A 57,671-nucleotide genomic window follows, 5' to 3' on the forward strand; every position below is an offset into this window, starting at 1 on the left:
CGTTCAATTGACTCGTTACTGACATATTCTTTCCACGCAGTTATTCCGCCTTCCAATACCGTAACATCGTAATCTTTACTAGAAAGAATGGTTGCACATTTAGTCGCAGAATTTCCTGTTGTACACGTAATAATCATTTCTCTATTTTTCGTCAACTGTGGGATCACTTTTTCCACTTCGTTTTCTAACGCAAAGATTTCTGTTTTCGGTACGTTTAAATCTTCTACCGTGTTTGCTTCGATATGGAATTGATTATATTTATCCTCAGCACGTACATCTAGTAGGACAAGTTCTTGTTCAGCTTTTATTTTCTTGAATAATTCCTCTGCAGTAATCGTTTTAACCATAATTGGATCCATCCCCTTACTTTCACTATATTCTTTCCCATTATAGCTTTAACTAACTATTTTCTGATACATTTTGATGTTTTATATGGTCGAATATATTTTTGAACAATAAAAAGATAGGTATCCTCCAAGAAAATGAATTAGAGAACGTCCTATCTATTAGTAGTATGGATCATAGTATTGGAATTTATACATCCTTTTATAAAAATACTCAGTCAAACGAAGTTGACTGAGTATTCTTACGCATTCACTTGTACTGGATCATGCCATGGGTAATTATTCGTTAACACTGTTGCCAATTCCTTACTCTGTTGTTTTCGCATTTTACGGATTTCTGCGCGTTGTGGTGCAGTTTCATGCAAATATATTTCCTCTTCCGTTAAAGGAATAACACGTGGAACAGTTAAAGGCTTTTTGTTCTCATCCAATGCAACAAATGTCAATAATGAAGTTGCCGCTATTTTACAACTACCCGTTGCTAAATCCTCTGCAATAACTTTTACGAAAATCTCCATGGAAGATTTTCCAGTCCACGTCACGTATGACTCAAAACAGACTGAATCAGAAGGACGAATTGGATACAGGAAGTCGACGGAATCCATAGATGCCGTAACACAATCTGCTCTGCTGTGTCGGGCTGCTGAAATCGATGCGATTTGATCTATATCGCTCATTAAACGTCCGCCAAACAACGTATTATGGTTGTTGACGTCATTAGGAAATACCCTGCTCGTCCGTACGACCCTTGAATCCCGACACTGCTTTTCTAGTTTCATTGTAAACACGGCCTCCTCTAAGAAGTGAACCAAACTACTCTATAAGTAATTTGAAAAATTAAAATATTCTCCATTTGTATATCATCTAAATATACTCTTCGTTCACACAACTGTCAAGAATGATTTTCTTTTTATATCGTTCGACTTAGTGTTTACAGTTTTGTTGAAGTAATGGAATGTCTCTCTCTTCCAGTAAACCTACTTGAAGTAAACCTCTCATTATTCCATCCTCTGAACAAGAAGCGGTCACAAAATCCGCTATTTCTTTCAATTCCGGTATTCCATTATCCATTACTATTCCAGTGCCTACTGCCTCGATCATTTGCATATCATTTGCACCGTCTCCAAATGCATAGCTATTTTCAGTAGGAATATCCACATGTTCTAATATCTTTTGAATACCAATTGCCTTAGAGGCCCCTTCAGGCAACATATCCACAGAGCTTTCATCCCATCTGACAAAAGAGTAACCCTTAAATAATTCCATATATTCTTCCGTTTCTTTTGGCGTAGAGTATATCTGAACCTGATTCACGTCAGAATGGGAATATACTTCCGGATCGACGACAGGATAAGGTATTCTTAATCGCGCTGTTCCTTCTTGTACAAGGGGATGCGCTTCAGCGTTCGTAACAAACGACTCGAACGTGGAGTACGTTAATCCATGACCATTTTTATGAGCAAGTTCGGTAAGTTGCTGAATAACTTCAGGTTTCATAGGATTCGAATAGATTACTTTTCCTTTCCAAACTACATGCTGGCCATTCATGGATACGTAGGAATCAAATTCTAGTTCCTCTAGCAACGATTTGAACATCAGCGGCGCTCTGCCAGTACATATCACAGTGTAGATCCCCTTCTTACGCAATGCTGTAAGTGATTGTTTAGTTGATTCTAAAATCGTTTTATCATGATTCATTAAAGTATCGTCTAAATCAAAGAATACAATTTTTTTATCTGAATTCATTTTCATGCCCCTTTCGAATCTCATTATCTACCATGTAGTTTACCAATTACTTATCAGACATGCTGTGAAGTTGCCTATTATTGATGTTAGAAGTAATAAAATAATGAAATTAAGTTTGATATTTTCGTAAAATCACGTTATTCTTTTTAAAGAACATCTAATTACTAAGTATGTGGAGGAATATTTCATGAATTTCAGCGAAGAACGTGTAAGCGGTAAGAATGTAATTGATTATTTACAATATCCTATATTCACCACCCTTGACGAAGAACGCCAACATAATAAACAGCGATTAGCAGGTGCATTCCGACTATTTAGCCGTTTTGGCTTTACAGAAGGTGTTGCAGGTCACGCAACGTATCGCGATCCAGAATTCAAGGATCATATGTGGGTGAATCCGTACGGTATACCATTTGGCAAGATCAAAGCATCCGATCTTGTCTTAGTAAATCCAGACGGAGAAGTCGTAGAAGGTAAATATTCTCTTCACAAATCGGCTCTAGTGATCCACTCCGCGATTCATGAAGCCAGAGAGGATATTACAGCTTCAGTTCACTTACATCCTGTGTACGGAAAAACTTGGGCATCTACAGGTAGATTGATCGATCCGTTAACACAAGATGCTTGTGCATTCTACAATGATCACTCTGTATTGGACGAGTTTTCTGGTGTAGTGTATGAAGATAATGAAGGAGTAAAAGTTGCAAACGCACTAGCGAATAACAAGGCAATGTTCCTTAAAAATCACGGTCCCTTAACTGTTGGCCAGACTGTTGATGCTGCTGCATTTTGGTTTATTACGCTTGAGCGTTCTTGCCAAGTTCAATTACTTGCGGAGGCAGCAGGGATTGTCAATCCGATCCCTGCAGAGTATGCTGCTAACACCGCCAAGCAGGTAGGAAGAGATATCGATGGTTGGGAAAACTTCCAGCCGCTATGGGAAATGATTGTAAGTGACGAACCGGATCTATTGGATTAATCTATCTTCATCCTTTGTCATCTGTCATAAAAAGGGGGTCAGCTTATGTATTCCAAACAATTCATTCGTGGAATGCGTTTGAAGCGGGACATAGTTCCATCTTTTGAACACTATCCCTTTCATTTACCTAGTATCAATACACTCACTGAGTTGGATTTTCATCCTAATGTGACGTTTTTCGTTGGAGAGAACGGGATGGGGAAATCTACATTACTTGAGGCAATCGCAGTTTCTTTTGGTTTTAATCCAGAAGGCGGTTCACTGAACTTCAATTTTTCCACTTACGATTCTCATTCTATCTTAGATGAATATATCACACTCATAAAAGGCGTTTCCCGACCGAAAGATGGATTTTTTCTGCGTGCAGAAACTTTCTACAACTTGGCGACGACAATTGAAGAGCTCGATCATGCACCTGGTACGAGTCCTCGGATTATAGACAGCTTTGGAGGGACATCATTACATGAACAGTCTCATGGCGAATCATTTTGGTCGACTTTCATTCATCGTTTTAGGGGTAATGGCATCTACTTACTGGATGAACCAGAAGCTGCATTATCACCTATGCGTCAACTTTCCATGCTAAGTAGGATTCACGATTTAGTGGGTGAAGAATCACAGTTCATGATCGCAACACATTCGCCCCTTCTATTATCTTATCCAGGTGCAAAAATTATCGAATTTACAGATGAAGGTGCATATGAAACGACATTGGAACAGACAAGTCACTACCAGATTATGAAGCAGTTTTTTGACGACAAAGATCGAATGCTACATTATTTGCTAAAATGACTATATATCACTAAAAAGCGATTATTCTCTCGGAAATAATCGCTTTTTGACATTACTTATTTTCTTTTTCTGCTTGCTTTCGTGCATCTTTTTTAATTTCTTCTACTTGTTTTTCAGCTTTTTTTGCTGCTTCATTGGCTAGTTTTGCTGAACTTTTTTCATTATCATTTCCAGGTGTATCTGCATAACTTTTCGTCATTTTCCACACTCCTGTCTAATTGAATGACTATATTATTCCCCGAAAACGTGAAATAAAACGCGCTTTTTAAATTCCTTGTTTTTTCATGCTACAATAAGGGTACTACCTAAGGAAGGTGGACTACTTGTGCCTAAAAAATTGTCTATCTATTTGCTAATGCTTGTCATTGGTTTTACATTTCTATTTTTAGCGATTTTTCTGGATTTACCCGAGAAATTAAAATGGTTCTTTTTAGCGGTTGCTGTCATATTAAATGTGACGAGTGCTGTAGCTGCTATGAGAATGGGCTTAAAAGAAATGAAACCTGACAACAGATAAAAATGATAGTTGCAGAAAGAGGAGCTGCCTATGAAGCGTTCTGCTAGTTACCGTATTACACGCATTGTATGGATGGCAATCGTATTTTTCACTCAAATAATATTATTTCAAAGACGCCATCGAGGTAATTTTACACCTACCGTCACCAATCAGTGGAATACGCTGGTTACAAACCAAGCAAAAGTCTACAAAAAGACAGCACTTGAATTAGGTGGGTTACTTGTCAAACTAGGGCAGTTCCTTTCTACACGTGCAGACATCATGCCCGCATCATTCATTGCAGAATTAGAAGGCCTTACTGATCAAGTTACACCGGTTCCTTCTGATAAGGCATTACAATTGCTAGACGATGAATGGGAAAAACCTCACAGCGAATATCTAAAGGATATTACATCAAAGCCTGTAGCATCTGCATCCATTGGCGAAGTTTATAAAGCAGTTTTACATAATGGTTCAGAAGTCGCCATAAAAATTCAACGTCCCGATATCGAGCGTATTTTACGTGCAGATTTTAAGGCCGTACGAATTGTCATTTGGCTGGCTAAGAAGGTATCTTCCGTAGGCAAACAAATCGATTTAGATTTATTGTATCAAGAAATGACAGATGTGATAGGCGCAGAACTAAACTTTGTTGAAGAAATGAAGAACGGACGAGGTTTCGCTGAACGATTTCCCGACATGGCAGGGGTCAAGTTCCCAGTTTATTATGATGAATATACAACTAAAAAGGTTCTTGTAATGGAGTGGATAGAAGGCTCCAAAATAACTGACATTCCATTTCTGGAAAAACATCATATCGATCGTAAAAAATTATCTGACCGCTTGTTTCGTTTGTTCTTAGAACAAATTCTTGAAGGTGGTCAATTCCATGCTGATCCTCATGGTGGCAATATACTCATACGTTCAGATGGGACGCTTGTATTGATTGATTTCGGTATGGTCGTCAATATTACACAGGAAAATGCAGATGCAATGTTCGTAGTTACAGAAGGTGTCATCTTCAAGCAATACGATAGAGTTATCGATGGCTTAGAAAAGATGAACTTCTTACTACCCAACGCGGATCGAAAAGTGCTGGCCAATGCTATCGAGAAAGTCGTAAAAGCATACGAATCACATGATTTATATGATATGAATGGGCTCGTTGTGGAGAATCTTCTCCAGGATCTGCAAGTCATTGTCCGAACACAACCTGTACAAATGCCAGCTGACTTTGCTTTTCTTGGTCGCGCAGTATCCGTATTTGTTGGTGTTCTCTATATACTAGATCCCACAATCGATTTACTCGCAATCACTAAACCACGTTTAGTGGAATGGGCTAAGCAGAAGAGTAAAGAAAAAAATCCGTTTACTAATCCTAAAGAGTTTCAACGCTCGTTATTAAACGGTGTAGGGCAGATTCGCAGTTTTGGACCGAGAATCTCTTCCTTTTTGGAGCAACCTGCAGCAATCCATAGCTATTTGAAACAACGCGATATAGACCATCGCAAATTCCAAATAAAGATGCAAAACCGTTTATTCGCAGGTATTATGGCAGTGGGTTCTTTCGGTACTCTTGCGTATAGTTTACTTGACGATTATTCTACATTGGCAATAGGTTCAAGTATTGTTCTAGTGATTTCTTTCTGGCGATATCGTCGACTAGAAAATTAAAAAACTCAGAGTTTATAATAAACTCTGAGTCTTTATTATGCATTCATTCGCTTTTGTACATAGGTCTTTAACCCATCTACTGAATAGACATCTCGTTTCGGTATAATATATGCGCTAACAGTACTAGTGTAGATATAAAAGTACTCAGCATCTTCAATCAGATTCTTTACCCCAATCCATTGTACATTCGTTTCACCAACTACTGTTTTATCGTGTATACCCGCCTTGTTCATGTTCATTGTATGCTTCCCAACAAGACCTTCATTTTTTCCACCTTTCAGCATCTTACGTACTTGTCGCGTGATGTGGAAATAGAAATACTTTGGATATAACATCACCCATAAAATAACGGTCAAACCAAATGTCGCAAACAGCGGACCTCTTGGCATGTCTGTAAAAACAGACAAAAAGTAAGCAAACAATAAAAATATGAGTGGGGATATATATCGTTGCCATTGTAGTGAGTTTTTTCCTACCTTAGAATTTTTCACATGGTATAAATTAAATGCAACAACATCTTCCTCGGTCAATGCATACTCAATCTCCATCTGTTCCTCCTGCTAAGTGTGCCGTATCATTCAACAATACACAACTTTTCTTTTCTACATCTAACACTGTTAAGGAAGTGTTATCGATCTTTACAGCATAATTTTCATCTTCCATTAGTGCAACAACTATTCGTTTAATAAAACTTCCATGACTGACGAAGAGTAGACGCTGATTAGGAAACTTTTGAACCTGTTCATTCACAAATTCAAGACCTCTAGCCACTACACTCTCTCCAGTCTCAAATTGTAAATCTAATTCTTTCCATAGTGGTCCCCACTTCTGCTGGCGCTCTTGTTCCGTCGTACCTTCAATCATTCCGCCACTTCGCTCACGCAGACGGTGATCTTCTATCACTTCTATCCCAGACTGTTCTGCAAGTAGATCCGCCGTTTGCCTAGCGCGGGTCATTGGGCTCGTGAAAATGATATCCCAATCTTCTTCTGCCAAGCGTGATGCTAGCATCTTCGCAGCCTCTATACCTTCCTCGTCTAAAGGAATATTCGAACTCCCTTGTGCGCGACCTTCTTTATTCCAAGCAGTCACACCGTGTCGAACAAAACCTACGATGGTCAATGAAATCCCTCCTAGATATTAGGTCTGAAAGCTGGTGTTCTTTTAATCCATAAATAATTAAGTGCTACTCCAAGCATTAATACAAACGCACCGAAATAGAAAGGATAATCTACATCGACATCGAACAACGCTCCACCTATGATCGGTCCAAACACATTTCCAATACTAGTGAACATCGAGTTCATACCGCCAACAAATCCCTGTTCATTGCCAGCAACTTTAGATAAATAAGAAGTGGCTGCAGGTCGTATTAAATCAAATCCTACAAAGATAATCATCGTAACGGCCAATACAGCAAAATAACTCTGTACGAACGTCGCGAGGAAGACTAAAATCGAAGAAAAGATCAGACAAAAGAAAATCAAACGTTTCTCCCCTATTGTCCTGGCAAGCTTATCGAATAACAGTACTTGCGCAACAGCCCCAACTAGACCGCTTCCTGTAATGATGATTGCAATATCTTTTGGTGTAAATCCAAATTTATGATCCACAAACAAACTAAAAATCGATTCAAATGATGCGAGACCAAAAGATAGTATTAAAATAATGATAAAAACGATGAAATAATGACGGGCAAAAATCCTCTTTAATCCAGGCTTAGTTACATCCTCTGCCACCGCTTCCTGATATCGTTCAGGTTCACGCAAAGCGATAAAAGAAAAAATCGCTGCGACCAAGGCAAGCCCACCTGCAAAGAAGAAAGGAACCCGCGTGCCATATCCAGCTAAAAATCCACCAATACCCGGCCCTAATATAAAGCCTGTGGAAATCGCAGCAGACATAAAACCTAACGCCTTAGAGCGTGTTTCCATCGTCGTAATATCCGCAATAAACGCCGTAACAGCTGGCATAATGAAAGCCGCACTGACTCCACCCAAAATTCGGGAAGCAAACAGCACTGGCAATGTTTGTCCTACACCAAATAAAAACTCTGATGAACTAAAAATGATCAAGCCGATGACAATCATCTTTTTCCGACCAAATGTATCGACCCATCTTCCTGATAAAGGAGAAACTAGCAACTGCGCCATGGCAAAAATTGCAACCATATAGCCCACCACTGTACCTGTTATATGTAATTCATTCATTAATCTAGGCATGACAGGAATGACTAATCCAATTCCTAAAAAGGCGATCAGTAAATTCGTCAACAGTAGCCCTAATGTGATAGATTCCTTTTTCATTTACTCTCTCCTACGTTCATTCTATGTTGATATTGGAACATCATAGCAAGCGCGGAATGAAGTTACAAGAAGAAAAGATTCGACAGTTTATTGATTTCACCACTTTATTTTCAAAAAATGCCGAATGAGATGTTGACGTGCATTTTCATGTAGTGGCCAGCTTTCAATTTCAGTCAAAATTTGATCTCGCGTGCTAAACCCTTTGACGAAACCATTTAATCTTGCAGCAAATGTTGAACCTATTAACGATTCTTCAGAAGCATATAGAGGATCTAACTGCTCCAAAACATTTGGGTAGCGCTTCAAATAGTATTTCTGATGACGTGATTCAGCTAGTGTGAATCGTTCTAATTTCGTGACTTCCGTTTCAATCTGCTCCCCAAGCTCTTTCTCCATTTCATATCTCACTTGAATAATCATCTGTTTTTGTTCATCAGTACGATAACGCAATGAAGAGATGTATTGTTGTCCTTTATATTGATCTCGATTAGGATAGTGATTACGCCAAAAATGAAGTAGTATTTCTTCGTATGAAATAATCTTCGGATCGTAATCGATTTCCACCGTTTCAGTATGATCTCCGATTGTCTTGTAAGTGGGGGCAACCGTAGTACCGCCTGCATAGCCCACCCTTGTCCTTATTACACCCTGTAAGCTACCGAAGCGTGCTTCAGGACCCCAAAAACAGCCCATTCCAAATGTTGCAGTTTCCATTTCGCCGTTCTGTACTAGTTCTTTTTCCATTTCACTGATAGTTAGCAAGTCGAAACACTCCTCCATATTAATCTCACTATAATGGAAATATAAATATAAAAAAGAGCCCATGTAAAGGTGGACTCTGTAAGAAACGCATCAAGATTTCTTGTGCTTTTTCCAATCATCTTCAAGCATACTATATACGATTAAGTCATGATAATGATCATACAAGTACTCGCCATCACGAATGATTCCTTCTTTCTTAAACCCTAATCGTTCAGGAATCGCCCGACTTTTTTTATTTTCCGTACCACAGCGAATTTCCACACGATGTACATTGTATTCGTCAAAAGCATAGTCGAGCAGTGAGGATACCACAGCATGCATAATACCTTTTCCTTGATATGCCTCTGCTAGCCAAAAACCAATACTTGTTTGCTTATTTGCATAGTTTACTGAATGAAATCCTGCGAAGCCAGCTAGGTTTCCTTTATATAGAATCCCCGCTTGAAATCCATCTTCTTCAGCAAATTGCTGTAACCAAGCTTCAATAATAGGACCGTACTGATCCGCATCAGTCATTGAATCCACCCACGGCAACCACTCCCGTAGATATTCTCTTGACTCATCCACCAAGGCAAACAAAACTTCTGCGTCTTTCTGTCCTACAAGTTTTAATGAAATATCCTCTGATACTTGATGCACGAACATATCCTAACCCCTTTCTCCAGTAGTTACTTCTCCCTATTCCCTTCTATCATATATCTACTTTAAGTCTGTCGGAAAAGAAAGTCAACTTAGGTATTTGGAATAGTAAGAGAATGAAAGGAATATCGTGATTACATATTTTATGCGATTTTAGTATTTCCTAGCAAGGCTTTATTCATCGCGGATCTCTAACCCCAACATTGAGGCGAATTGAATTGCTTGTAAAGAGGATACAATACAACCTTCCAATTCTTTTATTGATACAGTCATACTTTCGAATTCTGAGGTTCTAATCTCCACACCTTTTAAAGGTGTTTCGTCAAAACTGGCAGAATCCAGATTGCTTTTTATAAAGTATGTGTGTTTTAGTTTACAATCAAAGAAATCTGCGTCTTTCACCTGACATTTGTCGAACCAGACTCTTTCCCATTTTGCATGAACAAACGCAGAAAGGTTACATATACATTCCTCAAACAAGACGTCGGTGAATCGAGAATTCGTAAAGTTCACACCGAGCATTTTGCAATTATGAAAGCTTACGCGATGAATGCTTATTCCGGTCAAGTCTGCATTAGAAAAATCACAGTTTTCAAACCGAACATCTGTAACAAAAAGTTCTGGTAGAAAAGCTCCTTGAAAACTTGAATTCTTAATGAGCATGCTAGTAAATTGAACACGCTCAATTGTTTGCCCGTCGAGTCTTTCATCAACTATACATGCATTCTGCAAAAAGGGATCTTCATCATGTCGTACATCTTGTAGCTGCACGGATAGTAAGTGATCAGGAATTCTAGGTTGATTGCGTTTCATTATATTTTCTCCTTTTCTTCAGGCTTTCTCAAAAGAATTACGGCCCAGTAAATGGTACTATTATAAAAAGAGGTGACGATAATGGAAATTAATAATCAAGCACGCAAAGAATTATTAGCGCAAGTAGAAAAGCTATCAGATGAAAAAATCAATCAAAAGCCTTCTGAAAACGAATGGTCCATCAAACAACTTTTGGAACATCTGTATTTGATGGAAGGCGGAGTCACTAAAACCATTCAGAAACAGCTCGCTTCCGATGAGCAGAATATCACAACAGACAAGCCGATCCAGCTCACAGTAGATCGCTCAACCAAAGTAGAAGCACCTGACTTCGCTACACCGACAGATGACTATTCTACGCTAGATGAGTTAAAGTCTAAGCTTTCTGCCACTCATACCGCTTTACGTGAAGTTGCCAAAAGCGCAACAGAAGATCAATTAGCAGTGAAATCTTATCCGCACCCTGTTTTTGGCGAAATGAGCCTTACACAGTGGATTCCATTTATCGGCTATCACGAGTTACGTCATATTGAGCAAATTAAAGAAGTTAAAAACCAAATCGGTATCTGAAAAAAACCCCCACTATCACACTTCTGTATAGTGGGGGTCACTTTATTTTCCTTCAATATAAAAAATCGCTTGTTGAATACTTGAATATGTTTTCAACTCTTGATTCGGATCTTTAGCTGCCACCAACTTACGCGCCAGATCCGGAGAGACTCCCGTGAGATATAAACTGCTGCCCATGAGCTCCAAAACTTGTTGTATTTCCAAAAGCCGTTCTATAGAAGTTTCTTCATGCCAATAGAGACCTGTAACATCAACCATTACATGATCCACTTCTTGAGAGTGGACAAAACTACTTAACTTTTTGATTAGCAAATCAAATCGTTCTTCATTCATCTGACCGATTAGCGAAACAGCTGCTAAGTTATCGTAAATCATCATAATAGGAAGCATAAGCTGTTCAATCTCATGATCTTTGCTGTGAAGTTCTTCTATTTGTTTGTATTGTACAGAAACGTCTGTCTGTGTTCCAATAAAGAAATTCCTACCTTCAATAGTAATAGGACGGATGCTTAAGCGATTCCAAAATAGACTACCGTCCTTTTTATAGTTTTTTAATACAACTGTAAGAGGATTCCTTTCTGCTACCGCTCTTCTAACTTTCATCACAGTAGACGGATCCGTATCCTCTCCTTGTAGAAATCTGCAATTACGCCCCAATACCTCATCTTCGGTATAGCCCGTCATCGTTTCAAATGTTTTGTTTACAAAAATAATAGGGTTGTCATCTTGTGATGCATCTGTCACGATTGCTGAAACTCTACTTCCATTAATCAATGCTTCCATTAACTGTTTTTGTATCGCGTCTGCTAAATTCTTTATTTTTCACACATCCCGTCGTTTTCAATAGATTCTTTTATTTATAGTAGCATATTCTTCTATATAAGACTTGGAAACTAGAGTAATCTATCTGCATTAACAGAAATATCTATAAATATCCCAGTGAACACGGTGATTTACTTGAAGATTTTTTCAACCGATAGAAGAAAAAACTCCCCTGACTTTTCATACGTCAGAGGAGTTTCTATCTTATACACGTGCAACTTGCATCTCGTTAAATTCTTTTTCTGAGCACAATACAAAGTGTTCAGGAGCAACTTCACGAAATTCCACTTTATCCTCTGGTTCGTATTGATGATCTTTCGGATTATACGGATGGCGTACACGTGAACGCTCATAAATTGGGTCCGGTAAAGGGATTGCTGACAGTAGAGACTTCGTATATGCATGCATCGGATTTCGGTATAATTCATCCGCTGGAGCCATCTCTACCAGTTTACCAAAGTACATTACACCAATGCGATCGGAGATATATTTAACCATTGATAAATCGTGGGCAATAAATAAATACGTCAAGCCCTTCTCTTCCTGTAATTCCTTCAACAAGTTTACGACTTGCGCTTGAATAGAAACGTCGAGTGCCGATATTGGCTCATCCGCAATGATGAATTCGGGATCTACGGCTAATGCACGAGCAATTCCGATACGTTGACGCTGTCCACCTGAGAACTCATGAGGGTAACGTTCAGCGTGCTCACGATTCAATCCTACAGTTTCAAGCAAATCAATTACTCGTTGCTTGCGATCGGCTTTGCCTTTTACTAGACCATGTATATCGAGTCCTTCAGCGATAATATCTAGGACTTTCATTCTCGGATTCAATGAAGCATAAGGATCTTGGAAAATCATTTGCATCTTTCTATTCAATGCGTGATTTTCTTTTTTACTTTTAGGTGCATGAACATCTACACCATTATAAAGAACTTGACCAGCTGTGGCATCATATAGTCGGATCATAGTACGCCCTGTTGTGGATTTACCACAACCTGACTCCCCTACTAAACCGAATGTTTCTCCACGTTTAATAGTGAAGCTAATATCATCAATCGCACGTACTTCAGTTGATTTCCCAGCGTTAAAATATTGTTTCAAATTACGTACTTCAATTAAATTATCTGACATCACACAGTACCTCCCGTCTGTTCAACATAGTACCGGCTACCCTTAAATGTTTTCATACGTTCAATCACAAGCGCTGGCGGTTCAACCTGTGGTGCTTGCGGGTGCAATAACCATGTCGCAGCGTAATGTGTATCACTCACTTTAAAGAACGGAGCCCGACGTTCCATATCAATCTTCATGGCATATTCGCTCCGCAACGCGAAAGCATCACCTTTTGGAGGATTCAATAAATCAGGCGGTGTTCCCGGAATCGCATAAAGTTTTTGATCCGCCAAATCCATGGACGGCATAGAGCTTAGCAATCCCCAAGTATATGGGTGTTGTGGATTATAGAAGATTTCATCCACAGTGCCTATTTCAACAATTCGACCACCATACATAACTGCTACTCGGTCTGCAACGTTTGCTACAACGCCTAGGTCGTGCGTGATAAATATGATAGATGTATCAGTCTTTTTCTGGATTTCTTTCATTAACTCTAGAATTTGCGCTTGAATCGTTACATCTAGTGCCGTAGTTGGCTCATCTGCGATCAGCACTTTCGGGTTACATGCTAGCGCAATTGCGATAACAATACGCTGGCGTTGCCCACCTGAAAATTGATGCGGATACATTTTATAACGATTTTCTGCATTAGGAATGCCTACAAGATTCAATAACTCAATCGTCTGCTTGCGTGCTGCTGACTTGTTCAGCTTCTGGTGTTTCAAGATGGGTTCCATAATTTGTCTACCAATTGTCATAGTCGGGTTTAATGAAGTCATCGGATCCTGGAAGATCATCGAAATATCTTTCCCACGAATCTTTTGCATATCTTTTTCAGGGATCTTCGTTAGATCTTTTCCTTCAAATAAGATTTCTCCATTTTTATATTCTGCACTCGACTCCGGAAGAAGTCGCATGATCGATTTCGTTGTTACTGATTTACCTGATCCCGACTCACCTACGATTGCGAGCGTTTCACCTTTGTGTAAATCAAAGTTTACACCACGGATAGCTTTCACTTCACCTGCAAATGTATGGAAGGAAAGCTCGAGGTCTTTTACTTCTAATATTTTTGTCAACTTGCTCTCCTCCTCTTAATCTTTCATTTTAGGATCTAGTGCATCACGCAGTCCATCACCAATCAAGTTAAATGCAATCATGAGAACACTGATCACAATAGCCGGGAACAATAAGACGTATGGTTGATTCTCCATCACTTTATATCCGTCATTGATCAATGTACCTAATGAAGCAGCTGGTGGCTGAAGTCCAATTCCGATAAAGCTGAGAAACGCTTCAAAGAAAATGGCATTTGGAATCGTGAACATTGTATTGATGATAATAATTCCAAGCATATTCGGCAACAAGTGCTTTGTAATGATTTTGCCATCCTTGGCACCTAGCGTACGTGAAGCCAAAACGAATTCCTGGGATTTATATTTTAATGTTTGTGCTCGTACAATCCGCGACATCCCTATCCAACCGGTTATGGTTATTGCGACAATTATCGCAGTTATTCCTGGGTCCATAATCATAATCATCAAAATGACGACAATTAATGTAGGTATACCGATCAATATCTCAACAATCCGTTGCATGATGTCATCTGTTCGTCCACCAAAGTATCCGGAAATCCCACCATATGCTACCCCTATAACCATATCAATAGCCGCGGCTACGAATGCGATGAATAGTGATACACGAGAACCTTCCCAAAGTCGTGTAAATAAATCACGACCAAGTCCATCTGTACCAAACCAATAATACTCGTCAACTTTCTTCATCTCGTATAAATTGACAGTTTTCCCTGCCAATTTACCGTCCCCATCAAAAAGTCCTGTTGCTTCAATACCAGGAATTTTAGGTGGTAAGTTTGCGTGACGTAAGTTTTGCGTGTCGCCCGCATGCCCGTTTAAATGTGGACCGATTAATGCCATTAGTATAACTAATAGAAGAACGACCATACTGATAATAGCTGCTTTATTTTTACGGAGTCCTAACCATGCATCTTGCCAGAAACTCAAACTTGGTTTCTCTATACGTTCGGAATGATGTGCGTCAATGGTCACTCGCTCAAAATCTTCTGGTGTTAATTTTTCTTGTTCGTTTTCAATACGCATTATCCCTTACCTCCAGACACGCGGATACGTGGATCGATAACCCCGTATAAAATATCCACAATAAAAATAACTACAATAAGGAAGGCTGAGAACATTAATGTCGTACCCATGATCGTTGCATGGTCATTCGTCATGATAGACGATACGAATTGCTCACCAATTCCTGGAATAGCAAAAATTTGTTCTACTACTAGTGAACCTGTTACCAAACCAGCTGCAAGTGGTCCAAGAACCGTGATTAAAGGAATTAATGCATTTCGGAATGCGTGTTTGAAAGCAATTTCAAAGCCATTGGCACCTTTTGCTTTTGCTAAAATAATATAATCTGAATTCAATACTTCTATCATCTCAGTCCGTATAAAGCGCGCGGATAGGGCTAGTGGCCCCATAGCGAGTGCAAGCGATGGCAGGACACTTGACTTCCAACCGTCATTCCACAAACCGACCGGTAATAGATGCCACTCTGAAGCAATCCAATATTGCAACAATGATGCAAACACAAAGGACGGAATGGAAATACCGAGTATCGCTAAAAAGGTGCTTCCGTAATCCCAGAATGTATTATGCTTCAAAGCGGCAAGCATACCTAGTAGGATTCCGACAATAGTCCCGAAGACCATCGCTTGCGCTCCCAAGATTAAAGAAGGTTTTAATCTAGTAGCCAATAAATCGTTGACACTTTTACCTTTAAATACAAAGGACGTCCCCAAGTCACCTTTAGCCAAATTTTTCATATAGATTGCATACTGCACAGGCTTAGGCTTATCGATTCCATATTTTTTTTCAACAATTGCTTTTTGTGTATCATTCAACTTATTGTAAGAAGCAATTGGTGAACCTGGCAATGTCTGCATGAGGAAAAAAGAGGCAGTTGCAATTAAAAACAACGTTATAAACATATATACTATGCGTTTTCCAATATACTTAACCACGGTACGTTACACCTCCAAAAGAGTTTCTTACTTTACTTATTAGTAATCACTTGACATTTTTCGACAAAATACTTTTTAAATATTGCAACTATTTGCTGTTACTAAAAAGAGAGTATATGGAATACAGATCCCCATATACTCTCCCCTATTAAACTCAAGACTTTACAACGTTACTATTACTTACCTGAAATATACGCCCACTTGAAGCTATAGTCTGCTCCGAATGGATGATCAACTAAGCCTTTGAAGTGTGGCTTATGCAAGAAGATCAAACCACGTTGGTAAATTGGTGCAATTGCAGCGTCATCATCAAGTAGAATTTTCTCAGCTTTTGCGAATGCTTCATAACGCTCCTCAGGCTTAAGAGCCAATTCGCCTTTAGAATCTTCAATCAATTTATCGTACTCAGGATTAGAGTAAGACATCAAGTTGTTTGTACCATCTGTTACAAATAGATCCAAGAATGAAATCGGATCCTGGAAGTCTGGTCCCCAACCTGATACTTGAATATCATAGTCTTGGTTGCCATCCAAATCCAAACGTACGGAGAATGGTACTTCTTTCAACGAAATTTTAAGTCCTTCTAGGTTACCTTCTAATTGAGACTTGAAGTACTCGTCCATTTTCTTAGAAAGTTCAGTGTCGCCACCAAGAATTTCTAGATCAAGAGATTCAACACCTAGTTCTTCAAGACCTTTTTTCCAATGATCTTGTGCTTCTTCCACATTGTACTCTAAGTGGTTTCCGCTTAATTCACGGAAGTCTTTTTCATTTTCATCAAATGCAAAGTTTGTTGGTACTAAGAAGTTTGCAGCTAATGATCCGTTAGCTAGTACTACATCTACCATATCTTCCTTTTCGAAAGATTTAGCAATAGCTTTACGGATGTTTTCGTTCGCAAGTGGTGTTTCTTTACCATCACGCTCTTGGTTAAACTTGAAATAGAATACAGATGTTTCTGGTTGAATAACTGCTTCTTCATCATCACGGTATTGCATAGCTAGGTCACCAGAAACTCCGGCACGATCTAATTTACCATCTTGATAAAGTTTAATTGCAGTTGCAGAATCTTTTACAACGTTTACGTGAATTTCATTAAGTTTAACGTTTTCTGCATCCCAGTAATTTTCGTTCTTAACATAAGTCCAGCTATCGCCTGTTCCATCCCATTTAGTTAAAACGAATGGTCCATTTGAAAGAAGGTTATCAGAGTTTGTTGCAAATGCATCCGCTTTAGAAGCTACAAACTCTTCTTTAAGTGGATAGAAAGTTCCAAATGACATAAGTGACAAGAAATATGGTACTGGACGCTCAAGTTTAACTTCAAACGTCTTCTCGTCTATAGCTTTAACGCCAAGCTCAGATACTTCCATTTTTTCTTCAGAGATTGCTGTTGCATTTTCTACTACACCAGACATCATGAATGGTCCGTAAGGTGAACCAGTTGCTGGATCAATTGCACGCTGCCAAGCATAAACGAAATCGTTAGCTGTTACAGGTGTTTCATCAGCCCACATTGCATCACGAATTTTGAATGTATAAGTCAATCCATCTTCACTTACTTCAGCTTCTTCAGCAGCCATTGCAGGTTCTGCGATATTTTCTTGGTTTAAACGGTATAAACCTTCGTTGATATTGTTCAACACGTTGAAGCCAACTGCGTCTTCCACGATTGATGAGTCAACAGATGGGATAGCAGCAGATTCAGCTAAGTATAATACTTGCTCAGCATCTGGCTCTCCTTCTTCGTCTTTGGCATGCTGTTTTTCTTCTGGTTCTTCAGTTGCCGCTTCCTTGTCCTTGTCGTCCCCGTCTGCTGCTGGCTTTTCTTCGTCTTTCGAACCGCCACATGCAGCTAAGAACATACTTAGCACTAACGTTAGTGCCATTAATAAAAGCCACTTATTACTCTTCAAATTGTTGACCTCCCCTTGATGTTTTTGAAGTACTAACTTTTTCATTATACAAGAAAAACTTATGAATGTAAACGCTAACAACAATATTATCTTAATTTTAAACTATTATTGAAGATTCTACACATTCTTACTCATTTCTTGTATGATAGACAGTAGCTATCAACATTAATTATGAAAAGAAGGACTTCTATGAAACGTAATAGTATTGTATTTCTCATATCGCAGCTGGTGATTATTATTTCTGCCTATTCAGTATACGGTAAAATCTCATTATTAGGCTATATTAATGCTTCCTTTTTCGTCAGTGGTATTCTGTTATTCTTTGGTGGGCTTGTGTTTGTCGTCCGTACTGGATTCTTCGACTTCTTCATGACGAGTTCGCGTAAAGTGTTTGCTAGAAAAGGTCAAAGAGAAGCTATCGAATCTATGCGTGCTCCATCCGAAGTTATGTCGGCGAGTCCCGCTTGGTTCTTCATTGCAGGTATGCCAACCTTCATTTTTATGATTTTGGCGCTTGTTTTATATTATCTATAAAAAAATCTCGGTACTTCCTTCATAGGAAATACCGAGATTTTTAATTTACTGATATATTTTATAACTCATCGCCATTACTAGTTATTTTGTTCTCGCGCATTTAAAAACTTTGATTATTTACGATCTTCTACCTCAAGTTTACTACCATCGTTGAATTTGATTTCTACTTCGAATTTTTCATAATCCGCTTGAAGATCAAAAGCGTCTAGTATACGATCAATCGTTTCTTGCTGTGAGCTATCTTTGGTCACATCTAGATTTTTCACTTTTGAATATACATCATCAAATGCTTCCTGACCTTTTAAATAGATTTCATTTAGTTCATCTTCTACTTTAGCTTTTATTGGTTCATTTTCATCTTGTTCAATTTCTGCTTCATACTCTTTGTCTTTCCCGTATGAAACATCTAATTCGATCTCTTTAAATGAAAGCTTGTCCATGTCGGCTTGCATATTTCCCGTCGCCGAGTCAGTTGAAGAATCTGTTGTAGTATCTGGTACAACTTCATCAGTATTTTGATCCGTATCACCAGTAGCTGGTTCTAGCGGTTGCTCTACCGGTGGATTGGTTGCATTAGAGTTTTCTTCTACCTTATCATCTGTCGCATTCGTTCCACATCCCGCCAACGCAAGTGCCATTACTGATACTCCTGTTATTACTAAATGTTTCATAAAAATATTCCTCCTAAACGTCGTATTATTCTTATTGTTACCCTTTTTGCTACTTTCTAATCGGTTAGTTTTATTTAATGAAGGGTATGTTGGTAAGTAAAGGAGTGTTTTCGAATGAATAATCAGAATCCCTTGACTGCTAAAGAAGCAATTGATTCAATTGAGTCAGCTGTACATACGGAAAGTAGTTTGCGACGTGCGCACGCGACCGGCGTCGCATTTGATGCAACTTTTCAACCAACTGGGGCTGCAGTACCTTGGACAACAGCTACTCATCTACAGCAAACCGAAGTTCCTGCTGTTGTACGTTTTTCTCACAGTTCTACGAGCCTAACCCCCAATGAACGTCTGAATCCAATTAAAGGAATGGCAGTGCGCTTTCAATTACCTGATGGTACATTTACAAACCTGACTATGGTTAATATACCAATCTTCATTAGTAAAACTCCAGAAGCCTTTATTCGTCTAATACAGGCATTTGATTCAAGCAGTACATGGTCACAACGAATAGATGCTCTGATGCACGATACTGAGTACAAAGCATTTGCTTCCATTTTAAAAGAGCTCCAACCGTTTCGTAATTTCGAAACCCTTCATTACTATTCTATTCATGCGTATTTTTTGAAGAATGTTGACTTAGAGAGACAAGCCGTGCGATTTGAATGGCAACCTCTGCCTCAAAATGATTTTGATACGGAAGGCCACTCTATGGAAAATGAACTCATTCATAAAGTAGAACAAGGACGTCCTGTACGTTTTCGCTTACTTATGCAATTAGCTGAACAAGGAGATCAAACGAATGACCCCACTATCGCTTGGCCGAATGACCGAAAGAAAATTGAAGCAGGAACTCTGACACTGAACTCTCTTCGTGCAGATAACGCAGAAGCCTTCGTTTTCGATCCAACAGTTACTATAGAAGGAATAGAATGTAGCGATGATCCGGTATTACTATTTCGCTCTGCTGCGTACGAGGAATCCGCCAAGAGACGTGGCGTAAAGAAAAAAGGTTAACAAATCTCTAAAAAATCTTAGATGAATAGTTATTATGCTGTATTCGTTTTTACTATTTTCACTAAAAATTTTTCATTAAAAAGGTTAGTGAAATGTGTTTTTTGAAGACGTGAAAGTCTATAGTCATTCAGAAAATCAAGCTCTTTCACTATCGTCAATACAAAGCTATGCTATCCTTGATTTTTTCATTATGTTTTTGTTAAACTATTGACGTGTCAATTCAAAGAACGAACCAAACTCAAATTCCGATATGAATAAGAACGTGTTGGCTAAGCTAGCAGAAGGGGTTGACTATTTACTACAAGGAGCTGATGTGTATGACAACAGAAGAAGAAAAAACATTATATACTATAGAAGAAGAGGAAACGGAAAAGGATTATTCCTTAGATCGTGTACCTTTAGAAGACCGCACTAAAAGTTGGCTTAGCATTACGAACATCACGTTCGGGATCGCGACTGCCATCTTTTATTTTCAAATGGGCAGCGTCATGGCTTTGCAATTCGGTGCACCAAACGCTATTGTGTCCGCAATCTATGCCATAATTGTAGCGGGCTTACTCGGTACCGTGATTGCCTACTTATCGGCTAAGTCCGGGATGAATGTGAATCTATTATCACGCGGAGGCGGATTTGGCTATATCGGCTCATCGCTAACATCATTGATTTACGCCTCAAACTTTATTATGTATTGTGCATTTGAAGGATTAATTCTTGTATCGGCTGTGCACATTTTCATGCCTGACTTTCCGAAGTGGATTTTGATTGTCGTCTTTGGGACACTTGTCATTCCCTTGAATTGGTTCGGTATTGAGCAGCTAGACAAGCTTCAAAAATGGTCTATGCCAGTGTTTCTTGTGTTTCTTGTTGCGGCTATTGTTTTATCATTTATTAAACCGGCTGTTTATACAGGTTCTGTTTTTTCGTATATGCCTGAAGGCGTAGAATTTGGTGGAACAGCATTATTGTTCTGTATCGGAATGCATAATGGAATCATGGGATTGACTGCTTTACTCGCATCAGACTATGCCCGTTTCTTAAAACCATCCGATCGAAAATTTGGTTCAATTGCGATTGGCTTCATTCCTCAAATTTTCTGTTACGGTGTAATGGGTGGACTTGGAATTTGGTTTGGTGTACGTTTCTTGGAAAAAGATCCAGGTGTATATATCGTACTATTGCTAGGTATTGGTGGAGCTTTGTTTACGATGCTCACACAGTTACGAATTAATGTAACCAATATTTACAGCAGTTCCCTATCGCTATCAAATTTCTTCGAAAACGTATTCCGTTTCACTCCGGGACGCAGATTCTGGGTAGTCGTCTCAGCTGTAAGTGCTATATTACTGATGCTTGGTGGAATCGTAGATCATCTAGATACGGTCATGACATTCCAGGGTGTTTTCCTATTTTCGTGGGCTGCTATTCTAGTGACGGATGCATTGGTCGTCAAAAAGTGGCTGAAAATTGGTCCGACCTATTATGTCGCTCGACAAGAGTACTTGTACAAATGGAACCCTGTCGGTGTCGCTTCGTTACTAATAGCAAGTACATTTGGCGCCATTGCCGCTTCTGGTTATCTAGGGTTATTCCTCCAATCTACAGCTGCATTTGTCGCTGCTATACTGGCTGCTATACTGACAGTGATCATTGCCAAGTATACAAAAGGTAAATACTATTTAGTGCGTGAACCGAATGATATTACAGCAGACGATAAATTAGGTTAATATCAAAACTCCTCTTCGTCAAATATAAAAAAACGCCTGAAGGATCAGACATGATGATCCTTCAGGCGTTTTTCATTCACTATCTTCAGATAACCCTCTACGTTGAATACTTCCCCACTCACGTTTACCACGCATCGCACGAATAATTCCTTCGACACGCCAAATTAATGTCAACGGTCGATACCAAAACACTTCTGTTAATGATAAAACGACTAGACGGAATAAATCTTCTACTTTCGGGTACGTATTGCGGCTCCACGCTTCCAGCAGCACGGACGCCATGGAAAAGAGTGATCCATACAAAATGAATAATAATCCTAAGATTCCCGCGAAAATCATATATACTTCTCCCATAAATAAAGAAAGTACCATATATGCATAGCCAGCCAGTTCAATTACGGGACCCAGTAATTCAATAAATAAGAAATATGGGATGGAGATGACACCTACAGTACCATACTTAGGATTGAAGGCCATCTTTTTGTGAAGCCAAAGACTTTCAGCCAACCCTTGATGCCAACGTCGACGTTGCGTACGTAAATCTTTGAAATTATCAGGAGCTTCTGTCCAACAGACCGGGTCTGGTGTAAAGACGATTTCTTTATCTTCTTTACGATCCGATATTTCCTCATGAAGCTTGACTACTAGTTCCATATCTTCGCCTACTGTATTTTTAGCGTAGCCACCTACTTGTAGCACCCACTTCTTAGAAAAAACACTAAATGCCCCTGATATGATAAGCACTAAATTGTATTTACTCAGCGCCATACGCCCCATTAGAAACGCACGCATATACTCGATAATTTGCATCATCACGATAGCTGAGCTCGGTAAACCTTCTCTAACTACTTGTCCCATTTGAATTTCATAGCCATTAGCTATCCTCACATTTCCGCCTGTCGCAATAACTTCTTTATTCGACTCCATAATCGGCTTCATGACGCGCAATAGCGACGTGCGATCCAATATGGAGTCTCCATCAATCGAACAGAAATACGGGTACTTCGATACGTTAATTCCTACGTTTAATGCATCCGCTTTCCCTCCATTAACTTTTGTAATCAACAATAAATTGGGATGCATATCCGATTGATAGATCGCCTCGATAGGTTGAGTGTCAATTTGTTGATTCACTACTTTGCGGATCGGCTTCATATTGAAATGTTCAATAACGATATCTTCTGTGTTGTCCGTTGATCCATCATTCACAACCAATATCTCGAATTGTGGATATTGCAATGCGAGTAATGAATAGATATTGCCTAGCACACCTTCTTGCTCATTGTAAGCAGGTACGATCACAGTTACTGGCTGTGTATAGATAAAGTCTACCGCTTCTTCATCTGATAAATTCTTCTGCAACTTTCGTTCTTTTCCTAATTGAATGAATGCGATAATCAACATTGAGGTATACGAGAAAATAACGGCTAGCATATAGACGAGTAAAATATAGCCAACGAACGCAAATACCGAAGAAGTAATTACAGGTAAATTCATCTCATTACTCCTTTCCGAACATCTCTTCTGCTACATCTATCGCGAACTCGTCGGATGACGTAGTAATGACAGAATAAAGCGCTTGTTGGCCGTTTTTTAATGACTTCATCGACTTAGCAGCTTGGGCACGAACTTGATAGGTAGAATCCTTTATCAAATGATTGAGTACAGGTAACGCCTTTTCTGACGACACGGAACGGAAAATTTTAGCTGTCATCAAACGTTCTTCCCAAACAGTTGAACGTGAAAACCCTTCATACAACTCCAGTGCATCGGCTACTTCTAGTTCAGCTATACTCTTTAACGCGCGGATTCGTAATTCTTGTACAGAGCTATCTAGACATTCATGCAACAACGGAAGCCACTCCAAGTAATGACGGACACCTACAATTTCAATAGTCGCCAACTGTAATACTTCAGGTAACTCATTAAAGTCTTCAGCTAGTAAACTAATCTGTGTCTCATCCAATTCCATCAATAACTTTTTATAGTCAAATTCACCTAACGAAACTTTAGGATGGATGAAATGCGCCATGAATTCCGTCTTGGAAAACCTTGAAATAATTTCATACATCAATATATACTCTGTTTTAGAATAGCTTTTCTTTTTTTGAAGTTGTCGTGAAACTTTATCTAACATAAACGTTAAATTAAATAGATTAATTTTATTTAACGTATTAATACGAATTCCACTACTTCTATGGCCAAGACCTTTACTATAGTAGTCATTCATATAATGTTCCGCGAACGCATTTACTTTGTCGTTAATTTCATCGGACGAAAAGTGATAACTAAAGCGAAAAAACAATTCATCAATAGCTTCTAATTCCAACTGACCATTTGGTTTTAGAGAATCTATCGGCATGTCATCTCCAAGTAAATATTCATACCAGTCGACTTGACGTTCTTCGATATAACGTGTAATCCTCATTTTATTTTTCACTTCTCGTATTCTATAAAACACGAGCAAAAAGAACATCGCAAAAAGTATGAACAGCAACACAACAATCGCTACTAGCAAAGATACTAAAAACTTATCCATAGTAGATTCGGTTCAACACTTTTTTTATTTGCGACTCAAATAAATTTGGATTGAATGGCTTAGTGATATATTCATCTACTCCATTTTCATATGCAAAAATCATTTCTGCTTCACTTTTTCTTTTGGTCATCATAAAGACATGATATTTTTGTGTGTTCGGTAATGTACGCAATGTATACAATACTTCCAAACCGTTTTTTCTCGGCAAAATATCATTCACAATCACTACATGCATATGTGAAGATTGATACCAGTCCGATTCAATAAATGATTGTCCATCATGAAAAACTCGAATATCTAGGTCTAACTGCTTTATGGATACTCGTTCTACCAATTTTCGGATGACCATTGTAACAACAGGATCTTCATCAATAATACTCACTCGAACACATTGCCTTTCAAGTTGTCTAAACGAACGATCTTTCACATAAGGCGTATTTCCTGTAAGTGAAAGAGCGCGATGTACTGCATCGTTTCCTGTCTGTAACACTTCTTCAAGTGTCGTATCACCATTACGAATTTCAATTACTGAAACACCTACACGATAAGAGCGGTTGGATTCTGTTTTCCTCAATCTATCAATAAATACATCCGCTTCTTCTTCACCGGTATTTGCCATCAAAATGATGTCTGGTTCACCTGTAGGGAAACTAAACAGTAGGTCAGAGTTACGCATTTGTTCAAGTAGAACTTGTTTAATGTCTGGGCTCTCCGGACTTCTCACAAACACCACTGTAAAAACTTGCCGAAAGCGTTTGGTGTTCGCCAACTGCCAATGAAAGAGCTGTTGAAAAACCGAAGCATCCAGTAAATTAAGTTCTTTAATTTTTGTTTTCATACTCATTGCACCTCTCATCAGCAAGTTTGCTGTTAGAATTTCTTCAAATACGCATTTACTTCAGGAGTAAGTGAGTCTTCCGTCATGATATAATTCAATCCACTCTCGTGATCCAATAATGGAATCAATTCTTCTTCGTATCCTGTGGTCATTCGGACTACTTTGACTAAAATATGATGAGCTTCTCCAAGTTCCTTTACCTGTTTTACTTCTGCAGATGTACTTGTACTTGGAGATTGTAAGTAGATAATTTGTGCTGCACCATAAGCTGTAGCGAATGTTTCATATTCAGATGGTTCAAGCATCGGACCAACTAGTAAGTTGCGCTCGTGTCGCTTAGCTTGTCCATTCGCAAATATTATCCCTTCTAACTCTTTGCCACGCTGATCTGACCCATACAATAAGCCTGTTGCCATACGCTTTATTTGTTGTTGTTTTGAACCGGCCACGATATATATTAGACGTTTCTGTTCTTTTGCTTCTTTAATTACCTTGTATTGTTCTGTAAGCTTCATTGCATCAAGTTGAATGAAATCTATAACGCCCATTTTTCGCAAGCGGTCTCTTTCTATTTTATCCGGCTGACAACCGACAAGCATTTTACGGCCGATCCATTCGCTCATTCCGCAATGTAAAGCAGGAGGAAGAGTACCAGTTAATGTAGTCCCCCAATCTAAATAGGATTCTAGCATTGCAATTGCGGTACTTTTCGTGAAATCATGCACATATACTTTATGGTCTACCGATTGTACATATTCGGCTACTTTTCTAATCTCATCAAGTGTTGGTTCCTCTTTCAATGGCATATGCGTATATTTCATTTGTAGTTCTGATATTGTCTTCTGTTCCTTCGCTAACCACTCAGAATCTTGCTTATCGTTCAATAGAGAAACGACTTCTTCCACTTCACCTCGCTTAATTCGCGTGAACCATTCTTCTTCTGTTGGGTAAGGTCCCATTAGAATCGACTGATCAGGAAAATAGAATAAACTTCCTCTTTCCAATGTGGTAGGTTGTAAAAAACGAAGTTCATATAACTCATCGCCGAGCTCTTCATTTATCACTTGTTTCACTACATCGACTCGGTGTCTACCCAAATAACAATGTACATAGTATTTTTTATCATCTTGCGCAATTAATTCTTTTACTTTTTCAATAGATTTTGTATTATCGCCGACCCAAGGTAACATTGGCAGCGAGTGAACTTCTAAATCTGCATCTTCAGCAAACTTCACTTCCTGATCCAAAAGCGGTTTTTCAATTGGAAGCGTCGGATTGAGCAATGTAATGACACCGTCGTATCCTCGTTCCTTTAAACTTATCAAATCATCTTTTTCAGGATATGGCCCGAAGGTGAATCGTTCTCCTTCTACTACTTCACCTTGAGAAGCTTGAACAATTCCTGAACCTGTGTTGAGAAAGTAATACAAGCCCGCTACTGTTAGCATGATCGAACTAGCAGCCAACAACCAAGTTAGTAGCCAACGATTCTTCTTGACGATAAAAAAGTAGTAAAGAAATGAAACCACAAAACCAAACACTACCCAACCGACAACAAAGTATTTCATTGCATGGTCTATTTTGAATTGGGACCAGCCACGATCTGTGAAGACTTGTTCAATGGGCACAACAGCAAATAACAAGAAGAAAATGCCGCCTCCTACACCTAGTGTGCTTAAAAAGATAAACCACAATAAGAGTTTTAAGAAAAACCGACTTTTAGGTTCATTCGACAATATCTTCACCGCTCTTTCTATCATAGGTCTCATCCAAAATTTCTTCCATCATCGGGAAATAGGTTAACCAATAGAAAGCCGAAACATCTTTCGCAAAGTATTTGTACACATTGTGCATCCCTTGCCATGTAACTATCGGTTTTTTATCGAAATCTGCATAGTCTCCTGCAAAGTAATACGTGTTCGACTGCTTTTGATGCAATACAGCTGGAAAAGTTTCAGGTATGCCTGCTTCCTGCAGCACGCTACGGCCCTTTTCCGTCAAATCAAATTCGTATGTTGCGAGTACTGCAGTTTGTTCAAATGGCTCTACCACATCAAACCAATAAATATAATCAGATGAATATACTTTGGGAAACTTTTCTTTTCCTTCTTTTGTTAACTCAAAATGAGCAGCACTTTTATTTTCCTGCCCATCCAACACAATCACTTTTCCAGATGTATGGACAAATGCAAGACCAGCACCTGCAAATAGCCATTCACTATTCATCTGCTCCTTGTACCCAGCAATAAGCCATTGAGGTATTTCTTCATTCGCTAAATCTGTAAAGTAGCGCCCAATCCAGCCTGTCCACGTAATACCTAAATTATTTTGCATGATGGTACTCATTTCTTCACTCGTAGGTGATGCAAAACTATTAAATTCCGCTATTAATGTCGTATTTTCATCTTTACTGGCCATTAATTCGTTCCATTCCAACAACTCCATACCACCGTATAGTAGTTCAGATCGCGAACCATCAGGACGATCTTTAAGATCATCACTGAATACACCATACGTATCCGCTACATAAATCATATCGAGCGGCCGAGTTCGAAACGGCTCCATAGCTACTTGATCGTATGGATCGAATCCATAATAATCAAGTCCGAGGTCATACAATTCTCCATCAGGTCGTACAATTTTCTTTCCTTTTAATATGTGGAATAAACCGTTGTGCTCACGATAATCCTTTTTAGCAACGGACTTATCAATTACTGCTATATCCATGATCTTTTCTTCTTTAAGTGTCCAATAAATTCGTGGCGACAAGACGAGTAAGATCAATACTAGTGCTATTACTATTTTTTTCACTATCTGGTCTCTCCTTTACTCTTGTCGACTGTTGTCTGTTGTCTGTTGTCTGTTGTCTTTTGTCTTTTAAATACTCTTCTAGTATTATTATATCACCTACTATTCTAGTATACAATTATATTTTACATATCTTTAGTCTTAATATACTATGTCACTTTACATAAGTTAGTGTATAATACACCTGTAGGACTATTAGATTATGATATTCTACTCTATCTTAAGTTTCTAGAGAAAGGTGACTACTATGTCGAAAAAAGTACGACTTATTTGGATGGCGGCGATTTTATTGGTTCTATCTAACTTCATTTGGTTGAAACCTATACTAACTATGCGCGTTGACCAACCAAAAACTACTTGGCTGTGGCACACATCGCAAATACTTGATCAATCCGATACGATCATTGAATTTATGGATAAAAAGAATGTATCGACACTCTATTTACAAGTCAATGCAGACATTCCAGACGAAGTGTATCAAGACTTCATTCGTAAAGCTAGCGAGCAGAATATAGAAGTGCATGCACTAGATGGTGCACCGCATTGGACGACTGATCAAAAGTCGGTTCAACAGTTCTTCCGTTGGGTGGAGAAATATCAATCTGTTTCAGGTAAAACCGAACAATTTGCAGGTATCCACTTAGACATCGAACCGTATATTTTGCCTGTCTGGAACTCTAATTTACAGGAGACCATCGAAAGCTATCAGCAAAATATTCGATTAGCAGCTGGTGAGTCCGCTCTTCTTGATTTACATTTTGGAATCGATATACCATTTTGGTTCGACAAGACATTCTATTCGAATTCGATGGGTGAAGGTGTTTTATCCGAATGGCTAATTGATCAATCCGACAGTATCAACGTCATGGCTTACCGTAACAAGGCAAAAGGACGTAACGGAATGATTAGTTTAGCGCAAAGTGAAATGGACTACGCCAGTGCTACCGGCAAACAGGCACGGGTAGCCATAGAAACAAGTAAATCTTCTGAAGGCGATTATTTATCTTTCTTCGATAAGAATAATGCGTATATGGAAAAACAACTAAAAGAAGTAGAGCGATCTTTTAATCACTCTGAAGAATTCCGTGGAATTGCTGTTCATTCGCTAGAAAGTTGGATGAAACGCAAATAACAGATAAGTACAACAAAAGGCCGTCTCTATCAAATGAGACGGCCTTTTTGTATACGTTTAGTGTATGAGTAATTAAGCTTTATTATCTTGATCATAAAATACTGGTGGTACAGAACCAAACACTCTACGATGATATAACATAGGATCTTTATTTTTCTCTACTTTTAAATCAATTACTTCGCCGATAAGGATTGTATGATCTCCTGCTTCAATCGTTTGGAAAGTCTTACATTCAAAAACACCGAATGCGTCTTCAATAATCGGTAATCCGTTATCCGACATTTCCCATTCACATGTAGAGAAACGATCTTCTACACGGCTCGCAAATGTGCTACACAGTTCTTTTTGATCTCCCGCAAGTACATGTACAGCGAATTTACCACCTTCTGTGAATGCTTTGATAGATGAAACTCTATGATCTATAGACCATAAGAGAAGCATTGGATCCAAGGATACAGAAGCAAACGAGTTTACTGTCAATCCTACAGGCGTGCCATCTTCAGTTACTGCAGTAACTACTGTTACACCAGTGGGGTAATTCCCCATAATCTCTTTGAATAAATTCTGTTGCTCTTCTTTTTTCATGAAACATTCTCTCCTTTATTGATGAGCCATTTCGAGTAATTTATATAGTCCATTTCTCTAGAAATAGGCAAGTCTATATATATCATAGCACTTCCACTATCTTTCTTCATTTTTCTCAACTCGTTGTATGTTTTTCTTTCAGCTTATGCGATGCATTCACTTTGTACCATGCTACTTTATTGCCTGTCACTTTAAAGGTACTAAAGCTTTATTTTATAAACCACATGTTTATAAATACTAAATTCGGCTATTATAACCGTAGCAAGTCTATCAAACAATTCTAGGAGGATACGTATAATGAATCTAACTACTCTCAAGAAAAACAACTTATTCAAAGTGGGAGCAGCGGCAATTCTCTCTGTCGGCGTCCTCAGTGCATGCGGTGACGATGACCCGGTTATTGATGAAAACGATGATGTTGACGTAGAAGTAGATCAGCCAGGCGATGTTACACCAAATGATGATGCAGATATGGATGAGCCTGAAGTAGACATGGAACCAGACGATGAAAACAAAGACTAATAAAAAACAATAAATAGTAGAAGCTTAAAATCCCTGAAATCAATTAAAGTATTTCAGGGGTTTTTTCTTCCTACTTCTATTTAACTGAATTTTCAGTCCTTTAAAATGTTTTATTTACAAAAAGTTATATTACGTATAATCTCTAGACATTCATCACAACATGATATGTAGGAGTGCTATTGGTAAAATATGAAAGTCTTATACAAGGAGGAGAATACCGTGACAGAACACAGACCGCATGAGGATACACAAAAAGGTATTAGTCGTAGAAATTTCATTAAAAATACCGGCTTAGTGGCGGGAGGTCTAGTTGGTGGATCATTATTTGGTGGTCTATTGACTAACCAGCTACAAAAACCAGATGCACCTATTAACTCAGAAAAAGAAGGCAGCCACTTATTGGAAGCACGTACGTTCTTTAGTAATAGCGAAGATTTTCTTATCCTATCTGCTGCTACTGAAAGGTTATTTCCTACAGACGATTTAGGGCCAGGCGCTATTGAACTAGGTGTCCCCTACTTTATCGACCGACAGCTAGCTGGCGAATGGGGAATGAATGCAAAAGAATATATGAAAGGTCCGTTTTTGCAGGCAGGTGTGGTAGACGCATATGAAAGCCAAGCAGATTCGACCCAAGACCAAGGTCCAAATGCCGAAACGCAAGTACCTACACCAGCCTTTAGATATCAGACACCTATGACAAGGGGAGATATTTTCATGGAAGGCGTAAAAGCATTGGAACAAACCGCACAGGAGAAATTCGAAACAAACTTCCGTAAGCTAGAGCCGAAACAGCAAGATGAGATTTTGCAGATGTTTGACGATGGTAAAGCGAAGATGAACGGTGTCGCTTCGACGACATTCTTTAATCTATTATTACAAACAACTATTGAAGGTGCTTATGCTGACCCCGTCTATGGTGGGAATCGCAATATGGAAGGCTGGAGGATGAAAGAATTCCCCGGTCCACGTATGAGCTATACAGCGGATATAGAAAAAGAAGACTTCATCGTAATGAAACCTGAAAGCTTACGAAATTACCAAGGTCATTAAAAACAGGAGGAACTCATATGGTAAAAAAATTAAAAAAGGTAGATGTAGTCGTAGTAGGAAGCGGCTGGGCAGGTGGAGTAGTTTCTGCAGAGCTGGCCAAGGCCGGATACCAGGTAGTAACGCTTGAACGAGGTAAAAAACAAGATCGACAAGACTATATAGGAGTTAAAGATGAATTGCGTTATACAGATCGTTACGAAATGATGCAAAACTTATCTCCTGAAACGATTACTTCACGCGTGAAAATTGAAGATACCGCTCTCCCTGTCCGAACAAGAGCAGAAATGATGGCTGGGACCGATCTAGGTGGGGGTAGTGTCCACTGGGCAGGTGCTACATATCGCTGGAGAGCTATCGATTTTGAATTGCGTTCCAAAACTATTGAAAGGTATGGTAAAGAGAAAATTCCTGAAGGCATGACGATTCAAGACTGGGGTATTACATATGATGAAATGGAACCTTATTACGATAAGTGGGAGAAAACCGCTGGAATTTCAGGCGAGCCCGATCCACTTGGTGACAAGCGTTCAAGTGATTACCCTAACCCGCCTATGTTAGCATCACCAGCTGTAAAATTATTCAAAGAAACGACTGAGAGGATGGGTTATCACCCTTTCCAAGTCGCTGCCGGTAACTTATCACAAGCGTATACTAATCCAGACGGTGAAAAATTAAATGCATGTATGTTCTGCTCTTATTGTACGATGTACGGTTGTGATTTTACGGCTAAATCGGACCCATTGGCTACAGTTATTCCGACTGCACGCAAAACCGGAAACTGCGAAATACGCACTAATTCTTTAGTACGTCGAGTTCTGCATAAAGACGGTAAGGCAACCGGTGTTATGTTTACTGATACACGTACAGGAATTGAATATGAGCAGCCAGCAGACGTCGTCGTATTAGGTGCATTTTCATTTACTAATAATCGTTTATTGATGCTTTCAGAAATCGGAAAACAATATGATCCAGCCACACGTAAAGGAACCATTGGCCGCAACTTTAATGGACAATTCAACATCACATTCCTTGGAGCGCGAGGCTACTTTGAAAATAAAAAGTTTAATCTCTACATGGGAGCAGGTGCTCTGGGTGGTACTTTGAGTGACTTTGCTGGTGATAATTTTGATCACTCTAATGTAGACTTCATCAACGGTGGCGGTATCGAAATGCGTCAATACGGTGATGGGGCTATTTCTACAAACCACGTCCCAAGCGGCACACCAAAGTGGGGACCTGAGTTCAAGAAAAACTCAATCCATTATGCGAATCGTTCACTAGTCGCATGGTATACACCTGCTGTTATGTCATGGTGGCATAACTACGTAGATTTGGATCCAACATACAAAGATGAATACGGAGATCCCCTATTACGTATAACGAATCGTTACACAGATCACGATCGAAATATGGCGAAATTCGGAATCGAGAAATGTAGTGAAATCATGAAAGAAATGGGTGCCGATATCATTGACGAGGATGAAGTGCCTGAAGAGTTCGATCATATCTATTCAGGTGGTCACTACGCAGGCGGAATAATTATGGGGGCGGATCCTGAAACATCTGCAGTGAATAACTACCTTCAAATGTGGGAGATGGATAACTTATTCGTAGTGGGTGGTTCCGCATTTCCTCAATTCGGTGGACATCATCCGACTTCAACCATTGGCGCATTGGCTTATCGTGCAGCAGAAGGTGTAGAGAAGTATTTAAAAGAAGGTGGTCAGCTTGCAGAAGCGAAGCAAGGGACTTTAAACGCATAACAAAATATCTGGTTCTATCGTCTATTTATGTACTTATTGAATTCACATACTCAAAAATCCAGATTCGCAGTGCAACACTGCGAATCTGGATTTTTCTTCATCGTACATTAGAAGCGACAATTCCTAATCGATCACGTTCAATTGCACCCAACTTGTACATATGTTGACGGAAACAAGACATGACAAACGCGTGCATGTTGGCTTGTGTTACGTAATAAACAAATCATGGATGGCGATGATTACAGCAACAAGCAATATATCCAACCCTATAAAAGGAAATAAAGCTTTATAAATACTTTTCAATGAAACATCCTTTGGAACTACACCCTTCATTGTAAATAATCCCATAGCAATTAGTATAGCAATCATTACAATAATTGGAGGCATTTGCAGTTCGCCCACAATCGCTACAAGTTCACGAGTAACTCCTGAAAAAGATAATAACTCACTAAACAATGACCATTTTAGGATAACAGAATTTATTAGACATATAAGCGAATTGTATTATGAATTGGCGATGGCAATTGTATTAGTGCACTATAACGAACGGATTCCAACTATTAAGTACTTGTGAAAACGATTGAAATGCAACCAGAATAATGTATGGTGTCCATAAGTAAAAGAGAGGATCTCTTGGTAGATATGCGGGGTCAAAATCAGAGATCTGTAGAAGTCTTTGTTACCAACGTACGTTTGTCCTGACTAGTGATGGCTATTCAACCATTGAGCAGCAGTGCAATGCTTCAATGCTTACTCAAATGTTTTCTAACCAAATGATGCACGATGCCGGATCGGATGTTGCACAACGTTACTTACTTCATAAAGCGTATAATCTTTTTTAAATTATTACTCTTAAATTCTATACATGTTTGTATTTTTAAAAAAGCTATTATGGTCTCTATTCTCTTAAATAATTAAATAGTAAACATTCAACATCAACCTTTTAATACCTCTACATCTATATTTACAGATAATACAAGATATTAAGGTGTATATGATACATACAAAACATAATTCAAAATTATATTAAATACAGCAAGACTCTTGCTTCATAAATAATAAAACAAAAGCATCCTCCAAGTAAGCTTCTACTTCAGTCTTCAGCTCTTCATCGTCTATTTGTTCTAGTTTTTTTGTATTTACTCGTTTACTTTGATTATGCTCTAAGAAAAAAATTAGATTTTTACGTCGTTCTGATCTGTTTTCCATTCCATACTTTTGAAAAAGTGAATCTATTTTTATACATAAGATTTTATTTAACCCATACTTTTGATTACACTGATTAACGAATGCCGTATCTACTAAGCGAACTATTTCTTCATTCGACATTATTATCCACTCCATTCATTTCTAGTTGATTGACTCTTTGTTTGCTTTAGTAAAAGAATTACAATCACCATTAGTGCTGCAATAAATATCCATCCATATGAAAAGGAACCACTTGTATCTACGATATAACCAAACAGCGGCGGAATAATCAAAACACCCCACGAGCTGATTGTTATAGTAACGCCTGTAGCGAGACCAGATTTCTCTTTTTGTACTAGCTCCACTATTATCGTCATCCAGACACCATTATAGCCAGATATAGAAAAACCGAAAATAAAGACTGTAAGCAAAATAACAATAAGAGGTGTTGTTGGTTGAAACAAAGCACATACTAACGCACATGTTCCAGTTATAACCGTTACAATGAACATAATAACCATTCGATTTCCCGCAAACATTCGATCACTAATCACGCCCCAAGCCACTCTTCCGATTGACCCTCCAACTTCAACTAATACGAGTAATAGTCCTGCTAAAACAAGTGTCGTTTTAAGTTCTTCAAATGCGAATAAAATGATGTATGTAGTTAAGCATAATTGTGCTCCCTGTAATCCCATTGCACTGATACTTAGTAAAAGAACTGGTTTATTTTTTATAATTGCTCGAAAATCGTCTTTAAACTCTTTTTTATTTATTGAGGACGTTTTCTTTATTGTAGACTCTGGTGCATCTTGATAGTAATGAGCCACTAATGCTCCTATAACTAACAGTAACAAACAGCTGATGAACAAAGATGGACGCCATCCAAATTCTTTGGCTAAAGGCAATAATAACAGCGCAGCCAATGCAGATCCCACTGTAATGCCCATCTGCTTAATCCCCATCGCGGTACCACGGCTTCGTTGAGGGAACCAATAGAGAATTCCTCGATTAGTAGTTGGATGCATAGCCGCATACGCTCCACCACCTACTACTACAACTAAAAGCATTACGAAGAAGTTAGTAGAGAATGAAATTAAAACAAAGCTTATTGCCAACAGTAATATTGTCGTAAACAATTGCTTTTTAGATCCTAAACGATCTACTAGCAAACCAGATGGGATTGCGGCCAAAGATTGCCCTAGAAAAAGAGCAGCAGGTATAAACCCAATCTGTGTATTAGAAAGTGCTAAATCTTTACTGATTAAAATTGTCAAAGGAGCTAAGCTTCTTCCAACGAAAGATACCATGACTTGAGCAATTAACAACCAAAGCAGCATCTTCCATGCCATATGTAGCGTAGTTTCTTTAGATTGTCCATTCATCATTCGGATCATCTCATTTACTTTCTATAATGAAAAAGAGAGCGCTGACAATCAGCAAACTCTCTTTTTATCTGTCACTTACAAAACATCGAAACACTACCCAATCCATCAAATTGTGCAACGATAGAATCACCTGACACAAACGCAATAGCCTCCGACATAGCACCACTCAGTACGATATCACCTTTTTTCAAACCTTTTCCACGCTTGCTTAACTCTTTCACTGACCATGCAATAGCCTCAGCAGGATGTCCTAATACGGCAGCACTTGAACCTGTTTGTTCAACTTTACCGTTTTTGGTCATCACCATTCCGATGCTGTCCAATTGTATTGATTCAGGAGATAGCCATTTACTGCCTACTACAAATTTAACGGAAGAACAATTGTCCGCTATTACATCTACTAATGTAAATTTGAAGTCTTTGTAGCGACTATCGATGACTTCTAATGCAGGAGCAACATATTTTGTAGCTTTGATTACGTCTTCAGCCGTTATATGCTCCCCTTCTAAATCTTCTCCAAGTAAGAATGCAATTTCAGGCTCTACTTTTGGATGAATTAAATCCGAGTACTTGACTGGTTCCCACTCTAGACAAAGCATATCTTCATGTAAATATCCGTAAATGGCTTCATCTACGCCCATCATAAGTTGTTTCGCTTTACTAGTTAATCCCAATTTTACACCGACATGTTTCGTTTCGTTTTCTTTCAATCGACGCTCTAATAACTTATCCTGTAATTTATATGCCTCTTCAATTGTCAGTTCAGGATATTTATCAGTAACTTTAATAACTTCACGCGCATCACGTTCAGCAGTATATAAGTACTCAACGATTTCTTGTCCTTGATCTATCGACACTGTCATTTTTATGCCCTCACTTTCGACTTCTTAGCTAAATCAGCAGCTACATCCAAAATCATATCTTCCTGTCCGCCTATTACTTTTAACTTACCTAGTTCCATTAAAATATCGCGCGGATCTAAACCAAATCTAGCAGCAGCTCTTTCAGAATGAAGTAGGAAGCTTGAGTACACACCCGCGTAACCTAATACGAGACTGCCTTTTTTTATCTCTTGTGTATCCGGAATTAAAGGACCAACGATATCCTCAGCTAAATCCATCATTTTATAAAGATCAATTCCTACATCTACTCCCATACGATCTAATACAGCAAGCAGTACCTCTGTTTGCGTATTACCCGCTCCCGCTCCTAAACAACGAACCGCTCCATCAATTCGAGTAGCCCCTTCTTCAATTGCAGCAAGTGTATTTGCTACAGCTAAAGACAAGTTATTATGTGCATGGAATCCTACTTCAATGTCTAATGAATTGCGTAATGCTTTAATTCGCTCACTAACTTGATGCGGAAGTAATGCTCCCGCAGAATCCGTTACATAAACTGCTTCTGCTCCATAGCTTTCCATAAGCTTCGCTTGTTCAACTAATTTATCAACAGGAACCGAATGCGCCATCATTAAAAATCCTAAGGCTTCCATTTCGAGTTCACGCGCTTGACTGATATGCTGTGCAGAAACATCTGCCTCAGTAGAATGTGTCGCTACACGAACAAGCTTTGCTCCTAATTGATGTGCTTGTTTAAGTTCGTTCATAGTACCAATTCCGGGAATCAATAAGACAGCTACTTTTGAGTCTGTACATTCGTCAACTGCTGCCTCAATCAACTCCATTTCATTGACCAATGATCTACCATATTGAAGAGTAGAACCACCTAAGCCATCGCCATGACTTACTTCTATATAGTGCATACCTGCATCGTTTAATGCACGTGTAACATTTCGTACTTGATCTACCGTGAATTGATGTCCTACTGTATGACTTCCGTCTCGTAAACTTACTTCTGTAATTTTAATTGGCTTCTTCGTCATATAAGTTACTCCTTCCCATTTTTCAAATGAGAGATTTCTTCTCCAACATATTACGTGCAAAATCTTCAGCAACCCTCGTTGCAGCTGCGGTCATAATATCTAAATTACCAGCATAAGCAGGGAAGTAATCTCCAGCTCCTTCTACTTCTACAAATACCGTAACAACATTACCTTCGAATAGTGGCGGTTGTTTTAAACGATAACCTGGCACATACTCCTTCACCTTTTCTACCATATCGCTAATAGACTTTGTTATCGCTTCTTCATTCATATTTCTCACTTCACAATAAATGGTGTCGCGCATTAAGATTGGAGGATCAGCGGGATTCAAGATAATCAGAGCTTTTCCTGTATCTGCACCACCCACGTCTTCTATACCTTTACGGGTAGTGAGTGTGAACTCATCAATATTTGCTCGTGTTCCAGGACCAGCACTTAAACTGGAAATTGTAGCTACAATTTCGCCATATGTAACGTCAGCCACTTTATTGATAGCATTCACAATTGGAATAGTCGCCTGTCCACCACATGTAATCATGTTGACATTATCAAGATCTTTAGAGTCTGCGTTAGAGTTTACTGCTGGTGAAAAGAATGGCCCTATTGCTGCAGGTGTTAAATCTATTGCTAGTTTTCCTAAGCTTTTGAGTACTTCTGCATGGTGAATATGCGCTTTTGCCGAAGTGGCATCGAATACAATATCCGCCAGTTCAGGATGATCTATAATAGCTTGAATTCCAGTAGAGAAAGCTTGATAGCCTCTTTCTTTCGCTCGCTTTAGCCCATCAGATTCAGGTTCTATCCCAATGACAGCTGTTAACTCTATAACATCACTACGTTCAAGTTTATACATTAAATCTGTTCCGATATTTCCAGAACCGATGATGGCCGCTTTTATTTTCTCCATTTTTTTGCTCCCTTCCTTACAATCCGATCATTATTCAAAGTGCACTATAACAGATCCAATCGGGCCGAAGTCCGCCTCAATTGTATCCCCCGCTTCAACAACAACCGCTCCAGATAAAGCCCCAGGTAAAATCAATTCGTCTTTCTTCAATGTAATACCAAATGCATGCAACTTATTTGCAAGCCAAGCAACAGCGTGTGCTGGATGTCCAAGTGCTGCAGCTCCTGCACCTGTTGCAATTAATTCTTCATTTTTGTAGAGGCTCATACAATTAGTACGTAAATCTAACGTTTCCAATGTAGTTTGCTTTTCGCCAATTACAACTTTAGCACTCGAACCATTATCCGCGACTGTATCGATTAGTTTAATTTTCCAATCTGACACACGGCTATCGATAACTTCAATGGTAGGCACAACATACTTTGTTGCCATCATCACATCTAAATACGTTACATTCGGTCCTACCAAATCTTCGGACAATACAAACCCGATTTCAGCCTCCACTTTCGGTGCCAGCATTGAATTCACTTTAATGGTAGCTTCATTTCCTAATTCCATATCATCATATAAATGTCCATAGTCTGGCTCATCTACATTTAACATTTTCTGCATCGCTACACTAGTTAGTCCAACTTTCTTGCCAATGACAGTTCTTCCATCTGCCAATTTACGTTTCACCATTTCTAGCTGAATATTATAAGCATCTTCTACTGTCAATGAACTATCTCTATCCGTCAAAGGTGCAATACCTTTGCAAGTTTTCTCAGCTTCCAATAATTCTGATGCATAATTTTCAATTTTAGTAGACACGATATTCCATCCTCCTGCGTGAAAACAACAAAAGGCGGGCACAATGCCACCTTTCGCTGTCCAGTTTATTTTTTAATTGTAATAGTCTTTGCTTCCGTATAGAAATCAAAGCTATGACGACCGCCTTCTCTTCCTATTCCGCTAGCTTTCGCTCCACCGAATGGCGTACGCAAATCGCGTACGTACCAGCAGTTCACCCATAGTAAACCAGCATGTACTTGAGAAGTAACTCGTTGGCCGCGTCGTAGATCATTTGTCCAGACAACACCAGCCAATCCATAAATAGAATCATTAGCGATATCAATTGCTTCTTCTTCAGTCTTAAACGGAATAATGACAGGGACTGGTCCGAATATTTCTTCCTGTGCCACACGCATTTTGTTATTCACATCATATAAGACAGTAGGTTCATAGAAGTTTCCTTCAGGTAGGCTTTCTACTTTTTTGCCACCATAAGCAAGTTTTGCACCTTCAGCAAGCCCTATCCCAACGTAGTCTGCAACTTCATTCAAATGACTCTCTGACACTAATGCACCCATATCTGTGGCTTCTTCTGTGGGATCACCCACTTTAATATTTTTCACTGCAGCTACGAATTTCTCAAGGAATTCTTCATAAATGCCTTCCTGAACAAGTATTCTTGAACCCGCAAGACATATTTCCCCTTGATTACGGAAGATGGCTTCGATTGATCCTTCTACCGCTTCATCCAAATCTGCATCTTCAAATACAATATTTGCTGACTTTCCACCTAATTCAAGCGATACAGGCGTTAAGTTTTCCGCTGCATTACGCATGACTGTTTTTCCAGTTTCAGATTCCCCTACAAATGAAATACGCTGAACAAATGGATGCTTTGCCATTACAGTTCCTACTGTACTTCCGGGACCTGTTATAATATTTAAAACACCTGGCGGTAGACCCGCTTCATTTGCAATTTCCCCCAGCAATACTGCACTTAATGGTGTATCTGAAGCAGGTTTAATTACTACGGTATTTCCTGCAGCCAATGCAGCTGATGCTTTCCATGTCATTTGCATGAACGGGAGGTTCCAAGGGATAATCAGACTAGTTACACCGGCTGGCGCATATTGAACATAGGACATGTGATTAGCCATATCGTAATGTTCGTGCACCATATACTTTGCCATTTCAGCAAAGAAACGGAAGTTTGATGCAGCGCGAGGAATATCAAATTCACGGCTTTCACGAATAGGTTTTCCAACGTCCAACGTTTCAACATAAGCAAGTTGGTCCACTTTTTCTAAAATCAAATCAGCCATACGACATAAAATTGCTGAGCGTTCCTCAACAGGCATTTTACTCCAGACTCCGCTGGTAAATGCTTTGTGTGCGGCTTCAATTGCACGGTTTGCGTCTTCTTCTCCACCTTTAGCCACTGTAGCAAGTTTTTGGTTAGTCGCAGGATTTATCGTATCAAATGTTTCCCCTGAAATCGCATCTACATATTTCCCATCAATAAATAGTTTTGCGTCTTGAACAGTTGTATTGTCCGCTACTAATTCTTTAGCCACGATATTCCTCCTAGTCTTCGATCTCGATGATCATCTCAATTTCAATTGCTGTATTGTTAGGGAGTTGCGACATTCCAACTGCCGATCTTCCATGTTTTCCTTTTTCTCCAAATACCTTGCCGATTAAATCAGATGCACCATTCATAACTTTAGGCTGATCCGTGAAATCTTCTGTACTATTTACCATACCAAGTACTTTTACGAATTGCTTCACCTTGCTGAGCTCACCTATTTCTTCTTTCACTACACTCAATAAGTTCAGCATAGATTGCTGTGCTGCCAAATAGCCTTGTTCCACAGTCAAATCTCTTCCAAGTTTGCCATGGTACTCATCAACGCCTTGGCCCGCAGTGAACAATAAATTTCCTGTCCGAACACATCGAACATAATCTCCAAGTGATGGACGTAAAGCAGGCAATTCCAACCCTAATTCTTTCAGCTTTTCTTCAGGAGTCATTTTTTCATCTCTTCCTTTACTGATATGTTTAAGAATTCCAGCGCATTTCCTCCCAGGATAGCCTGTCTTTGTTCATCAGTTAAGTTCACCGTGTCATCGATTACTTTCCCCGGTGGAATTTCACGTAATAAGAATGGATAGTCAGAACCCATTACGATCTTCTCATGACCAAAACGATCAATCATAAAGTTGAGATTTAAGGGATCGTAATTTAATGAATCGAAATAAAAGTTTTTTGCATAATAGCTTGGCATTTCTTTTGTCTGTCTCAAATGGGGCCAAACTTTCCAACCTTGATCTAAACGTGGCAAGATGTATGGGAATGAGCCCCCACCGTGCGCAAAGCATACTTTTAGTTTCGGGAACTTTTCTATTACACCACCGTTTATAAGACTTGCCGCAGCTAAAGCTGTCTCGCTTGGCATACCTACTGTGTACATGAAGTTGTGACGAGGCATTCTGTCTTTACCAAGTGTTTCCCAAGGATGCACGAATAGGGGTACTTCCCACTTCTCAGCCATTTCAAAGAACTTAGTGAAATCAGGATCATCCAGATTCTTGCCATTAATATTCGTTCCAATTTCAATTCCTTTAAGCCCAAGTTCCTTGACGCATCGCTCCATTTCACGGATTGATACTTCAACGTCTTGTAAAGGAACAGTTCCTAGACCAATAAATCGCGTTGGGTATTGCTTTACAGTATCTGCAATAAAATCATTTTGGATTTTGGACATTTCTTCTGCTTGTTTACCGTCTGCCCAATATGAAAACGTCACAGGAATTGGTGAGAGTACCTGAATGTCCACACCTTCCGCATCCATATCTTTAATTCGCTTTTCAGGGCTCCAAACTTGGTCTGTCACTTCGCGAAAAACATTTCCTTCAACCATAATATTTGCACCGCATGAACACGTTTTTTCTAAAGTCGGCCAGCGTCCGCCACCGAACTTTTCCACAAAGTCAGGGATGTTTTCAGGAATAATATGTGTATGGAAGTCTATTCTCATTTCCATAACCCTACTTCTTCCGACATCACGTGACCGCAGTTATCACATGTGCGCAATTCCTCACTGCTATTAAACTCTTCAATTGCACCTTTGACTTGTGTTTCGATATTTGTTAATTGCACAGTCTTTTTATGCATTTGCTGATCGCAATTTTCACAGAACCAAACGAAGTCTTCTAGTTCACCTTGATCGCGCTTACGCTCAATTACAAGTCCATACGTATCAGCAATACGATGTGGAGAGTGTGGCATCATAGCTGGAAGCATAAACACTTCTCCTTCTTTCACTTCCACGACTTCACGCTTTCCTTCAAAATTGATCACTTCAACAAAGCAACTACCTTTGATTTGGTAGAAAAATTCTTCAGAAGGATCCACGTGAAAATCACGTCTTCTATTAGGTCCACCTAAAATCATACAAATAAATTCTGAGTCTTCCCATAAAACCTTGTTGTTGACAGGTGGCTTTAACTCACTTTTATTTTCCTCGATCCACTGTAGCAGGTTGAACGCCTTTAAAGTTTTAATTGTTGAAGTTGTCATTTGAAACCCTCCATTATGTTTTTATTTATTAATAGATACTTTACAGAACTGAGTAGTATTGCATACCAGAATCATACTGGCTCTCATACCAACTTTTCTCTACTATCAGTATAAATGAAAACGCATACATTTCTCCATCTCACTATTTCATCATGTGAAATAGTGAGAATATTTTATCAGATATAACTAGATTAGAAATTTATCGTATTTATCAAGAAAATATACTTAGTTTTACATTCATGTCACTGCATAAAACTCTGCCGGAATAGATCCAAACACCCTGCGATGGTAAAGCATAGGATCCTTCGAGCTGTCGACCTTCAAGTCCACTACTTCGCCAATCAGAATCGTATGATCTCCTGCTTCAATTGCTTTGAAAGTTTTACATTCAAATACACCGAATGCACCTTCAATAATAGGCAAGTTGTTTTCCGACTGATGCCAATTACATGTACCAAAACGATCTTCATGTTTGCTAGCAAATGTTTTGCAAAGTTCGGATTGTTCACCTGCTAACACATGGACAGCAAATTTTCCTCCCTCAGTAAATTCCTTTAGGGATGATACTCTATGATCAATAGACCATAGTAACATCAGTGGATCTAACGAAACAGAAGCGAAGGAATTCACTGTCAAGCCTACTGGTATTCCTTCACCTGTAGTTGTTGTAATGATTGTTACACCTGTTGGATAATTACCCATAATATCTTTGAATACTTGTTGTTTTTCTTCTTTATTCATCGCCATCTCTCCTTAAAAGATATTTTCTGTATTAGAACTAGTCAATTTAGATAAAAAAGCATTATCGAAGTAAAATCCACTTACCTGACAATGCTTTTTTACTTATTTCATGATTAGTGTGCTACAGTGTCTTTCGCCATTTCCAACGAATCTTTTAATGCTTTGTCTACCATTTCATAGGATGGATTATTACGCTTATGTGTGTTGTAGAACATACCCAACTTACGAACTGGGTCGCCAGAATAGTATCGCTCATATTGTACGAGGCGCTGACCGAATGCTTCTCCGCATAAATCCCATGCCAGCTTGAACAAGCGTACGCGTTGTTCTGCTGTAACACCTGAACGTCCACCATAGTGTTTTTCCATGTCTTCTGCAGTTTCAGGATTTGAGAAGTCTGCCCCTGTCGGAGACATCAACAATCCACCTGCTCCAATTGTTTGTAAAATTTCCATTGCCCGAGGATATAGTGTTGGTAAGATTCCACGAATAGTCTCTAAAGGAACAATAGCCGGAAGTGCTTCTCCGTGAGGCGTTACAATAAACTCTTGCTCAGCCACACGTACTAGTGCACGTATTGTTTCAACTCCTTGAATCAACTCAGATAATTGATTTTGCACATTGAGGAATCCATCGACCCCTATTGCATCTGCAACTGCACAAGTGACTTCTGTAGCAAATGAAATCTTCGTCAGTCCACGAACTGCTGACTGATGTGAAGGCTGTAAGTTGATACCTGTTTTAGGATACAATAAGTTTCCAGCTTCCACGTTTTGATTGATGAACACGCGATCCCAAGGCACAAGCACATCATGGAACACAAGCACTGCATCCATTTCTTCAAACCGGCTTGCAAGTGGATGATCCCAAGTAGAACGTTCACCATTTTGTGTTTCTTCACGGCAATACATGCGGAGTCCTGGAGTGTCGATTGGAACAGCAAATGAAATTGCATACTTTTCATCACCTGGTTTGAAACTAGGGTACGAATAGATAATGACTTCATCTGTTACAGGTGCAAGGGTAGCCAACATTTTAGATCCACGAACAATCAAACCTTCATCCGTTTCACGCACAACTCCTAGATGTGTAAATTCATCTTCCTGCTCGTTCGATGCTTTACTGCGATCATTCTGTGGATTGATAATTGCATGTGTAAGGAACAAATCATTGTCGCGAATATAATTATAGTAATTTATAATATTATCGCCCCAACGCTCTCCGTATTGTCTAAAGAACCAATCATTGGACGCCATCGCGGTAACTACTGTTGCTAGGAAATCTGGTGTACGTCCCATTAAACCGAAAGTTGCCTCTGCCCAGACTTCGAACACGCGTCTACGAGCTTGTAAATCTTCGCCGTTTCGCGGAATTAGAAATGCGTTATTCACTCTCTCGCCAGTTTCCTCACACACATGTGTAATATCTTCTTGATACTTTGGATCATGTTGCATATCATATAGTCTTGCCATTTCTTTAATAGGTTGTTTGAATACGGGCTCATCCGCCAGATTGGTAATACGGCGACCCCCTAAATATACTTCTGGTTGACGTGATCTAACTGCTTCGATGTAATCTGCACCTGTTCTAATTCCCATTGTGTATTCCTCCTATATATTGATAGTATGCTGATAGTCTTTTGCATTTATAAGTGAAAGCTGCAAGAGTATGATTTGTAAGCCCTTTCATTTGAACTTTTAAAAAAAGTCTTTCTACTACTGAAAGACAACTTCTCTTCTCTAAATGCTTTCACCACAATTAACTTACTTGTAATATACCTAATCTGAAAAGTTGTCACAATGTTCATATTTCACAGTGTGAAATAGTAAGAATATTTCACAAAAAAATTTAATTGAATAATATATAGCATTTCACGTTTCACTCCACCAATTTTTAACAAAACAAAAACTGTAGATAGACTCCAAGACCTTGGGGTTTAACTACAGTTTTTTATCCTTTAATTCTTATATAAACTAGGGATCCATAACGCAGCATCTTCCCAATACGTAAGGATGAGCAACACGATAATTGCCATGGCCAAGAAGGGCATAATGGCTTTGATGAGATCTTCAAATTTCACCTTAGCAATAGACGATACAATAAATAATCCCGTACCTACTGGCGGTGTTAGAAGACCAATCGTTAAGTTAATACATACAATAACACCAAAATGTACAGGGTCAATCTGATATGTAGCAAGCAATGGAAGCATAACAGGAATTAGAATAATTAACGCTGCAATTCCATCCAATACAGTACCAATTAATAGTAAGAAGATATTAACTAACAGTAAGAAGATCAATGGATTATCAGACAAAGAAAGCATCGAATCAGCTACTAATTGAGGTATTTGCTCATATGCAATAATAAAACCAAATAAATTTGCCATGACAATCAAGAATGAAATGGTTGCTGTGTTCACAACTGTATTCACTAGTATTTCAGGCATATCTTTCATTTTCAACTCCCGATATGCTAAACCAATTACAAATGCAATTACACAAGCAATAGCCGCAGACTCGGTTGGCGTAAACACCCCGCCAAGTATTCCGAAGATAATAGTAAAAGGTATCAACATTGCAGGTAGTACACGAAAAAATGATTTTATAATCATTTTGAATGTTGCTTTTTCACTCTTAGGAAACTGTTGTTTTTGATTCATAATTCCAATAACAATAATAAATCCAATACCCAACATAATACCTGGTATTACTCCTGCCATAAATAGATCCGCAATGGATGCGCCTGTTAACGTTCCGTAAATGATAAATAGCATACTAGGCGGAATGACAGGTGCTACAATGGAAGACGCTAATGTAATAGCTGCAGAGAAATCACGGCGATACCCTTCCTTTTCCATCTCGGGAACCATTACTTTACTCATCATCGCGGCCTGTGCATTAGCGGAACCTAATATAGAAGCTAGGAACATATTCGCAATAACCGTAACATATGCCAATCCGCCACGATAATGACCGATTAACACTCTCGCAAACGATACGAGCCGTGTCGTAATTCCCCCACCGTTCATTAACTCTCCTGCTAACATAAACAATGGAATTGCCAAAAGACCAAAGTTATCAATTCCCGAGAACATTTTCTGGGGTGCCGAACTCATTAGTGTTGTTAAGTCCCCGAGAAGCAAATAACAAATAGATGTAATGGCAAGTACCAAAGAAATTGGAATACCAATTACTAAGAATAACAAAAACAACCCTATAACAATGAAAATCATAGCGTTTGTCCCCCTTGCTCTCTTATCTTAAGCAAGTTTACAAGATGGGTTAGTAAATGAATAAATGCGAAACTTAAACCTACTGGAACAGACGCATATGGAATCCACATTGGAATCCGCATAGTAGAGGATGTTAAATTTACAACAGATAAAAGCCAAGGATAGCTCAAGTATAGTAAAATTCCAATAAACACTAAAATAATTATATGAGAGACTATTTCGAAATAGCGTTTCCCTTTGTCTGAAAAACGATCTACTAAAAAGGTAACAGAAGCTTGGGACTTATACTTAAGTCCCAAACTTCCACCGAGAAATGTAATCCATGCCATTATAAAAATACTCGCTTCGCTAGCCCAAAATATTGGTGCACCTAAAAAATATCGAAAGACTACAGCGACTGCGATAATAATTGTCATTGCAGCAATCAAAATCATTGCCATGAACTTTTCTAAAGTTTCTATCCAGCTGCTTAACTTATTCATATTGCATATTCCTCCTATTTACGGAACGTTTCAATGAACTCTTTAATCAATGGATCTTTTGCTTTATACTGCTCATCATATTTCTCTTTGTAAGGATCAAACAAAGATTCGTCCATTTCATATAATTCCATGCCTCTGTCTTTCAATGTATTCATGTACTCTTCTTCTAGAGAAGCACGTTTCATTGTTCCATATTCAGAAGCTGCAGCCATTGCTTCCTCTACAATCTTTTGATCTTCTTCTGGCATTGCATCAAATTTTTCACCGCTTGCAATCATTACTGATGGCCATACCATATGGTTCGTCAAAGCCGCGAAACCTGTTACTTCATTAAAATTAGATGTTACCGCAGCGTCCAAATCCATTTCCATTCCATCAATGACACCTGTTTGTGCTGCTTGATAAACATCTGGTAAAGAAATGGATTCAGGGTTAGCGCCTAGTAAACGATACCAATCTTGTAATGCAGGGCTTGGCGTTACACGTAAAGTCAATCCTTTAATTTCTGCAGGAGTTTCAACTTTCTCTCTGAACATCATCGTACGGTTTCCGGAGAAGAAATAGTTCTTCGCACGTAACCCTTGATCATCTAGCGTAGCAAGAATTTTCTTTGCTACATCTGTATCTTTTGCTTCGAATGCAGATTCATATGAATCAAATAGATATGGGGCAAACCAAGCACTAAAAGCGTCTGACCTTGAAGTTAGAAACGCAGTTGTAATAAATCCAAAATCTAATGAGCCTGTCTCAAGCTGTTGAACCATATCAGGCTCTCCTCCAAGCTGTCCGCCCGGATATAATTCCATTTTCATTCGACCATCTGAACGCTCTTCAAGTTCTTCAGCAAATTTCGTTGCCGTTTCATTCCAAATATGATCAGGTGGAGCAATATGAGCTAGTTTGAAGTTATATGTTTGACCTGCATCTCCAGAACTTCCTGCCTTGTCAGTATCTTTCGCTTTTGCCTCATCGCTATCATCCCCACACGCACTCAGAAATAGTGCAGCTACAATTGTCATGATAAATAAATATAACCCACGTTTTTTTGTCATGAATAGTCTCCCCTTTTCTTTTCTTGAATTCAATTCTAAATATTCGGTAAATTAACTTTAAAACTGCACTGTAATTCTCTAGTAGATGGGAAATATAATATATTGAGTACTCATCACCCCTTTAAAAGACTATAAATTGTATATCACACTTCGATATAACCCAATTCTTTTGATATAGAATCCGCTGTTTTAATTACACTTTGGATAATTCTCTTCTGATTGTCTCCTTGCATATAAGTTGCCGGTCCCACTAAGTTTACTGCTGCAATTGTTTTACCTGAATACGACAAAATTGGTGCGGCAATTGCATAAGTACTGGTCGAGTTTTCATTATTACTAATAGAATATCCGATGTCGCGAACTCTTTTTAAATCTTCTTTTAACTTATCAATATCTGTAATCGTATTAGGCGCTTGTAACGATAGCCCCCGTTCGATTGTTTCTTTAAGATAGGCATTGTTATAAGCTAACAATACTTTCCCGGTACTCGTAGCATAAGCAGGCTTTCGTGATCCGATGTGTGTGTGAATTGGAGAGGCTTCCTGAGAGGATACTTTAAGAACAAAGACCACTTCACCTTTGTCAAACATGGCGATATGGGCAGTTCCTACAAATCTACTTATTAAGTCTTTTACAAGTGGTATGGCTCTGTCATAAATATCTTGCTGAAACATGACATTATTATTCCATTCTAGTAATTTCCAGCCCAAACGATAACGTCTATTTGAATCTCTCATCAATACACCTTCATTACACAATGTACTAACCAAATGATGTGCCGTACTTGGACTGATCCCAAGTTTACCGGCTATTTCTGCATTGCCTAATATCGGTTCCTCATTAGAAAAACAACTAATAATAGAACATGCCTTTTTAACAGACTCGATCACTTGAATTTCTCCTCCCTAGCTTAATGTAGGTACACTTACTGTTCTTCACTTGTAACCGCTTTCAAGATATAGCGGAAAAGTTCTCGGAATTTTCTACCGAAAACGTTCTTCTGCACTTTTATGTTATGAACGATATAAACTTATCTGAAGGTTACTCGTATATCAGGTTACTCGTATATCGTTTAGTAGTAATTTAAATTATACGAATGCTAGAATGACATAACAAGCTTTAAATTTCACATTATGAAACTTACACCAACAATTCAACTAATTTTCAGATTTTTTACATACGACTTTCATACATTAATGAATGAATAAAACAATCATAAAATTCGATATCACAAAAATATAACTCGATGTGGAAGAGAATCGAGTTATATCTAAAGTTGCTTGTTTTTGTTTATTCAAGCTTTTCATCATTCTCGTACTGAGTGATTATACGCTTACCAATTGTGCGTTTCCAAATGAAATAACAAATCGTAATGAAGAGCAGCCATGGGAATCCTAAAAGAAGTGTAGCTCTAAAATCTGGAGAGAACCAGGTTGATAGTACGACACTTGCTAATAATAATGCCCCAAATATAGTGAGGTATGGGTAACCAATCATTCGAACGGGTAATTTTCTTCCACTCGTTTCATTCCACTTCTTTCGGAAGAATAAATGCGTGATAAATATCATAAACCATGCAAACATCGCGCCAAAGCTAGATAATGAAATCATCATTGTGAATGCAGTATCAGGCTTTACAATGGTAAAGACTGTTGCGAATACAATGCCGATCACAGATGCAAATAAAGCGATAGAGGGCACTGATTTTTTGTTTAATCTTCCTAGGATTTTTGGTGCATAACCACCTCTTGATAATGAAAACATCATACGGGTCGAAATATATAATTGACTATTCATAGCTGATAAAGCAGCAATCAATACGACGAAGTTCATAATTGCAGCTGCCCCTGGTATATCGACAATCTGCATTACCTTAACAAATGGGCTTATATCAGCACCTGCCATAGTCCAAGGTACAATCATCAACATTAGTGATAATGTTATCAAGTAAAATACTATTAAACGAACAACTGCTGAACGCAATGCAATTGGAACGGCTTTCTCAGGATCCTTCGCTTCCCCTGCGCTGACTGCAATCATTTCAATACTTAAATAACTAAATAATGATATGAAAACGGCAATCCACATTCCATAAAAACCATTTGGGAAAAATCCACCATTTTCAGTATAGTTCTGAATTCCAATAGAGGAAGTAGCGTCGGCTCCCACAATAACATATGTTGCCAGTATAATGAATCCAGTAATTGCCACTACCTTTATTAAAGAGAACCAATATTCCACAGCACCAAATACCTTAACAGCTGTCATATTTACATACATTAATAATGCTGCAAATAAGACAATCCAAACGATAGCAGGTACTGTTGGAAACCAATACTTCATATAGATCGCTACTGCCGTGACTTCTGTTCCAATCGCACATACTAAACTGAACCAATAGGAATAACGTACAGAAAAGCCAGCCCATGGATTGATATACTTTTCAGCATAAGCACCGAATGAACCAGTTACAGGATGAGCCACTGTCATCTCAGAAAGACAACCCATCAGTAATAATGCTATCAAAGCACCAATCGCGTAACTCACGATTACACTTGGACCTGCAAGACCGATTGCCAAACCACTTCCAAGAAATAATCCTGTACCAATAGCTCCTCCAATCGCGATCATCGTCAGTTGCCTTGTTGTCAGACTTTGGCTAAGACCTTTCTCTCTTTCAATTATGTCTTGAAAACTTGTATCCTTCTTCCCCATTACCCCACCCCCTTGAATTTTATGACACCACGTTGCGCTCTTTCCCATACTGTTCATATTGCTTTTCAATGACAATACGTTTTAAAATTTGCACTGTAGTGAAGACTTCCTCATAAGATGTGTAAAAAGCAATAGGTGCTAGTCGTATAATATTTGGTGGGCGGTTATCAGGTATAATATTTTCGGCAACCAATGCCTTGCATATCCGCACGGCCTCATCATGCTCTAGACAAACATGTCCACCTCGACGTTCATCCTCCATTGGATTACCAATGGAATAACCTAATCCGTCTAACTCTTGTTCGATTAACTGAAGCATGAAGCGAGTGATGTGAAGTGATTTCTGGCGTACCCTTTCAATTTCCGCTTCAGCAAAGAGCTCTAATGATGCAATGATAGGTGCTAAACTCAGTACATGTGATGTCCCAACTTGGAAAGCTCCTGCTGACTCCTCAACATCCAAGGTGTGACTCATATCAAACTGCTTATCCTTTTTAGAGCTATACCAGCCCGCAAGACCTGGTGTAATACCGAAGTGCTTTTTATTAACATAAAGTCCCGCAACAGATCCAGGTCCACCATTTAAATACTTATAATTACACCAAACAGCAAAATCTACTTCCCATTCGCTAAATCGATGGGGTACTGCACCAATAGAATGACACGCATCAAAACCAATAGGAATTCCGCGTTTATGTGCTTCTTTAGTCAAACGTTCAATATCCAATAGCTGTCCGCTTCGGTATAGTACTGTAGGCAAGAAAATTAAAGCGATATCATCGGTCATGGCAGCAATAATGTCATCTTCTTCTATCATGCGTCCATCACGACTTTTCACTTGAATCAAATGTTCATCGGGATCGTACCCTTGTAGTTTAATTTGGCTTTGAAGCGCATAAATATCTGAGGGGAATGTCAGTTCATCAGCTAATATTTTCGTCTTTTTACCATTCGGTTTATAAAAAGTAGAAACTACCTGATGGATATTACTAGTTGTTGATCCGCAAATTGATACTTCTTCACTTTCAGCTCCAATAAGCGGTGCACACATAGCACTTAATTTCTCCGGTAAGTAAAACCAAGGGTATTTTCCGTTTGTCCAACCTTGAATCGCTAATTGCTTCCAAGAATCCATAAGTTCATCTACTTTCACTTCAGCTTGTTTTGACATAAGCCCTAGTGAATTACCGTCCATATAAATTTTCCCTGGCTGAAGAAAAAACTCATTACGGTACGGTTGAAACTCATCCTTTGAATCGTATTCCTTCGCTTCTTTAATTGTAATTAACTTTTCCACATTCATTATGTAAGCGCCTCCAATAAACTGAATTTACTCAATAATAATAGCAAGTTGACATGGTGTCAATATCTTTTTATGCAAGTTTCAGCAGGTGAAATCCTTGATGCTTCATTGTCTGAACAAAAAATATACGCTACAATAAGTACGATTGAATTGGAAAGGAGGCAATACGATGAAAAAGGAAGAGATAACGGACGGGAGAAATTTGAGATCTATTGCGACTAAAAAACGTTTACTTGAGGCATCTAAAGAGCTCTTCTATGAGAATGGTTTTGAAAAAACAACTATTACACAAATTATTAAGAAGGCGAAGACAGGCTATGGTACAGCATATGTTTACTTTAAAGGAAAAGATGATATATTAATCATGCTCATTGAGGATGTAATGCAGGAGTTTTTGGATATGGCAAGTACTCCATTTGCACCTTCATCAAAGAAAGAAGCCGAAGTCTTGATTCATAAGCAAGTGTTGTTATTTTTGAATATGGCAAATAACAACCACAAAATTATGAAAGTATTCTCCGAAGCTATCGGCTTGTCTTCAGCAGTGAACGCGAAATGGGATGAAATACGCGAAACAAATATTCATTATATTACAAAGGATATTACATATTCACAATCCTGCGGACTAGCGCGCTCGGATCTGCAAGCAAACCTTGTTGCTCGTTTTTGGTTCTTCGCAAATGAGAATTTTCAATGGGAAGTAGTACATAAAACTAATACTGCTTCAATTGAAGAAATCGCAAATACTTTAACTGCAATGTATGTAGATGGTTTATACAACATGTAAAAAAGCAAACTTCCGTCTGGGCAAGTTCGCTTTTTGTATAACTTTTATAATCTATTATTTATGATTGACGTTTTTGCTTAATCTCTTTCATTGTCAACCCGCCTGCTCCCCAATTCGTATCTTGAATTTCTGTCAAGATGACTCGTACTTGTTCAGGACGAACCTCTAGATTCTTGACTGATGCTTCCGTGATATCCTCTATTAACCCTTTAATTTGTTCTTTGCTTCTTCCCTCTAACACTTGAACTTGAATGATTGGCATACCACACCTCTGTTTCATAGCTTTTAACTTCATGCTATATTACTACTACTTCTTTTACAACAACATGTCACTCTTGAGGATATTTTGTTTAAATAGAATCATGTACCAAGCATGAACTAAACATAGTCAAAGTATATGGATTCAAAGTGAACAATTGCATTCTAGAAATTAAAACCTAGATCTTTCTTCATCGTACATTAGAAGCAACAATTCCTAATCGATCACGTTCAATTGCACCCAACTTGTACATATGTTGACGGAAACAAGACATGACAAACGCGTGCATATTGGCTTGTGTTACGTAATAAACAAACCATGGAATGGAAGGGAGATAATCATGGATGGCAATGATTACTTCATTTGATCCCGGAATCTTTCGAAACTCCATTCTGCCACGTTCATTGGAATCAGGATCCATTAATAATCCACCCGTAATATAGTAAAGCGAGCGATCTTTTGTACTACGATCAGCAGAATAACTAAGCTCTAATAGTGTTCGATCGCCTAGAAAACCGATGCGACAGTTTAATTGGTCGTCTACTTCCGTCTTGACCCAAGGATTAAGGAAAGTGGATAGCCACTTGACGTAATAACGTGCAGTCTCATCAGCTGTCCAGCTATGGGGCAACGTGATTCGTTGTACAGATCGTACATCCTGTTTAAGCGGCCCCATTGGTGATTTCTGTTTCGGTGTTTCTTTTTCTTTCGTTTCTGCTTCAAGCGCTTCTCTTGCCGCTTGAATAAATGGAATTTCACCGTCACTAATGCCTTCCATATAATGTTTCGGATTCACAACCATTGGATGTTTCAAGCTTTCCACCAATGGATAGACGATTTCTTTCGGTGTTTGTGTCACCAGACGCAACCAAAGCCTTGAAAGACTCAGAGAGAAGAATGGAACATCCAACATTCGTGAAGATTTCCCTGCTACTTCTGCAGTTTTCTCCATCATAACTTTATACGTCATCACCTCGGGACCACCTATATCGATAGATCGTTGCGCAGGTTCAAAGTCTAGTATTAATGAACTTAATGATTTCATCACATCATCCAGTGCGACGGGCTGTGTATCGGAACGTGTCCATTTAGGTAAAATCATTATCGGAAGCCGTCTAACTAGCTTCGACAAAATTGGGAATGAAGAACCTTTTGGGCCGACAATTAGCCCTGCACGTAATGCGGTGACAGGAACAGTATACGATCGTAAAATACGTTCCACTTCCAAACGGCTTTTCAAATGCCTAGATAAATCTTTTTCATCTTCATCTGGAATAATCCCACCCAAATAGACGATCTGCTTAATCCCTTGTTTTTTCGCCGCCTGTGCAAAATTATCTGCCAATATAACATCCATATCTTCAAAAGTTCCTTGAGATAGTTTTGCTGATTTCAGCATAGAATGAACGAGATAAACCGCAACATCAGCACCAGCTAAACTCTTCTCCGCATCTTTCATAGAAAACAGATCACAAGAACGCCACTCTACATCTTCCGTATTCTGCCTCTGATCACCATTACGTGACAGACCAATAACTTTAGCCTTTCCTTTAAGTTTTTTCAATAGATTATTGCCGATATAACCACTTGCGCCAGCTACAGCTACAACCAATTTCTTTTCACCCATACAATCTCACCCTCTCTTGTACGTATACAGTAAAACTACCCATTCTAACAGTTTTATAAGCCTATATATTTAATTAATACTACTTTTGAGCAGTAGTCTTTGCTTTTTTCATTAAAAGTATTTATAATGAAATGAACGATGAAAACTATATTTGTTTTTAAAGTTTTGCTTGATATGTATAAAGATAGGGGTACGATAAATGAAAGCACGTATTATGAAAGCTTTCCTCGAAGAAATTCATGAGAAAAGTATGAAGTTCACAATGGATGATCTAGCGAAAAGACTGGGCATCAGTAAACGAACGTTATACGAAAACTTTTCTTCAAAAACGGAAATTTTAGATGCGATTATTGACTCGACATTACAAGAGTTTGATGAAAAAACCGATATCATCATGAAAGACACTGAACTACAACTTGTAGATAAGATCAAGAAAGTCATAACAGTTATCCCGAAGTATAATGATTTTTATAACTGGCAAATCCTTGATCAGATGAGAAAAACACATCCCGTACAATGGGAACGCGTCCACTCTGCACTTCATGAATGGGATGAACTGCGCGAATTGATTGAACAAGGTATTCATGAAGGTATTATTGCCGATCAAAATATAGAGTTACTAATGAAATTGATTATAGATGCAACGAACTCCACTCTTGATCGAAAGTTCTTCTATGAAAATCGCATGACTGTAACCGAAGCACTGGATTCTATTGTAGATATCCTGTTGTTCGGATTTATTAAGAAAAGTGACGACTAAAAAAACTAATAAAACACAAAAAGTTTTTCTGTTTTACAAAATATGAAAGCGAGATGGAATTATGAGCCTCCACGCATGTGAGGTAACGAATGAAAATTGGCAGGATGTTGCCTATTTATCCGTACACGAAAACCAAAAGAACTTTATTGAAAGCAATTCATTTTCACTAGCACAGTCGCAGTTTGAACCCGAATGGAAATCTATTGGGTTATACGATGGAGAGGAGCTAGTCGGCTATGCTATGCATGGACGTGAAGCAAATGGCAATGTATGGCTGGATCGCTTTATGATAGATCAGCATCATCAAGGGAAAGGCTATGCTAGCAGATTTCTTAAACTTCTACTAACCAGAATGGAAGAAAAGTATCAATGCAATAAGATCTATTTAAGTATTTATCCAAGTAATAAAGCTGCACAGCATTTATACGAAAAGTTCGGTTTTAAGTTAAATGGAAAAATTGATGACGTAGGTGAATTCCCTTGCCTCATCATGGAACTTGATCTTCAAAGGAGTCCTTTGCAATGAATTCTTCTTCACCCAAACTCAATCAATTAGATACTGAACCAGTAGGACGTATCTTTTTACGTTACTTAATACCTTCAACTGTCGGTATGTTACTAATGGCAATCAATATTGTGGCAGACGGCATCATGGTCGGTAATCGATTGGGTGCAGAAGCATTAGCGGGAGTCGGAATTTCGGCTCCCGTTTATACTATCTTTTTTGCTATTTCTTTATGGATTGGTATCGGTGCTGCTACGAAATACTCGATGGCTATGGGTGCTAAGGATACGCAAAAAGCCCGGTCGATCTTTACGCACGCGATTCTTTCCATATTCTTATTTACTATTGTATTAGGTTTGACTGCCTTTGTTTTTAGGGATCCACTAGCATACGCGCTTGGGGCCAATGCGACTACATTCCCTTATGTATCGCAATACTTATTTGTTATTTTATTGTTTGGTTTTATCTTCACTGTAGAAAACACTTTTAGTATTTTTGTGCGAAATGATGGAGCACCTAACCTGTCAATGGCTGGTTTGATTGTGACGTCTGTCGTCAATATTATTTTGAACTACGTGTTCTTATTCATTTTAGACTACGGAGTCGCTGGGGCTGCATCAGCTACTATTATTGCCTCATTTTTGGGTATGCTCGTACTGGTGACACATTTCTTTAAGAAGACCAATAACTTGAAACTGATTCGCTTGAAATTCAATAAAAAACTATTTCTAGCGATCCTATTCATTGGATTCCCAAGTTTCTTATCCGAATTGGGTATATCCTTCTTTACCATCACACATAATATTGCGTTCGAACGGATGGCTGGTACGGAAGGGGTTGCAGCGTTCTCTATTTTGAATTATGTACACAGCGTCATGCTGATGCTATTCCTAGGAATGGGTGGTGCAATTCAGCCGCTGATTAGTTATTATAAAGGCTCCGGCAACCGAGAAAGAATGAAGGAAACCGTTAAAAAGGCCACGCTCACTGTCGTCATCGCAGGTGCTGTATTTTTCCTCGTTGGACAGTTCGCAGCAGGCCCTATTGTATCGATTTTCGGAGACTTCCCACAAGCCGTCAGAGATTTGGCCACTACCGGAATTAATTTATTCTTCATTGCCTATTTATTCACAGGTACAAACTTCGTGATGATGACGTATTATCAGTCAGTCGGTAATGTTCGAATGGCGACTTGGATCACCGCTTCTCGCGAAATTATTATTATGTTGATTTTCTTGATGATTTTACCACGCTTCTTTGGGCTTAATGG

General features: G+C 38.8%; 60 protein-coding genes (1 of these 60 running past the window's edge). 16 read left to right on the plus strand and 44 right to left on the minus strand.

The annotated features are described in order from the left end of the window. The 3 genes from Q7P97_RS09705 to Q7P97_RS09715 all read right to left on the minus strand — a co-directional run. On the minus strand, window positions 1-347 hold a 347-nt coding region (locus tag Q7P97_RS09705; protein ID WP_303968993.1), incomplete at its 3' end, for a rhodanese-like domain-containing protein. A gap of 239 nt (window positions 348-586) precedes the next feature. Then, window positions 587-1,123: an acyl-CoA thioesterase gene (locus tag Q7P97_RS09710; protein WP_303968994.1), complete on the minus strand. Its 537-nt coding sequence runs from the start codon at window positions 1,121-1,123 to the stop codon at window positions 587-589. Between the two features lie 145 nt (window positions 1,124-1,268). Next, on the minus strand, window positions 1,269-2,090 hold the full coding sequence (locus Q7P97_RS09715) for a Cof-type HAD-IIB family hydrolase (protein WP_303968995.1): 822 nt from the start codon (window positions 2,088-2,090) through the stop codon (window positions 1,269-1,271). Between the two features lie 187 nt (window positions 2,091-2,277). On the opposite strand from Q7P97_RS09715, the gene Q7P97_RS09720 reads away from it, so the two are divergent. Both Q7P97_RS09720 and Q7P97_RS09725 read left to right on the plus strand, forming a co-directional pair. Then, on the plus strand, window positions 2,278-3,069 hold the full coding sequence (locus Q7P97_RS09720; protein ID WP_303968996.1) for a class II aldolase/adducin family protein: 792 nt from the start codon (window positions 2,278-2,280) through the stop codon (window positions 3,067-3,069). A gap of 45 nt (window positions 3,070-3,114) precedes the next feature. Further along, window positions 3,115-3,861 carry an AAA family ATPase gene (locus tag Q7P97_RS09725; protein ID WP_303968997.1) on the plus strand — a complete coding sequence of 249 codons (747 nt, stop codon included), beginning with the start codon at window positions 3,115-3,117 and terminating at the stop codon, window positions 3,859-3,861. A 52-nt stretch (window positions 3,862-3,913) separates the two neighbouring features. Here the strand turns inward: Q7P97_RS09725 and Q7P97_RS09730 are convergent, their stop codons facing one another. After that, entirely contained in the window at window positions 3,914-4,060 is a 147-nt protein-coding gene (locus Q7P97_RS09730; RefSeq protein WP_303968998.1) for a hypothetical protein, read from the minus strand. Between the two features lie 126 nt (window positions 4,061-4,186). Here Q7P97_RS09730 and Q7P97_RS09735 point away from each other — a divergent pair, with 126 nt between their 5' ends. Both Q7P97_RS09735 and Q7P97_RS09740 read left to right on the plus strand, forming a co-directional pair. Then, window positions 4,187-4,378, plus strand: a complete 192-nt coding sequence (locus Q7P97_RS09735) for a hypothetical protein (protein ID WP_303968999.1) — start codon at window positions 4,187-4,189, stop codon at window positions 4,376-4,378. A 30-nt stretch (window positions 4,379-4,408) separates the two neighbouring features. Further along, window positions 4,409-6,031: an ABC1 kinase family protein gene (locus Q7P97_RS09740; RefSeq protein WP_303969000.1), complete on the plus strand. Its 1,623-nt coding sequence runs from the start codon at window positions 4,409-4,411 to the stop codon at window positions 6,029-6,031. Window positions 6,032-6,066: 35 nt separating this feature from the next. Here the strand turns inward: Q7P97_RS09740 and Q7P97_RS09745 are convergent, their stop codons facing one another. The 6 genes from Q7P97_RS09745 to Q7P97_RS09770 all read right to left on the minus strand — a co-directional run bounded on the left by Q7P97_RS09745 (window position 6,067) and on the right by Q7P97_RS09770 (window position 10,551). Further along, window positions 6,067-6,579, minus strand: coding sequence for a YcxB family protein (locus tag Q7P97_RS09745; RefSeq protein ID WP_303969001.1), 513 nt, complete (start codon window positions 6,577-6,579; stop codon window positions 6,067-6,069). Then, window positions 6,569-7,153, minus strand: a complete 585-nt coding sequence (locus Q7P97_RS09750; protein WP_303969002.1) for a histidine phosphatase family protein — start codon at window positions 7,151-7,153, stop codon at window positions 6,569-6,571. Before Q7P97_RS09750 ends, Q7P97_RS09745 begins: the two co-directional genes overlap by 11 nt. An 11-nt stretch (window positions 7,154-7,164) precedes the next feature. Next, on the minus strand, window positions 7,165-8,337 hold the full coding sequence (locus tag Q7P97_RS09755) for an MFS transporter (protein ID WP_303969003.1): 1,173 nt from the start codon (window positions 8,335-8,337) through the stop codon (window positions 7,165-7,167). Window positions 8,338-8,433: 96 nt separating this feature from the next. Further along, window positions 8,434-9,099 (minus strand): peptide-methionine (S)-S-oxide reductase MsrA, encoded by a 666-nt coding sequence (msrA, locus tag Q7P97_RS09760; RefSeq protein WP_303969004.1) that lies wholly within the window; start codon window positions 9,097-9,099, stop codon window positions 8,434-8,436. 90 nt (window positions 9,100-9,189) lie between these two features. Then, window positions 9,190-9,744, minus strand: a complete 555-nt coding sequence (locus tag Q7P97_RS09765; protein WP_303969005.1) for a GNAT family N-acetyltransferase — start codon at window positions 9,742-9,744, stop codon at window positions 9,190-9,192. A gap of 168 nt (window positions 9,745-9,912) precedes the next feature. Further along, window positions 9,913-10,551 (minus strand): pentapeptide repeat-containing protein, encoded by a 639-nt coding sequence (locus Q7P97_RS09770; protein WP_303969006.1) that lies wholly within the window; start codon window positions 10,549-10,551, stop codon window positions 9,913-9,915. An 81-nt stretch (window positions 10,552-10,632) separates the two neighbouring features. Between Q7P97_RS09770 and Q7P97_RS09775 the strand changes: the two genes are divergently transcribed. Then, window positions 10,633-11,121, plus strand: a complete 489-nt coding sequence (locus Q7P97_RS09775; protein WP_303969007.1) for a DinB family protein — start codon at window positions 10,633-10,635, stop codon at window positions 11,119-11,121. A 42-nt stretch (window positions 11,122-11,163) separates the two neighbouring features. Here Q7P97_RS09775 and ytvA read toward each other — a convergent pair whose 3' ends face one another. The 6 genes from ytvA to Q7P97_RS09805 form a co-directional block, all read right to left on the minus strand. Next, on the minus strand, window positions 11,164-11,904 hold the full coding sequence (gene ytvA, locus Q7P97_RS09780) for a YtvA family blue-light photoreceptor (RefSeq protein ID WP_303969008.1): 741 nt from the start codon (window positions 11,902-11,904) through the stop codon (window positions 11,164-11,166). A 243-nt stretch (window positions 11,905-12,147) separates the two neighbouring features. Further along, window positions 12,148-13,080, minus strand: a complete 933-nt coding sequence (locus Q7P97_RS09785) for an ABC transporter ATP-binding protein (RefSeq protein WP_303969009.1) — start codon at window positions 13,078-13,080, stop codon at window positions 12,148-12,150. Next, on the minus strand, window positions 13,080-14,144 hold the full coding sequence (locus tag Q7P97_RS09790; protein WP_099693388.1) for an ABC transporter ATP-binding protein: 1,065 nt from the start codon (window positions 14,142-14,144) through the stop codon (window positions 13,080-13,082). The genes Q7P97_RS09785 and Q7P97_RS09790 overlap by 1 nt, the downstream gene beginning before the upstream one ends. Before the next feature lie 15 nt (window positions 14,145-14,159). Then, the gene (gene opp3C, locus Q7P97_RS09795) at window positions 14,160-15,185 is read right to left on the minus strand and encodes an oligopeptide ABC transporter permease (RefSeq protein WP_303969010.1); all 1,026 of its coding nucleotides are present in this window, start codon (window positions 15,183-15,185) and stop codon (window positions 14,160-14,162) included. Further along, entirely contained in the window at window positions 15,185-16,117 is a 933-nt protein-coding gene (gene opp3b, locus Q7P97_RS09800) for an oligopeptide ABC transporter permease (protein WP_303969011.1), read from the minus strand. The genes opp3C and opp3b overlap by 1 nt, the downstream gene beginning before the upstream one ends. Before the next feature lie 176 nt (window positions 16,118-16,293). Then, on the minus strand, window positions 16,294-18,033 hold the full coding sequence (locus Q7P97_RS09805; RefSeq protein WP_303969012.1) for a peptide ABC transporter substrate-binding protein: 1,740 nt from the start codon (window positions 18,031-18,033) through the stop codon (window positions 16,294-16,296). 189 nt (window positions 18,034-18,222) lie between these two features. On the opposite strand from Q7P97_RS09805, the gene Q7P97_RS09810 reads away from it, so the two are divergent. Beyond that, window positions 18,223-18,567, plus strand: a complete 345-nt coding sequence (locus tag Q7P97_RS09810; protein WP_303969013.1) for a DUF3899 domain-containing protein — start codon at window positions 18,223-18,225, stop codon at window positions 18,565-18,567. Between the two features lie 113 nt (window positions 18,568-18,680). Here the strand turns inward: Q7P97_RS09810 and Q7P97_RS09815 are convergent, their stop codons facing one another. Further along, window positions 18,681-19,238, minus strand: coding sequence for a YusW family protein (locus tag Q7P97_RS09815; RefSeq protein ID WP_303969014.1), 558 nt, complete (start codon window positions 19,236-19,238; stop codon window positions 18,681-18,683). A gap of 114 nt (window positions 19,239-19,352) precedes the next feature. Here Q7P97_RS09815 and Q7P97_RS09820 point away from each other — a divergent pair, with 114 nt between their 5' ends. Both Q7P97_RS09820 and Q7P97_RS09825 read left to right on the plus strand, forming a co-directional pair. Then, entirely contained in the window at window positions 19,353-20,252 is a 900-nt protein-coding gene (locus tag Q7P97_RS09820; RefSeq protein ID WP_303969015.1) for a catalase, read from the plus strand. Window positions 20,253-20,569: 317 nt separating this feature from the next. Further along, entirely contained in the window at window positions 20,570-21,976 is a 1,407-nt protein-coding gene (locus tag Q7P97_RS09825) for a purine-cytosine permease family protein (RefSeq protein WP_303969016.1), read from the plus strand. 72 nt (window positions 21,977-22,048) lie between these two features. Here Q7P97_RS09825 and Q7P97_RS09830 read toward each other — a convergent pair whose 3' ends face one another. From Q7P97_RS09830 to Q7P97_RS09850, 5 genes are read right to left on the minus strand one after another with little or no spacing between them, the layout of a single operon-like run. Continuing rightward, window positions 22,049-23,473, minus strand: coding sequence for a glycosyltransferase family 2 protein (locus Q7P97_RS09830; RefSeq protein WP_303969017.1), 1,425 nt, complete (start codon window positions 23,471-23,473; stop codon window positions 22,049-22,051). Between the two features lie 4 nt (window positions 23,474-23,477). Continuing rightward, complete coding sequence (locus tag Q7P97_RS09835; protein ID WP_303969018.1) at window positions 23,478-24,515, minus strand: HEAT repeat domain-containing protein; 1,038 nt, start codon at window positions 24,513-24,515, stop codon at window positions 23,478-23,480. Next, window positions 24,508-25,353 (minus strand): response regulator, encoded by an 846-nt coding sequence (locus tag Q7P97_RS09840; RefSeq protein ID WP_303969019.1) that lies wholly within the window; start codon window positions 25,351-25,353, stop codon window positions 24,508-24,510. Before Q7P97_RS09840 ends, Q7P97_RS09835 begins: the two co-directional genes overlap by 8 nt. A gap of 32 nt (window positions 25,354-25,385) precedes the next feature. Continuing rightward, window positions 25,386-27,122, minus strand: coding sequence for a protein-tyrosine phosphatase family protein (locus Q7P97_RS09845; protein ID WP_303969020.1), 1,737 nt, complete (start codon window positions 27,120-27,122; stop codon window positions 25,386-25,388). Continuing rightward, window positions 27,079-28,164, minus strand: coding sequence for a hypothetical protein (locus Q7P97_RS09850; protein WP_303969021.1), 1,086 nt, complete (start codon window positions 28,162-28,164; stop codon window positions 27,079-27,081). Before Q7P97_RS09850 ends, Q7P97_RS09845 begins: the two co-directional genes overlap by 44 nt. A 244-nt stretch (window positions 28,165-28,408) precedes the next feature. Between Q7P97_RS09850 and Q7P97_RS09855 the strand changes: the two genes are divergently transcribed. Then, a complete protein-coding gene (locus Q7P97_RS09855) occupies window positions 28,409-29,293 on the plus strand; it encodes a hypothetical protein (protein ID WP_303969022.1) in 885 nt (294 codons plus the stop codon). A 72-nt stretch (window positions 29,294-29,365) separates the two neighbouring features. Here the strand turns inward: Q7P97_RS09855 and Q7P97_RS09860 are convergent, their stop codons facing one another. Further along, window positions 29,366-29,878 (minus strand): flavin reductase family protein, encoded by a 513-nt coding sequence (locus Q7P97_RS09860; protein ID WP_303969023.1) that lies wholly within the window; start codon window positions 29,876-29,878, stop codon window positions 29,366-29,368. Window positions 29,879-30,175: 297 nt separating this feature from the next. Here Q7P97_RS09860 and Q7P97_RS09865 point away from each other — a divergent pair, with 297 nt between their 5' ends. The 3 genes from Q7P97_RS09865 (at window position 30,176) to Q7P97_RS09875 (ending at window position 33,216) form a co-directional block, all read left to right on the plus strand. Next, entirely contained in the window at window positions 30,176-30,400 is a 225-nt protein-coding gene (locus Q7P97_RS09865; protein ID WP_303969024.1) for a hypothetical protein, read from the plus strand. A 219-nt stretch (window positions 30,401-30,619) separates the two neighbouring features. Further along, window positions 30,620-31,453, plus strand: coding sequence for a gluconate 2-dehydrogenase subunit 3 family protein (locus Q7P97_RS09870; protein WP_303969025.1), 834 nt, complete (start codon window positions 30,620-30,622; stop codon window positions 31,451-31,453). 17 nt (window positions 31,454-31,470) lie between these two features. Continuing rightward, complete coding sequence (locus Q7P97_RS09875) at window positions 31,471-33,216, plus strand: GMC family oxidoreductase (RefSeq protein ID WP_303969026.1); 1,746 nt, start codon at window positions 31,471-31,473, stop codon at window positions 33,214-33,216. A gap of 207 nt (window positions 33,217-33,423) precedes the next feature. On the opposite strand, the gene Q7P97_RS09880 is transcribed toward Q7P97_RS09875, so the two are convergent. The 19 genes from Q7P97_RS09880 to kynU all read right to left on the minus strand — a co-directional run bounded on the left by Q7P97_RS09880 (window position 33,424) and on the right by kynU (window position 52,463). Next, window positions 33,424-33,603 carry a hypothetical protein gene (locus Q7P97_RS09880; RefSeq protein WP_303969027.1) on the minus strand — a complete coding sequence of 60 codons (180 nt, stop codon included), beginning with the start codon at window positions 33,601-33,603 and terminating at the stop codon, window positions 33,424-33,426. 639 nt (window positions 33,604-34,242) lie between these two features. Beyond that, a complete protein-coding gene (locus tag Q7P97_RS09885; protein ID WP_303969028.1) occupies window positions 34,243-34,545 on the minus strand; it encodes a hypothetical protein in 303 nt (100 codons plus the stop codon). A gap of 2 nt (window positions 34,546-34,547) precedes the next feature. Next, complete coding sequence (locus tag Q7P97_RS09890; RefSeq protein WP_303969029.1) at window positions 34,548-35,801, minus strand: MFS transporter; 1,254 nt, start codon at window positions 35,799-35,801, stop codon at window positions 34,548-34,550. 62 nt (window positions 35,802-35,863) lie between these two features. Then, window positions 35,864-36,655, minus strand: a complete 792-nt coding sequence (locus tag Q7P97_RS09895; protein ID WP_303969030.1) for a 2-keto-4-pentenoate hydratase — start codon at window positions 36,653-36,655, stop codon at window positions 35,864-35,866. A 2-nt stretch (window positions 36,656-36,657) separates the two neighbouring features. Next, complete coding sequence (dmpG, locus tag Q7P97_RS09900) at window positions 36,658-37,677, minus strand: 4-hydroxy-2-oxovalerate aldolase (RefSeq protein ID WP_303969031.1); 1,020 nt, start codon at window positions 37,675-37,677, stop codon at window positions 36,658-36,660. A 22-nt stretch (window positions 37,678-37,699) separates the two neighbouring features. Further along, the gene (locus tag Q7P97_RS09905) at window positions 37,700-38,584 is read right to left on the minus strand and encodes an acetaldehyde dehydrogenase (acetylating) (RefSeq protein WP_303969032.1); all 885 of its coding nucleotides are present in this window, start codon (window positions 38,582-38,584) and stop codon (window positions 37,700-37,702) included. A 30-nt stretch (window positions 38,585-38,614) separates the two neighbouring features. Next, window positions 38,615-39,394 (minus strand): 2-keto-4-pentenoate hydratase, encoded by a 780-nt coding sequence (locus tag Q7P97_RS09910; RefSeq protein WP_303969033.1) that lies wholly within the window; start codon window positions 39,392-39,394, stop codon window positions 38,615-38,617. A gap of 65 nt (window positions 39,395-39,459) precedes the next feature. Further along, window positions 39,460-40,929 (minus strand): aldehyde dehydrogenase, encoded by a 1,470-nt coding sequence (locus Q7P97_RS09915; RefSeq protein ID WP_303969034.1) that lies wholly within the window; start codon window positions 40,927-40,929, stop codon window positions 39,460-39,462. 10 nt (window positions 40,930-40,939) lie between these two features. After that, a complete protein-coding gene (locus tag Q7P97_RS09920; protein ID WP_303969035.1) occupies window positions 40,940-41,386 on the minus strand; it encodes a RidA family protein in 447 nt (148 codons plus the stop codon). Further along, window positions 41,383-42,393 (minus strand): amidohydrolase family protein, encoded by a 1,011-nt coding sequence (locus Q7P97_RS09925; protein ID WP_303969111.1) that lies wholly within the window; start codon window positions 42,391-42,393, stop codon window positions 41,383-41,385. The genes Q7P97_RS09920 and Q7P97_RS09925 overlap by 4 nt, the downstream gene beginning before the upstream one ends. Beyond that, complete coding sequence (locus Q7P97_RS09930; RefSeq protein ID WP_303969036.1) at window positions 42,390-42,935, minus strand: 3-hydroxyanthranilate 3,4-dioxygenase; 546 nt, start codon at window positions 42,933-42,935, stop codon at window positions 42,390-42,392. Before Q7P97_RS09930 ends, Q7P97_RS09925 begins: the two co-directional genes overlap by 4 nt. Before the next feature lie 237 nt (window positions 42,936-43,172). Continuing rightward, entirely contained in the window at window positions 43,173-43,676 is a 504-nt protein-coding gene (locus tag Q7P97_RS09935) for a flavin reductase family protein (protein ID WP_303969037.1), read from the minus strand. Window positions 43,677-43,789: 113 nt separating this feature from the next. Then, the gene (locus tag Q7P97_RS09940; RefSeq protein WP_303969038.1) at window positions 43,790-45,274 is read right to left on the minus strand and encodes a 4-hydroxyphenylacetate 3-hydroxylase family protein; all 1,485 of its coding nucleotides are present in this window, start codon (window positions 45,272-45,274) and stop codon (window positions 43,790-43,792) included. A gap of 359 nt (window positions 45,275-45,633) precedes the next feature. Then, the gene (locus tag Q7P97_RS09945) at window positions 45,634-46,911 is read right to left on the minus strand and encodes a TRAP transporter large permease (protein WP_303969039.1); all 1,278 of its coding nucleotides are present in this window, start codon (window positions 46,909-46,911) and stop codon (window positions 45,634-45,636) included. After that, complete coding sequence (locus tag Q7P97_RS09950; protein ID WP_303969040.1) at window positions 46,908-47,393, minus strand: TRAP transporter small permease; 486 nt, start codon at window positions 47,391-47,393, stop codon at window positions 46,908-46,910. Before Q7P97_RS09950 ends, Q7P97_RS09945 begins: the two co-directional genes overlap by 4 nt. 14 nt (window positions 47,394-47,407) lie before the next feature. Further along, the gene (locus tag Q7P97_RS09955; protein ID WP_303969041.1) at window positions 47,408-48,445 is read right to left on the minus strand and encodes a TRAP transporter substrate-binding protein; all 1,038 of its coding nucleotides are present in this window, start codon (window positions 48,443-48,445) and stop codon (window positions 47,408-47,410) included. A gap of 143 nt (window positions 48,446-48,588) precedes the next feature. Beyond that, window positions 48,589-49,335 (minus strand): IclR family transcriptional regulator, encoded by a 747-nt coding sequence (locus Q7P97_RS09960; RefSeq protein WP_303969042.1) that lies wholly within the window; start codon window positions 49,333-49,335, stop codon window positions 48,589-48,591. Window positions 49,336-49,735: 400 nt separating this feature from the next. Further along, a complete protein-coding gene (locus Q7P97_RS09965) occupies window positions 49,736-51,160 on the minus strand; it encodes an amino acid permease (protein WP_303969043.1) in 1,425 nt (474 codons plus the stop codon). A 19-nt stretch (window positions 51,161-51,179) separates the two neighbouring features. Beyond that, window positions 51,180-52,463, minus strand: coding sequence for a kynureninase (kynU, locus tag Q7P97_RS09970; protein ID WP_303969044.1), 1,284 nt, complete (start codon window positions 52,461-52,463; stop codon window positions 51,180-51,182). A gap of 169 nt (window positions 52,464-52,632) precedes the next feature. On the opposite strand from kynU, the gene Q7P97_RS09975 reads away from it, so the two are divergent. Then, window positions 52,633-53,250, plus strand: coding sequence for a TetR/AcrR family transcriptional regulator (locus Q7P97_RS09975; protein WP_303969045.1), 618 nt, complete (start codon window positions 52,633-52,635; stop codon window positions 53,248-53,250). Between the two features lie 58 nt (window positions 53,251-53,308). Here the strand turns inward: Q7P97_RS09975 and Q7P97_RS09980 are convergent, their stop codons facing one another. Further along, window positions 53,309-53,545 (minus strand): tautomerase family protein, encoded by a 237-nt coding sequence (locus tag Q7P97_RS09980; RefSeq protein WP_483315751.1) that lies wholly within the window; start codon window positions 53,543-53,545, stop codon window positions 53,309-53,311. Between the two features lie 154 nt (window positions 53,546-53,699). Next, window positions 53,700-55,136 (minus strand): NAD(P)H-binding protein, encoded by a 1,437-nt coding sequence (locus tag Q7P97_RS09985; protein ID WP_303969046.1) that lies wholly within the window; start codon window positions 55,134-55,136, stop codon window positions 53,700-53,702. 199 nt (window positions 55,137-55,335) lie between these two features. Here Q7P97_RS09985 and Q7P97_RS09990 point away from each other — a divergent pair, with 199 nt between their 5' ends. The 3 genes from Q7P97_RS09990 to Q7P97_RS10000 all read left to right on the plus strand — a co-directional run. Next, window positions 55,336-55,896 carry a TetR/AcrR family transcriptional regulator gene (locus tag Q7P97_RS09990; protein WP_303969047.1) on the plus strand — a complete coding sequence of 187 codons (561 nt, stop codon included), beginning with the start codon at window positions 55,336-55,338 and terminating at the stop codon, window positions 55,894-55,896. A gap of 61 nt (window positions 55,897-55,957) precedes the next feature. After that, window positions 55,958-56,422 (plus strand): GNAT family N-acetyltransferase, encoded by a 465-nt coding sequence (locus Q7P97_RS09995; protein ID WP_303969048.1) that lies wholly within the window; start codon window positions 55,958-55,960, stop codon window positions 56,420-56,422. After that, on the plus strand, window positions 56,419-57,671 hold the 5' portion of the coding sequence (locus Q7P97_RS10000; RefSeq protein ID WP_303969049.1) for an MATE family efflux transporter. Its footprint extends 94 nt past the window's final position; the window shows 1,253 of its 1,347 coding nt (coding positions 1-1,253); the start codon lies at window positions 56,419-56,421; the stop codon falls past the right edge of the window. Before Q7P97_RS09995 ends, Q7P97_RS10000 begins: the two co-directional genes overlap by 4 nt.

The organism is Sporosarcina ureae (assembly GCF_029267015.1).
GTDB classification, from domain to species: domain Bacteria; phylum Bacillota; class Bacilli; order Bacillales_A; family Planococcaceae; genus Sporosarcina; species Sporosarcina ureae_D.

Bases quoted from the DNA above. Each gene is read 5' to 3' on its own strand.
- Q7P97_RS09880 (WP_303969027.1), bottom strand. From the start codon at position 33,603: ATGCCTCCAATTATTGTAATGATTGCTATACTAATTGCTATGGGATTA.
- Q7P97_RS09875 (WP_303969026.1), top strand. From the start codon at position 31,471: ATGGTAAAAAAATTAAAAAAGGTAGATGTAGTCGTAGTAGGAAGCGGC.
- Q7P97_RS09845 (WP_303969020.1), bottom strand. From the start codon at position 27,122: ATGAGACCTATGATAGAAAGAGCGGTGAAGATATTGTCGAATGAACCT.
- Q7P97_RS09945 (WP_303969039.1), bottom strand. From the start codon at position 46,911: ATGATTTTCATTGTTATAGGGTTGTTTTTGTTATTCTTAGTAATTGGT.
- Q7P97_RS09745 (WP_303969001.1), bottom strand. From the start codon at position 6,579: ATGGAGATTGAGTATGCATTGACCGAGGAAGATGTTGTTGCATTTAAT.
- Q7P97_RS09885 (WP_303969028.1), bottom strand. From the start codon at position 34,545: ATGTCGAATGAAGAAATAGTTCGCTTAGTAGATACGGCATTCGTTAAT.
- Q7P97_RS09725 (WP_303968997.1), top strand. From the start codon at position 3,115: ATGTATTCCAAACAATTCATTCGTGGAATGCGTTTGAAGCGGGACATA.
- Q7P97_RS09815 (WP_303969014.1), bottom strand. From the start codon at position 19,238: ATGAAACATTTAGTAATAACAGGAGTATCAGTAATGGCACTTGCGTTG.
- Q7P97_RS09860 (WP_303969023.1), bottom strand. From the start codon at position 29,878: ATGAAAAAAGAAGAGCAACAGAATTTATTCAAAGAGATTATGGGGAAT.
- Q7P97_RS09835 (WP_303969018.1), bottom strand. From the start codon at position 24,515: ATGGATAAGTTTTTAGTATCTTTGCTAGTAGCGATTGTTGTGTTGCTG.
- Q7P97_RS09920 (WP_303969035.1), bottom strand. From the start codon at position 41,386: ATGACTCCTGAAGAAAAGCTGAAAGAATTAGGGTTGGAATTGCCTGCT.
- kynU (WP_303969044.1), bottom strand. From the start codon at position 52,463: ATGAATGTGGAAAAGTTAATTACAATTAAAGAAGCGAAGGAATACGAT.
- Q7P97_RS09765 (WP_303969005.1), bottom strand. From the start codon at position 9,744: ATGTTCGTGCATCAAGTATCAGAGGATATTTCATTAAAACTTGTAGGA.
- Q7P97_RS09720 (WP_303968996.1), top strand. From the start codon at position 2,278: ATGAATTTCAGCGAAGAACGTGTAAGCGGTAAGAATGTAATTGATTAT.
- dmpG (WP_303969031.1), bottom strand. From the start codon at position 37,677: ATGACGAAGAAGCCAATTAAAATTACAGAAGTAAGTTTACGAGACGGA.
- Q7P97_RS09930 (WP_303969036.1), bottom strand. From the start codon at position 42,935: ATGACAACTTCAACAATTAAAACTTTAAAGGCGTTCAACCTGCTACAG.
- Q7P97_RS09755 (WP_303969003.1), bottom strand. From the start codon at position 8,337: ATGAAAAAGGAATCTATCACATTAGGGCTACTGTTGACGAATTTACTG.
- Q7P97_RS09740 (WP_303969000.1), top strand. From the start codon at position 4,409: ATGAAGCGTTCTGCTAGTTACCGTATTACACGCATTGTATGGATGGCA.
- Q7P97_RS09935 (WP_303969037.1), bottom strand. From the start codon at position 43,676: ATGAATAAAGAAGAAAAACAACAAGTATTCAAAGATATTATGGGTAAT.
- Q7P97_RS09965 (WP_303969043.1), bottom strand. From the start codon at position 51,160: ATGGGGAAGAAGGATACAAGTTTTCAAGACATAATTGAAAGAGAGAAA.
- Q7P97_RS09715 (WP_303968995.1), bottom strand. From the start codon at position 2,090: ATGAATTCAGATAAAAAAATTGTATTCTTTGATTTAGACGATACTTTA.
- Q7P97_RS09810 (WP_303969013.1), top strand. From the start codon at position 18,223: ATGAAACGTAATAGTATTGTATTTCTCATATCGCAGCTGGTGATTATT.
- Q7P97_RS09925 (WP_303969111.1), bottom strand. From the start codon at position 42,393: ATGAGAATAGACTTCCATACACATATTATTCCTGAAAACATCCCTGAC.
- Q7P97_RS09840 (WP_303969019.1), bottom strand. From the start codon at position 25,353: ATGAAAACAAAAATTAAAGAACTTAATTTACTGGATGCTTCGGTTTTT.
- Q7P97_RS09710 (WP_303968994.1), bottom strand. From the start codon at position 1,123: ATGAAACTAGAAAAGCAGTGTCGGGATTCAAGGGTCGTACGGACGAGC.
- Q7P97_RS09980 (WP_483315751.1), bottom strand. From the start codon at position 53,545: ATGAAGTTAAAAGCTATGAAACAGAGGTGTGGTATGCCAATCATTCAA.
- Q7P97_RS09975 (WP_303969045.1), top strand. From the start codon at position 52,633: ATGAAAAAGGAAGAGATAACGGACGGGAGAAATTTGAGATCTATTGCG.
- Q7P97_RS09770 (WP_303969006.1), bottom strand. From the start codon at position 10,551: ATGAAACGCAATCAACCTAGAATTCCTGATCACTTACTATCCGTGCAG.
- Q7P97_RS09775 (WP_303969007.1), top strand. From the start codon at position 10,633: ATGGAAATTAATAATCAAGCACGCAAAGAATTATTAGCGCAAGTAGAA.
- Q7P97_RS09895 (WP_303969030.1), bottom strand. From the start codon at position 36,655: ATGACAGTGTCGATAGATCAAGGACAAGAAATCGTTGAGTACTTATAT.
- Q7P97_RS09890 (WP_303969029.1), bottom strand. From the start codon at position 35,801: ATGATCCGAATGATGAATGGACAATCTAAAGAAACTACGCTACATATG.
- Q7P97_RS09940 (WP_303969038.1), bottom strand. From the start codon at position 45,274: ATGGGAATTAGAACAGGTGCAGATTACATCGAAGCAGTTAGATCACGT.
- Q7P97_RS09825 (WP_303969016.1), top strand. From the start codon at position 20,570: ATGACAACAGAAGAAGAAAAAACATTATATACTATAGAAGAAGAGGAA.
- Q7P97_RS09730 (WP_303968998.1), bottom strand. From the start codon at position 4,060: ATGACGAAAAGTTATGCAGATACACCTGGAAATGATAATGAAAAAAGT.
- Q7P97_RS09855 (WP_303969022.1), top strand. From the start codon at position 28,409: ATGTCGAAAAAAGTACGACTTATTTGGATGGCGGCGATTTTATTGGTT.
- Q7P97_RS09830 (WP_303969017.1), bottom strand. From the start codon at position 23,473: ATGAATTTACCTGTAATTACTTCTTCGGTATTTGCGTTCGTTGGCTAT.
- Q7P97_RS09985 (WP_303969046.1), bottom strand. From the start codon at position 55,136: ATGGGTGAAAAGAAATTGGTTGTAGCTGTAGCTGGCGCAAGTGGTTAT.
- Q7P97_RS09785 (WP_303969009.1), bottom strand. From the start codon at position 13,080: ATGTCAGATAATTTAATTGAAGTACGTAATTTGAAACAATATTTTAAC.
- ytvA (WP_303969008.1), bottom strand. From the start codon at position 11,904: ATGGAAGCATTGATTAATGGAAGTAGAGTTTCAGCAATCGTGACAGAT.
- Q7P97_RS09950 (WP_303969040.1), bottom strand. From the start codon at position 47,393: ATGAATAAGTTAAGCAGCTGGATAGAAACTTTAGAAAAGTTCATGGCA.
- Q7P97_RS09990 (WP_303969047.1), top strand. From the start codon at position 55,336: ATGAAAGCACGTATTATGAAAGCTTTCCTCGAAGAAATTCATGAGAAA.
- Q7P97_RS09955 (WP_303969041.1), bottom strand. From the start codon at position 48,445: ATGACAAAAAAACGTGGGTTATATTTATTTATCATGACAATTGTAGCT.
- Q7P97_RS09865 (WP_303969024.1), top strand. From the start codon at position 30,176: ATGAATCTAACTACTCTCAAGAAAAACAACTTATTCAAAGTGGGAGCA.
- Q7P97_RS09905 (WP_303969032.1), bottom strand. From the start codon at position 38,584: ATGGAGAAAATAAAAGCGGCCATCATCGGTTCTGGAAATATCGGAACA.
- Q7P97_RS09995 (WP_303969048.1), top strand. From the start codon at position 55,958: ATGAGCCTCCACGCATGTGAGGTAACGAATGAAAATTGGCAGGATGTT.
- opp3C (WP_303969010.1), bottom strand. From the start codon at position 15,185: ATGCGTATTGAAAACGAACAAGAAAAATTAACACCAGAAGATTTTGAG.
- Q7P97_RS09820 (WP_303969015.1), top strand. From the start codon at position 19,353: ATGAATAATCAGAATCCCTTGACTGCTAAAGAAGCAATTGATTCAATT.